Source organism: Virgibacillus profundi (genome assembly GCF_002287375.1).
Lineage (GTDB): Bacteria > Bacillota > Bacilli > Bacillales > Amphibacillaceae > Virgibacillus_K > Virgibacillus_K profundi.
Genome location: NZ_NPOA01000015.1, coordinates 1 through 57,671 on the forward strand (window position 1 = coordinate 1; position 57,671 = coordinate 57,671).

The 57,671-nt window shown below is 38.4% G+C and carries 58 protein-coding genes, 2 pseudogenes and 1 riboswitch (1 of these 61 running past the window's edge); of the genes and pseudogenes, 33 read left to right on the top strand and 27 right to left on the bottom strand.

The features are described from left to right. Positions 1-260 precede the first annotated feature (260 nt). Positions 261-443: a hypothetical protein gene (locus CIL05_RS18210; RefSeq protein ID WP_095656967.1), complete on the top strand. Its 183-nt coding sequence runs from the start codon at positions 261-263 to the stop codon at positions 441-443. 255 nt (positions 444-698) lie between these two features. Here CIL05_RS18210 and CIL05_RS18215 read toward each other — a convergent pair whose 3' ends face one another. Next, entirely contained in the window at positions 699-1,334 is a 636-nt protein-coding gene (locus CIL05_RS18215) for a Uma2 family endonuclease (RefSeq protein WP_500691347.1), read from the bottom strand. 294 nt (positions 1,335-1,628) lie between these two features. Here CIL05_RS18215 and CIL05_RS18220 point away from each other — a divergent pair, with 294 nt between their 5' ends. After that, positions 1,629-1,853 (top strand): hexameric tyrosine-coordinated heme protein, encoded by a 225-nt coding sequence (locus tag CIL05_RS18220; RefSeq protein ID WP_095656969.1) that lies wholly within the window; start codon positions 1,629-1,631, stop codon positions 1,851-1,853. 228 nt (positions 1,854-2,081) lie between these two features. Then, complete coding sequence (locus CIL05_RS18225) at positions 2,082-2,663, top strand: virulence RhuM family protein (RefSeq protein ID WP_240510230.1); 582 nt, start codon at positions 2,082-2,084, stop codon at positions 2,661-2,663. Here the strand turns inward: CIL05_RS18225 and CIL05_RS18230 are convergent. The 5 genes from CIL05_RS18230 to CIL05_RS18250 form a co-directional block, all read right to left on the bottom strand. After that, the gene (locus CIL05_RS18230) at positions 2,547-3,431 is read right to left on the bottom strand and encodes a fructose bisphosphate aldolase (protein WP_095656970.1); all 885 of its coding nucleotides are present in this window, start codon (positions 3,429-3,431) and stop codon (positions 2,547-2,549) included. The genes CIL05_RS18225 and CIL05_RS18230 overlap by 117 nt on opposite strands. A gap of 293 nt (positions 3,432-3,724) precedes the next feature. Continuing rightward, positions 3,725-4,765, bottom strand: coding sequence for a lactonase family protein (locus tag CIL05_RS18235; protein ID WP_165769169.1), 1,041 nt, complete (start codon positions 4,763-4,765; stop codon positions 3,725-3,727). A 147-nt stretch (positions 4,766-4,912) separates the two neighbouring features. Next, on the bottom strand, positions 4,913-5,707 hold the full coding sequence (locus CIL05_RS18240; RefSeq protein WP_095656972.1) for an ABC transporter permease: 795 nt from the start codon (positions 5,705-5,707) through the stop codon (positions 4,913-4,915). Positions 5,708-5,712: 5 nt separating this feature from the next. After that, positions 5,713-6,483 carry an ABC transporter ATP-binding protein gene (locus tag CIL05_RS18245; protein WP_095656973.1) on the bottom strand — a complete coding sequence of 257 codons (771 nt, stop codon included), beginning with the start codon at positions 6,481-6,483 and terminating at the stop codon, positions 5,713-5,715. Between the two features lie 8 nt (positions 6,484-6,491). After that, the gene (locus tag CIL05_RS18250) at positions 6,492-7,547 is read right to left on the bottom strand and encodes an ABC transporter substrate-binding protein (RefSeq protein ID WP_095656974.1); all 1,056 of its coding nucleotides are present in this window, start codon (positions 7,545-7,547) and stop codon (positions 6,492-6,494) included. A gap of 273 nt (positions 7,548-7,820) precedes the next feature. Between CIL05_RS18250 and CIL05_RS22835 the strand changes: the two genes are divergently transcribed. Together CIL05_RS22835 and CIL05_RS18260 are read left to right on the top strand one after the other, a co-directional pair. Further along, the gene (locus CIL05_RS22835; protein ID WP_276245357.1) at positions 7,821-7,943 is read left to right on the top strand and encodes a hypothetical protein; all 123 of its coding nucleotides are present in this window, start codon (positions 7,821-7,823) and stop codon (positions 7,941-7,943) included. 130 nt (positions 7,944-8,073) lie between these two features. Further along, positions 8,074-9,129 (top strand): DUF3231 family protein, encoded by a 1,056-nt coding sequence (locus CIL05_RS18260; RefSeq protein WP_095656975.1) that lies wholly within the window; start codon positions 8,074-8,076, stop codon positions 9,127-9,129. Positions 9,130-9,170: 41 nt separating this feature from the next. Here the strand turns inward: CIL05_RS18260 and CIL05_RS18265 are convergent, their stop codons facing one another. Both CIL05_RS18265 and CIL05_RS18270 read right to left on the bottom strand, forming a co-directional pair. Next, a complete protein-coding gene (locus CIL05_RS18265) occupies positions 9,171-9,650 on the bottom strand; it encodes a DUF4188 domain-containing protein (protein ID WP_095656976.1) in 480 nt (159 codons plus the stop codon). After that, a complete protein-coding gene (locus tag CIL05_RS18270; RefSeq protein ID WP_095656977.1) occupies positions 9,650-10,207 on the bottom strand; it encodes a PadR family transcriptional regulator in 558 nt (185 codons plus the stop codon). Before CIL05_RS18270 ends, CIL05_RS18265 begins: the two co-directional genes overlap by 1 nt. Positions 10,208-10,396: 189 nt before the next feature. Here CIL05_RS18270 and CIL05_RS18275 point away from each other — a divergent pair, with 189 nt between their 5' ends. The 3 genes from CIL05_RS18275 to CIL05_RS18285 are packed head-to-tail and all read left to right on the top strand — an operon-like array spanning position 10,397 to position 12,699. Continuing rightward, positions 10,397-10,999 (top strand): TetR/AcrR family transcriptional regulator, encoded by a 603-nt coding sequence (locus tag CIL05_RS18275; protein ID WP_095656978.1) that lies wholly within the window; start codon positions 10,397-10,399, stop codon positions 10,997-10,999. A gap of 33 nt (positions 11,000-11,032) precedes the next feature. Next, positions 11,033-11,968, top strand: a complete 936-nt coding sequence (locus tag CIL05_RS18280) for an ABC transporter ATP-binding protein (RefSeq protein ID WP_095656979.1) — start codon at positions 11,033-11,035, stop codon at positions 11,966-11,968. After that, positions 11,965-12,699 (top strand): ABC transporter permease, encoded by a 735-nt coding sequence (locus CIL05_RS18285; RefSeq protein ID WP_095656980.1) that lies wholly within the window; start codon positions 11,965-11,967, stop codon positions 12,697-12,699. Before CIL05_RS18280 ends, CIL05_RS18285 begins: the two co-directional genes overlap by 4 nt. 102 nt (positions 12,700-12,801) lie before the next feature. Here CIL05_RS18285 and CIL05_RS18290 read toward each other — a convergent pair whose 3' ends face one another. The 4 genes from CIL05_RS18290 to CIL05_RS18305 form a co-directional block, all read right to left on the bottom strand. After that, on the bottom strand, positions 12,802-13,710 hold the full coding sequence (locus tag CIL05_RS18290; RefSeq protein ID WP_095656981.1) for a nuclease-related domain-containing protein: 909 nt from the start codon (positions 13,708-13,710) through the stop codon (positions 12,802-12,804). A 447-nt stretch (positions 13,711-14,157) separates the two neighbouring features. Further along, positions 14,158-15,171, bottom strand: coding sequence for an NADP-dependent oxidoreductase (locus CIL05_RS18295; RefSeq protein ID WP_095656982.1), 1,014 nt, complete (start codon positions 15,169-15,171; stop codon positions 14,158-14,160). A gap of 206 nt (positions 15,172-15,377) precedes the next feature. Further along, entirely contained in the window at positions 15,378-15,500 is a 123-nt protein-coding gene (locus tag CIL05_RS18300) for an anti-repressor SinI family protein (protein WP_240510231.1), read from the bottom strand. A 228-nt stretch (positions 15,501-15,728) separates the two neighbouring features. Beyond that, positions 15,729-16,418 (bottom strand): response regulator transcription factor, encoded by a 690-nt coding sequence (locus CIL05_RS18305; protein WP_095656984.1) that lies wholly within the window; start codon positions 16,416-16,418, stop codon positions 15,729-15,731. Positions 16,419-16,557: 139 nt separating this feature from the next. Here CIL05_RS18305 and CIL05_RS18310 point away from each other — a divergent pair, with 139 nt between their 5' ends. The 3 genes from CIL05_RS18310 (at position 16,558) to CIL05_RS18320 (ending at position 22,485) form a co-directional block, all read left to right on the top strand. Further along, positions 16,558-18,615 carry an ATP-binding protein gene (locus CIL05_RS18310; RefSeq protein WP_095656985.1) on the top strand — a complete coding sequence of 686 codons (2,058 nt, stop codon included), beginning with the start codon at positions 16,558-16,560 and terminating at the stop codon, positions 18,613-18,615. 484 nt (positions 18,616-19,099) lie between these two features. Next, entirely contained in the window at positions 19,100-21,478 is a 2,379-nt protein-coding gene (locus tag CIL05_RS18315; protein ID WP_095656986.1) for a polyprenyl synthetase family protein, read from the top strand. A 164-nt stretch (positions 21,479-21,642) separates the two neighbouring features. Then, positions 21,643-22,485 carry an aldo/keto reductase gene (locus CIL05_RS18320; protein WP_095656987.1) on the top strand — a complete coding sequence of 281 codons (843 nt, stop codon included), beginning with the start codon at positions 21,643-21,645 and terminating at the stop codon, positions 22,483-22,485. A gap of 112 nt (positions 22,486-22,597) precedes the next feature. Here CIL05_RS18320 and CIL05_RS18325 read toward each other — a convergent pair. After that, positions 22,598-23,462: pseudogene (locus CIL05_RS18325) on the bottom strand (Rpn family recombination-promoting nuclease/putative transposase). 494 nt (positions 23,463-23,956) lie between these two features. Here CIL05_RS18325 and CIL05_RS18330 point away from each other — a divergent pair. The 3 genes from CIL05_RS18330 to CIL05_RS18340 are packed head-to-tail and all read left to right on the top strand — an operon-like array spanning position 23,957 to position 26,458. After that, positions 23,957-24,895: a ring-cleaving dioxygenase gene (locus CIL05_RS18330; RefSeq protein WP_095656988.1), complete on the top strand. Its 939-nt coding sequence runs from the start codon at positions 23,957-23,959 to the stop codon at positions 24,893-24,895. A 12-nt stretch (positions 24,896-24,907) separates the two neighbouring features. Continuing rightward, complete coding sequence (locus tag CIL05_RS18335; protein WP_095656989.1) at positions 24,908-25,516, top strand: flavin reductase family protein; 609 nt, start codon at positions 24,908-24,910, stop codon at positions 25,514-25,516. Positions 25,517-25,531: 15 nt separating this feature from the next. Continuing rightward, positions 25,532-26,458 carry a ring-cleaving dioxygenase gene (locus CIL05_RS18340; protein WP_095656990.1) on the top strand — a complete coding sequence of 309 codons (927 nt, stop codon included), beginning with the start codon at positions 25,532-25,534 and terminating at the stop codon, positions 26,456-26,458. A gap of 66 nt (positions 26,459-26,524) precedes the next feature. On the opposite strand, the gene CIL05_RS18345 is transcribed toward CIL05_RS18340, so the two are convergent. Beyond that, positions 26,525-26,953 carry a MarR family winged helix-turn-helix transcriptional regulator gene (locus CIL05_RS18345; protein WP_095656991.1) on the bottom strand — a complete coding sequence of 143 codons (429 nt, stop codon included), beginning with the start codon at positions 26,951-26,953 and terminating at the stop codon, positions 26,525-26,527. A gap of 169 nt (positions 26,954-27,122) precedes the next feature. Between CIL05_RS18345 and CIL05_RS18350 the strand changes: the two genes are divergently transcribed. Continuing rightward, on the top strand, positions 27,123-27,623 hold the full coding sequence (locus CIL05_RS18350) for a CarD family transcriptional regulator (protein WP_095656992.1): 501 nt from the start codon (positions 27,123-27,125) through the stop codon (positions 27,621-27,623). Between the two features lie 209 nt (positions 27,624-27,832). Here the strand turns inward: CIL05_RS18350 and CIL05_RS18355 are convergent, their stop codons facing one another. After that, positions 27,833-28,744 (bottom strand): GNAT family N-acetyltransferase, encoded by a 912-nt coding sequence (locus CIL05_RS18355; protein ID WP_095656993.1) that lies wholly within the window; start codon positions 28,742-28,744, stop codon positions 27,833-27,835. Positions 28,745-29,072: 328 nt separating this feature from the next. Between CIL05_RS18355 and CIL05_RS18360 the strand changes: the two genes are divergently transcribed. After that, on the top strand, positions 29,073-29,363 hold the full coding sequence (locus tag CIL05_RS18360) for a HesB/YadR/YfhF family protein (RefSeq protein WP_095656994.1): 291 nt from the start codon (positions 29,073-29,075) through the stop codon (positions 29,361-29,363). 322 nt (positions 29,364-29,685) lie between these two features. Beyond that, positions 29,686-30,204, top strand: a complete 519-nt coding sequence (locus tag CIL05_RS18365; protein ID WP_095656995.1) for a hypothetical protein — start codon at positions 29,686-29,688, stop codon at positions 30,202-30,204. A 289-nt stretch (positions 30,205-30,493) separates the two neighbouring features. On the opposite strand, the gene CIL05_RS18370 is transcribed toward CIL05_RS18365, so the two are convergent. Genes CIL05_RS18370 through CIL05_RS18380 form a run of 3 tightly spaced genes read right to left on the bottom strand, consistent with a single transcriptional unit; the run spans position 30,494 to position 32,791 of the window. Then, complete coding sequence (locus tag CIL05_RS18370; protein WP_095656996.1) at positions 30,494-31,216, bottom strand: amino acid ABC transporter ATP-binding protein; 723 nt, start codon at positions 31,214-31,216, stop codon at positions 30,494-30,496. Between the two features lie 16 nt (positions 31,217-31,232). Continuing rightward, positions 31,233-31,946 carry an amino acid ABC transporter permease gene (locus CIL05_RS18375; RefSeq protein WP_095657090.1) on the bottom strand — a complete coding sequence of 238 codons (714 nt, stop codon included), beginning with the start codon at positions 31,944-31,946 and terminating at the stop codon, positions 31,233-31,235. A gap of 53 nt (positions 31,947-31,999) precedes the next feature. Further along, complete coding sequence (locus CIL05_RS18380) at positions 32,000-32,791, bottom strand: basic amino acid ABC transporter substrate-binding protein (RefSeq protein ID WP_095657091.1); 792 nt, start codon at positions 32,789-32,791, stop codon at positions 32,000-32,002. A gap of 845 nt (positions 32,792-33,636) precedes the next feature. Between CIL05_RS18380 and cyoE the strand changes: the two genes are divergently transcribed. The 8 genes from cyoE (at position 33,637) to CIL05_RS18420 (ending at position 38,960) form a co-directional block, all read left to right on the top strand. After that, positions 33,637-34,566: a heme o synthase gene (gene cyoE / locus CIL05_RS18385; protein WP_095656997.1), complete on the top strand. Its 930-nt coding sequence runs from the start codon at positions 33,637-33,639 to the stop codon at positions 34,564-34,566. Between the two features lie 108 nt (positions 34,567-34,674). Next, positions 34,675-34,956 (top strand): GNAT family N-acetyltransferase, encoded by a 282-nt coding sequence (locus CIL05_RS18390; RefSeq protein WP_095656998.1) that lies wholly within the window; start codon positions 34,675-34,677, stop codon positions 34,954-34,956. Between the two features lie 558 nt (positions 34,957-35,514). Next, positions 35,515-35,949: a UPF0158 family protein gene (locus tag CIL05_RS18395; RefSeq protein ID WP_095656999.1), complete on the top strand. Its 435-nt coding sequence runs from the start codon at positions 35,515-35,517 to the stop codon at positions 35,947-35,949. A gap of 25 nt (positions 35,950-35,974) precedes the next feature. Then, positions 35,975-36,205, top strand: coding sequence for an excisionase family DNA-binding protein (locus CIL05_RS18400; RefSeq protein WP_095657000.1), 231 nt, complete (start codon positions 35,975-35,977; stop codon positions 36,203-36,205). Positions 36,206-36,299: 94 nt separating this feature from the next. Beyond that, positions 36,300-37,220: an RluA family pseudouridine synthase gene (locus CIL05_RS18405; RefSeq protein WP_095657001.1), complete on the top strand. Its 921-nt coding sequence runs from the start codon at positions 36,300-36,302 to the stop codon at positions 37,218-37,220. 70 nt (positions 37,221-37,290) lie between these two features. Next, positions 37,291-38,043, top strand: coding sequence for a MerR family transcriptional regulator (locus CIL05_RS18410; protein WP_165769170.1), 753 nt, complete (start codon positions 37,291-37,293; stop codon positions 38,041-38,043). Further along, the gene (locus tag CIL05_RS18415; RefSeq protein WP_095657003.1) at positions 38,040-38,696 is read left to right on the top strand and encodes a VC0807 family protein; all 657 of its coding nucleotides are present in this window, start codon (positions 38,040-38,042) and stop codon (positions 38,694-38,696) included. Before CIL05_RS18410 ends, CIL05_RS18415 begins: the two co-directional genes overlap by 4 nt. 15 nt (positions 38,697-38,711) lie before the next feature. After that, entirely contained in the window at positions 38,712-38,960 is a 249-nt protein-coding gene (locus tag CIL05_RS18420; RefSeq protein ID WP_095657004.1) for a hypothetical protein, read from the top strand. Between the two features lie 27 nt (positions 38,961-38,987). Here the strand turns inward: CIL05_RS18420 and CIL05_RS18425 are convergent, their stop codons facing one another. From CIL05_RS18425 to CIL05_RS18435, 3 genes are all read right to left on the bottom strand, one after another. Then, a complete protein-coding gene (locus tag CIL05_RS18425; protein ID WP_095657005.1) occupies positions 38,988-39,971 on the bottom strand; it encodes a DmpA family aminopeptidase in 984 nt (327 codons plus the stop codon). 71 nt (positions 39,972-40,042) lie between these two features. After that, a complete protein-coding gene (locus tag CIL05_RS18430; protein ID WP_338066955.1) occupies positions 40,043-41,083 on the bottom strand; it encodes a DUF2804 domain-containing protein in 1,041 nt (346 codons plus the stop codon). Between the two features lie 313 nt (positions 41,084-41,396). Then, a complete protein-coding gene (locus tag CIL05_RS18435; protein WP_095657007.1) occupies positions 41,397-42,794 on the bottom strand; it encodes an SNIPE associated domain-containing protein in 1,398 nt (465 codons plus the stop codon). Positions 42,795-43,273: 479 nt separating this feature from the next. Further along, positions 43,274-43,419, top strand: a riboswitch (FMN riboswitch). A 169-nt stretch (positions 43,420-43,588) separates the two neighbouring features. On the opposite strand from CIL05_RS18435, the gene ribE reads away from it, so the two are divergent. The 6 genes and pseudogenes from ribE (at position 43,589) to CIL05_RS18460 (ending at position 47,730) form a co-directional block, all read left to right on the top strand. Beyond that, positions 43,589-44,239 carry a riboflavin synthase gene (ribE, locus tag CIL05_RS18440; protein WP_095657008.1) on the top strand — a complete coding sequence of 217 codons (651 nt, stop codon included), beginning with the start codon at positions 43,589-43,591 and terminating at the stop codon, positions 44,237-44,239. A gap of 14 nt (positions 44,240-44,253) precedes the next feature. Beyond that, positions 44,254-44,862: pseudogene (gene ribB, locus CIL05_RS18445) on the top strand (3,4-dihydroxy-2-butanone-4-phosphate synthase); the annotation flags it as partial. Positions 44,863-44,892: 30 nt separating this feature from the next. After that, positions 44,893-45,363, top strand: coding sequence for a 6,7-dimethyl-8-ribityllumazine synthase (gene ribH / locus CIL05_RS18450; RefSeq protein WP_095657010.1), 471 nt, complete (start codon positions 44,893-44,895; stop codon positions 45,361-45,363). Positions 45,364-45,391: 28 nt separating this feature from the next. Beyond that, a complete protein-coding gene (locus CIL05_RS21975) occupies positions 45,392-45,601 on the top strand; it encodes a hypothetical protein (RefSeq protein ID WP_100662742.1) in 210 nt (69 codons plus the stop codon). Positions 45,602-45,641: 40 nt separating this feature from the next. Beyond that, complete coding sequence (locus CIL05_RS18455; RefSeq protein WP_095657011.1) at positions 45,642-45,821, top strand: hypothetical protein; 180 nt, start codon at positions 45,642-45,644, stop codon at positions 45,819-45,821. 31 nt (positions 45,822-45,852) lie between these two features. Continuing rightward, positions 45,853-47,730, top strand: a complete 1,878-nt coding sequence (locus CIL05_RS18460; RefSeq protein WP_095657012.1) for an ABC-F family ATP-binding cassette domain-containing protein — start codon at positions 45,853-45,855, stop codon at positions 47,728-47,730. 355 nt (positions 47,731-48,085) lie between these two features. Here the strand turns inward: CIL05_RS18460 and CIL05_RS18465 are convergent, their stop codons facing one another. Further along, complete coding sequence (locus CIL05_RS18465; protein WP_095657013.1) at positions 48,086-49,807, bottom strand: DNA-binding protein; 1,722 nt, start codon at positions 49,805-49,807, stop codon at positions 48,086-48,088. A gap of 144 nt (positions 49,808-49,951) precedes the next feature. Between CIL05_RS18465 and CIL05_RS18470 the strand changes: the two genes are divergently transcribed. Both CIL05_RS18470 and CIL05_RS18475 read left to right on the top strand, forming a co-directional pair. Next, positions 49,952-51,004, top strand: coding sequence for a C45 family autoproteolytic acyltransferase/hydrolase (locus CIL05_RS18470; RefSeq protein WP_095657014.1), 1,053 nt, complete (start codon positions 49,952-49,954; stop codon positions 51,002-51,004). 116 nt (positions 51,005-51,120) lie between these two features. Further along, positions 51,121-51,792 carry a hypothetical protein gene (locus CIL05_RS18475; protein WP_095657015.1) on the top strand — a complete coding sequence of 224 codons (672 nt, stop codon included), beginning with the start codon at positions 51,121-51,123 and terminating at the stop codon, positions 51,790-51,792. 344 nt (positions 51,793-52,136) lie between these two features. Here CIL05_RS18475 and CIL05_RS18480 read toward each other — a convergent pair whose 3' ends face one another. The 5 genes from CIL05_RS18480 to kynU form a co-directional block, all read right to left on the bottom strand. Then, positions 52,137-53,480 (bottom strand): CoA-disulfide reductase, encoded by a 1,344-nt coding sequence (locus tag CIL05_RS18480; protein WP_095657016.1) that lies wholly within the window; start codon positions 53,478-53,480, stop codon positions 52,137-52,139. Positions 53,481-53,531: 51 nt separating this feature from the next. After that, on the bottom strand, positions 53,532-54,875 hold the full coding sequence (locus CIL05_RS18485) for a sodium-dependent transporter (RefSeq protein WP_095657017.1): 1,344 nt from the start codon (positions 54,873-54,875) through the stop codon (positions 53,532-53,534). Between the two features lie 601 nt (positions 54,876-55,476). Beyond that, the gene (gene kynA / locus CIL05_RS18490) at positions 55,477-56,325 is read right to left on the bottom strand and encodes a tryptophan 2,3-dioxygenase (RefSeq protein WP_095657018.1); all 849 of its coding nucleotides are present in this window, start codon (positions 56,323-56,325) and stop codon (positions 55,477-55,479) included. Next, positions 56,318-56,965, bottom strand: a complete 648-nt coding sequence (gene kynB, locus CIL05_RS18495; protein ID WP_095657019.1) for an arylformamidase — start codon at positions 56,963-56,965, stop codon at positions 56,318-56,320. Before kynB ends, kynA begins: the two co-directional genes overlap by 8 nt. After that, positions 56,965-57,671, bottom strand: the 3' portion of a protein-coding gene (gene kynU, locus CIL05_RS18500) for a kynureninase (RefSeq protein ID WP_095657020.1). It continues 565 nt past the right edge of the window; 707 of the gene's 1,272 nt are visible here — the last part of the coding sequence; the start codon falls outside the window, past its right edge; its stop codon occupies positions 56,965-56,967. Before kynU ends, kynB begins: the two co-directional genes overlap by 1 nt.

Sequence of the window (57,671 nt, forward strand, 5' to 3'; positions counted from 1 at the left end):
AAGAAGGTATTCGCTTATTAGCGACTGCCTAATAAAAATATAAACTTTTGGAACAAGAGGGTTAGCTTGGTCAATTTCGTCAGCTAGTAAAAGTGGCGATTACCCAAGAAGCCCCCACTTCAAGCAACCCGTAGAGGTGGTAAGTGGTGGGTAGTTCACTGTTGTATAGTAGTATTAAAGAAAGGGCAGGAACTTATATTCACGATTACAGTTAATTAAATAGGAATTACCACTTAAAAACAATTCTGGGAGGTCTTCACATGAACAAAACAAAGAACAAAAGTATATTCGTACCTATATTCCTTGTCATTTTCCTTAATGCAGCTCTATTAGATCTAAAATACAAAGGATTATTTTATCGCTTATTACCAAGCTCGATCCAATCTTACAGCGATACTATTTTAGGGAAACCTGATGCAAGTTCTCACCATGATGAGATGTGAAAAGTAGAGTTGGCATAAAACCACTAAAGGGGATTTATAGGTAGGGAAGGCGGAGATTATAAAAAAAGTATGTAGTTACATAGAAGAAAATGATATTTAAAAAGGAAAGAATTCGATAAATAGTGAATATCCTTTCCAAAATGTTAAATATGAAAAAAGAAAATATACTAAATCACAGATGATAGAATTATGGATTCGTGTTGGATTTAAAATTAAGAAGGGACAAGGTATGAAAGGCAATTCTCATACCTTGGTCTAATTTCCCGTACGTTCAGGGAATAGGATTGTAGTGTCAATCGTGAGGCTTTCCAGCACTTGCACAGAAACGAAATCTCCCCTGTTGTATACATTATTCAGCTCCAATGTTTGCCCTTTTAGCAAATAAACTTCAATAATTTGATTGGCAGGATCAATAATCCAATATTCCTTCACTCCCGCTCGTTGGTAAGCCAAACGTTTATCTAAACGATCAATCTTTGCTGAAGAGGGGGATATAATTTCAACAACAAAATCAGGTGCGCCCAGGATTTTGTTTTGTTTTATTTTATTCGGATCACATACAACGATTAAATCGGGAATTAACCAATTCCTAACATTTTCGTCAATCCACTTTTTATTAGAATCCTGAAAAAGGTATACATCGATTGGAGCCGCAAAAGTTTTACAAGTCTTTCCCCTTAAATACGTACCAATTTCGATTGATAATTGCATAGATATATCTTGATGTTCAGGAATTGGTGATGGAGCCATACTTATAATTTTACCATCCAAAACTTCACAACGTTCTTCTTCGTTCCAAGTTATATATTCCTTATAAGTCATGTCTAACGGGTATTTATCTGCGATAGCTTGCCTCCTCCCATCGTTTATTATTAAATGTCCATTATACAACAAAATGTAAACCTTTTATAATAATCTAATGCTATCTTGTCCTAACAAATATGGCATATATTTCAACAATTATAAAAGTGTCAGTCCCCAGGAAATTAAAGCACTAATGATTTGAAGGGATTTTTAAACGATATGCATATAGCTTTCATGTTAATCCATTACATCCAAAAACGTTACAATCATCACATTAATAACTGATTATTTAACCAATTCGGTAAAGTTAATTGTCATGTCTAATTCTATGGAGTACTCTATAGATAGGAAAGAAAGATCAAATAGGGGAGGATGACTGTTATGAGTGAATGGCTTACAAGTTTAAAAACAGAAACACCACAAGAGGGATTTGAGTTGGCTATTACATTGGCAAGAAAAGGGGTTGGATATACCCAGCCTTCTGCAGAAATAAGAAAGAAATTGCGACCGGAATATGAGGAAAATGCGGACAGCCTGACAGCTGCTTCACAGGTCATTGCGATCCATTATCAAACAGTGGCAGCAGCTAATAATTATTGGAAATAATGAATTTAAAATTCAGCCCTTTTTCATCATGGAAAAGGGTTTTTTAATATGTAATGAAGTGAGTTCACTGTCCCAAATTTAAACTAAGCATAGCAATAAAAATGACTAGCTATTTGCATTATGTAACCGAACTAATGTTTGATTATGTTGTTAGAAGTTTATATAATGAGGTTAGATACTGTTGAAACAGGAAAAATCTTTTTACTATCATTTTCTGGAGGAATGGAAATGAATAATGAAACTAATATGCTAATCTTCCAGACAGAAGAAGGTAATACAAAAATAGATGTCAGATTGGAAAATGAAACAGTTTGGATGACTCAGAAGGCGATTGCGGAGTTGTATCAAAAGGTTGTAAATACGATAAACGGGCATATAAAGAATATATTTGCTGAGGGTGAACTTCACGAATCGACAACTATTCGGAAAAACCGAATAGTTCAAACTGAAGGTAACAGAGATGTTGAACGAGAAGTGTCATTCTACAACCTGGAAATGATTATCGCTATCGGGTACCGGGTTCGTTCCCATCGAGGTACACAATTCCGGCAGTGGGCAACAGAACATTTGAATGAATATCTGGTAAAAGGTTTTACGATGGATGATGACAGACTGAAAGAAATACGTAATTTTGGAGATGTAAAAAAGCGAGCAGCCTGTAAACTGCTCGCTCTTCTAAATATATCAATCCACTTAAACAGAAGCCTCATAAATCGATTCAACTGCTTTTTCAAGTGCAGCATTAAATTCCTCATCCGTTTGTTTTACATTCAAATCCTGGCTCAAAGCTCTGGAAAAACTGGCAATTAGCCCATCATTTGCTTTAAGCTTTTCATTTGCCACATCTGTGGAATACCCGCCGGAAAGTGCAACAACACGAACCACTTTTGGATGGTCGATAAGTTCTTTATACAAGTTTGTTACTTTAGGGATTGTTAATTTCAGCATGACGTCTTCATTTTCACCCAGGTTATCAAGCTGACTTAGAATTTCTGTTTTTAACAGCGCTTCACATTTTTCCTTTTCCGGGCTGTTTATATCAACTTCTGGTTCGATAATTGGCATTAGACCTGCGGCAATTATCTTTTTACCTATTTCGAATTGCTGGTCTACAACAGCCTTGATGCCTTCAGGATTAGCCTTCTTAATAACGGAGCGCATTTTTGTACCGAATATATGGCGTTCGTTCGCACGCTTCAGTGTTTCATCAAGGTCGTTGATCGGCTTCATCAGCTGAACACCACTCGATTCATCTGCAAGACCCTTGTCCACTTTTAGGAAGGGGGCAATGCCTTTCTTTTCAGCCAGATAATCGCCTGTGTACATACCCTCGATTTCACGGTCCATCGTTTGTTCAAAAAGAATGGCACCTAAAATTTTATCCGAGTCAAAGGCAGGTGATGTGATAATCCTTGTCCGCATTGCATGTACTAAATCGAACATTTCATCCTCATTGGAAAACGCATCCTCTGAGACGCCATACAGGGCCAGTGCTTTCGGTGTACTGCCACCACTTTGATCAAGTGCTGCTATAAATCCTTTACCGTTTTTGACTTTTTCCAATTGACTTTGTTGCATCATATCCACTCCTTTTCTGTATTTGAAAGAAATTTATTTAAGCAACTTTCCTATCTATATTGTAGCATTATTAGGGATCTAGTGATAGCTGGAATGATTAAACCCTGTGTAAACTTGCAGGCTGAAAACCGTGGTGGGGTGGGGTTCATTGGTGCCCATAAACGCAAATTTATTAGCGCTTCTCATGGTTCTATCAGCGATACTTCGGGAAGTTAGCAACTACTTCCTGTCCCTGTGTCCTCGCCATACGCACAAAAGCATAGCTTACATGAGCTATGCTTTAGATCATACTATTATTCTCCGAGGAATTTCACACATACAACTTCGGGAACATCGACTGTTGATCCCGTATTCGTAAGCTTGCCTGTCTCCACGTCACGGGCAAATAATACAAGATTTCCTGTATGCTGATTCGATGCTATGACGAACTGTTCACTTGGGTCAAGGGTAAAATCACGTGGCCAGTCCCCGCCAGTTGATGTATGTTCAACAAATGTCAGTTCTTTGCTCGCTTCATCGACACGAAACAGTGCAATACTATTATGTCCTCTATTACCTGTGTAAACAAATCTGCCGTCTGAAGATATATGAATGGCACTTGCGTCATTTGTTTCTGTGAAATCCTCTGGTATCGCACGGATTGTTTGTTTTTCTGTAAAACGTCCTTGCTCACTGTCATAGTCGAGTACAATTACTTCAGAACTTAACTCTGTCATGAGATAGGCTGTTTTTCCGTCGGGATGAAATGTAATATGACGCGGACCGCTTCCTGGTTTTACTTTTAATGTATGCACATGTTCTAACTTATTATTTTCAATTTGATATGTGGCAAGCTCGTCTGTACCAAGATCACATACTACAACATATTTCCCGTCTGGTGTCGCTCCTGAGAAATGGACATGTGATTTTTCCTGGCGTTCGTGTGGCCCATTTCCTTCATGGTGTATGGATGAAGCAAGTTCAACGCCGCCTTGTCCTTTGACATGAAGCAACTCTACTTCCCCTTTATGGTAGTTTCCTGTAACTAGTTTATTGTTATGGACCTGAAGATGGCATGGTGGCGTACCTTCTGTCAATTGCTTGTTGATAAATTTTAAGGAACCTGTTTCACGGTCGGCCTCGTATGCGTGCACGCCGCCCATTTGATCTTGCTGTGCAACAGCATAAAGGTTGCGGTTATCCTCGCTGATAGACAAATACGTCGGGCTTCCGACTTCTGCAGCAACTTCGACATGACTTAGTGTCCCAGTCTCTATATCAAGGGTGAAACGATAAATTCCTTTACTGCTTTTGCGTGTATATGTACCCGCATATCCAATATATTTTTTTCCCATATGTATCTTCCCTTCTGAATGGTCTTCCTTTCATCATAGCATGTCCGGAGACTAAAATTAATTCGAAGGGCTTGGTGTGACAGGATCACCATTTTAAATTAAATTTACAAACAAAACAGATGGGAAGAGAATCCTGTCTACGAGCCTTTATTCCTTCCACGGAATAAGCCTGTTTTCCAGCCACTTCAAACCTCTATTAAAGGTTAATCCAAGGAGGGACAGGATCAGTACTCCGACCATTAGTTTTGACGTGATCATTAAGTTACCATAATGCAGTACCATCGAACCGATGCCTTCCTGGGCAGCAATCATTTCTGCTGATACAAGTAAAAGCAGTGATGTCCCTGCAGCGAGCTTCAGACCGGCAAAAATCATTGGAAGGGATCCTGGCAATATAACCTTGCGAATCACATTGACCCGGTTGGAGCCAAATGTTACTGCAGCTTTTACAAGCATGGGATCAACACTTTTTACACCGGAAAATGTATTGATTACTACAGGGAAAAACACTCCCAATGCTATAATCGTTACTTTTGATAATTCGCCGATACCAAGCCATAAGATGAACAATGGCAATAGCGCAATTTTCGGGATTGGGTAAATGGAATAAACAATCGGTGTTCCGACAGCATCTGCCAGTTTAAAGAAGCCTAGGATCAGACCAAATATAATGCCGAGTACAGAGCCGATGGCATATCCAATGACAATTCGATAAAGGCTTGCCGTAAGATTCCCATAAATTTCGCCACTGACAAGCATCTGCCATCCAGTCACGATAATTTCAGACGGGGCAGGGAGGAACAGTGGTGAGACAATGCCGATTCTTGATATGATTTCCCACAATATCAAAAGACCCAATATCCCGACAAAGGAAGCATAGAATGGGACCTTTTTATCGAGAAAAGCAACACGATTTGTTATGACCTTCTTTTGTTTGTCCAATTCTATCACTCCTTCAATGCTTCTTCAGCATCATGACGAATAAGCTGCCAGATTTCATCTGCATACCGGCTTGATTTTTCACGGTATTCCTCATCGTTTCTGCCGGTTTTTGGTAAATCAATGCTGATAATTCGCTTAATTTTTCCTGGATGTCTGGATAGAACAATGACCCTGTCAGCTAAATAAACAGCTTCTTGAATGTTATGGGTGACATACAGTGTGTTTAATTTGGTGCGGTTCCAAATGGTGAGCAGTTCCTCCTGCATCAGGGTTCGGGTTTGTGCATCCAGAGCAGAAAACGGCTCGTCCATCAATAATAAATCCGGCTCAACTGCAAGTGCCCTGGCAATTCCGGCTCTCTGCTTCATACCACCCGACAGCTGTTTGGGATAAGCATCCTTAAAATCACTCAACCCGACCATATCGATATAGTAATTTCCGATTTCTATTTGTTTCTTTTTGGGAAGTCCTTTTTCCTCCAGACCGTAAATGACATTCTGAAAAACGGTACGCCATGGAAATAGGGCGATTTCCTGAAAAACAATTCCCAAATTAGGGTTCTTCTCTGTAATTCCTTCAAAGTAAACACTGCCGCTGGTCGGGGACAGTAAACCACCTACGATGTTTAAAAGTGTTGATTTGCCACATCCACTTGGCCCAACCAGGACAACGAATTCTTCTTCATTTATGGAAAAGTTGATATTTTCCAGGGCAGTTACTTCATTTTTTTTAGGATCAATAAACGTTTTTCCAACGTTTTCGATGACGATACTCATTGCTGTCACTACTCCAATTCTTTTAAGGCATTGTCGAGTAATTCCGTATTAATAATTTCCTCCGCATCAATTGGCGCACCAATTAATTCTTCCTTCGCATACCAATCGATTTGTGTTTGGATGTCTGATGCAAGCAGTTTTCCATCACGATCCATATATGGAAGGCCTTGCTTGATCAATTCCGGTTCCTGGTCGGTATATTCTGCAATAATATTTACAACCTCATCATAATTTTCCCCTGGTACAACTTCACCGTTTTCTTTTGTGAGAACAGCGTCATAGTAGTATTGGGTTGCTTTCGCATAGGCTTTCATGAAGTTTGTAGCAGTGTCTGTATCATCAGCAAAGGTTTTAGAGAAAAACACGCCTGAAACCTGATAATCAATCACATCTCCAACCTGAGTAATCAGTTTGCCATACCCTTCATCCAAAACTCTTGTAATATTCGGCTCATTTAATAAAACGGCATCGACTTGTTTACTTTCCAATGTCTCCATCAGACCGGGTATACTGTTCACAGGCACGAGTTCAACATCATCTGTAGCTAAGCCGTGTTCTTCCAGCAGTCTTCCAGCCATATAATGAAAGGTTGATCCGGTTTGAGTAATCCCGATCTTTTTCCCTGCCAGGTCTTCGACACTATCTGCATCTGAGTCACTCGGTACTAATAGAGCTGTGGAGGAATAGCCTTCCTGTTCTCTGCCTTTATCAGCGACAATAACCAATTCTTCGCCACCGGCAACCATATTGTATAGGCTTGCCGTAATTCCGGTTGCCCCAACATCAATGTCTCCACCTGCTGTTGCAACAGATATTGGCTGTGCAGCCTCAAACCAATTCACCTCGACATCAATTCCTTCTTCTTCAAAAAAACCTTTCTCAAGTGCAATAAAAAACGGGGCTGAGCTGGTCAATTTCAACATTCCAATTTCAACGGATTTATTTTCGGAATCTCCTTCAGCATTTGCTTCTGAGGAATCATCTGAAGACGCTTGTCCACAACCTGCAAGGATAAATGCTAAAAACAGCATTGATAGTAATGCAAAACCAATTCTTTTCTTCATTCCTAATTCCTCCCTATATGTATAAAAAGATAAAAAAAGCTATTAAAATAGCACAGGTTTTGTAACCTAAAAAATAATAATGCCTGCAGCCATCTTAATGAGATTTTTATAAGGATAGCACAAAATAATCAACGAATCCACATAATTATTGAAAAATTTCGGAAAGAATGTAAGGAAAGGGCTTACATTGTCGAAAAGTCATAAATTGGAATCGGTTGGAATGATAAACTGTGTGATTTTTTTCCAATTGGTTAACTAAAAAGGAGGAGGGTGATGGAGGTGGATGGCTTTCAGACAACAGTTGCATACCATCCACTCGCCGCAAGACGCCGCCCCAATTTGTATCCATTGCTTGTTGAGGATATGCGTTTAGTGTCAGAGAAGCTGAAGAAGTAAGCATGAGCAATGAGCCTAGGAAATTATAGCAGTATTCCACGGACGAACAATGAACTGGAAATAGGTTACAAACGAATAAATTAAAATTTGAGGCTAAAACTAAAAGGAAATTTATAGAAGGGGATTCCTTATGAAGCCAATTAAACCGACTAAAATACAATCAAATAAAATAAACAATACCAATCATAAATTAACCTCTGCAGAAATGGGGAAGCTATGGGTAACTTATACAGGAAATACGATGTCTACGTGTGTCCTTCGTTATTATCTCCAACATATCGAAGACAAGGATATCAAGGTGGTTATAGAAAATGCTCTGAATTTAAGTCAATCGATTGTGGAAAATATTAAAGAAATATTTATCCGGGATAACTTCCCAATACCAATTGGGTTTACAAAGGAAGATGTGAACCTTGGTGCTCCAAGGCTATTTTCCGATGAGTTTTATCTTCACTATCTAAACTATACAAGTAAAGCTGGAATGAGTATCTATTCGATTGCCATACCGATCATGTCGAGAAAAGATGTAAGGGAATTATTTATCAATACACTTCAGTCCACAGTAAAGCTCGTATCGGATGTGAATGATATCCTGGAAGCAAAAGGGTTCTTAGTAAGACCACCATCCATTCCGACTCCAAAAAAGATTGACTTTGTAAAACAGCAAAATTATTTAAATGGTTTTTTTGGAAATGTCCGACCTCTTCATGCGCTGGAAGTTGCACATCTTTATGATAATCTTGAAAATAATGTAACCAGTAAAGCGCTTTTAATTGGTTTTAGTCAAGTAGCCAAAACAGAAAAGGTTAAAAAGTTTCTTTTAAGAGGAAAGGAAATTACGAGTAAACATATAAAGTCCTGTTCACAGCAGTTGCATAAAGATAATTTGCCATCTCCTCCACTATTGGATGATTTGGTAAGCACCTCTACTTTTTCTCCTTTTTCAGATAAATTGATGCTATGGCATAAAATAGACATGTTTTCCATGAAGATCAGGTCAGATGCAAATGGAATGTCACTCAATGGAAGGCGGGATCTTGGTGGTATGTATACGAAGTTCCTGATGGACATTGGTCTTTATGTAGAGGATGGTGCGAATATAATGATTGACCAGGGTTGGATGGAACAACCTCCAGAAGCGGTTGATCGTGATGAATTGTCAGGCGGAATTAAAGGAATAGAATAGAATAACGTGATGAAAGAAAAAGTCTAAGCATTTGATATTGCTTAGGCTTTTTTCGTATTCAATCTCTTTTTTGCAGAATTCAGGGATGAGTCAACCGGCACTTGCTTTCGGGTCTTGGCGAGCCCATATAATGGCATATTTCCATAAACAGTCTCATAATCTCCTTTTTGGACGATATAAGTTTCATGGTAGATGCCAACAGCTTCATTGTCACCAACTTTTTTATTAAAGTCTCTCCATGCAGTTAAGTGCTTCTGTCCTCTTGCATATGCATGAAGATCTTCCGTTGATTGCCAATATTGAATCATAACAGTGGTTCTAAGCCCAAAGTAACTTTCCATCGAAAGAAGGCCAAGGTCCTTATTTTGATAAAGCTCCCGGATCATTGCCGGCATCGCCATAAATACAGGCAGCCATTTGTGTACAGCATGCCACTTATTTACCCTCATTCCAATTAAAAATACGACGATGTCCTGATCATTCTCCGTAGTATAACGCCCCTCAAATACGGATTTTGCCATTACGAATCATCCTTCCAATTCCTGATTTTTTCAATTGTATCCTCACACCATTCCATTGCGGCAATTGTCATTCGTTTTCCGTAATCTAATGTGAAAAGCCAGTAAGTAGCATCAGCCTCCTCATTCTTATGGGATGTAATCATTTTTTCAATTTCCTCATACGTTTCATAGCGCTTCTGCAATTCCTGTTGATAATTCTCCAGTTGCTTGGTGGTATCTTCATTGCTTTGGTGACGGCCGAAAAAAAGCTTTAGCAATAATTTGTTTTTTTCTGCAGGTATTTCTTTTATAGGACTCTGAAGCCAGGCTTGTAATGCTAATTCTCCCTTTGGGGTTAGGAAATATTCCTTTTTGGGCCTACCTTCCTGAGAAGTTTCTTTTACCGTTGCCAATCCATCCTCGACCAGCTGCTTTAATGTAGGATAAATCTGGCCATAACTAATTTTCCAAAAGTGATTCAGACTGGTATCAATCATTTGTTTAATGGCATATCCGGTACGGCAGCCCGTCGTAAGCAAACCAAGTAAAGCGTATTTCGTATTATTATATTTAGTCATGCTGTGATCCACCTATCATTATGATATATATCTTTCAGCTATATTATACATGAAATTAGTTATGATGCAACCAACTTTTGTGATTTATCTGAAAATTAGTATTGAAATAATTATTAAAGTAGTATATTATAGTTATAAATCATATGATACATATCATATATTATATATTAATCCACAAGGAGAGTTACAATGGCACCAAAGAAAAAGTTTTCCAGAGAAGATATTATTGATGCAGCATTTGATATAGCAAAAGTAGAAGGTATTGATTCAATTACAATCAGGAAGGTGGCTCAGAAACTGGAAAGTTCCATCGCACCAATTTATGTAAACTTTAATGATATTGAAGAGCTGATTAAAGAGGTGGTGATGAAGACGGTGGACATATCAAGACAAATGTTAGCTGAGCAAAATTCCGGGGAGCCATTTCGGGACATTGGAATTGCAAGTATTAAATTTGCGAAGGAGTACAGTGTGCTTTTTCGGGATTTGATTATGAAAAATAGTGCCCATATGCAATATGAAAGCAATGATATCAGTGTTGTGATTGAGCAAATGGAAAAAGATCCGACCCTTGCCGGTTTTTCAGAGGAAGAATTGCAAACCATTTTATTAAAAATGCAGATTTTCCAAACCGGACTTTCTGTAATGGTGGCGAATGGTTTACTTCCGGAGAACTTCAGTGAAGAAATGATGATTGAAATGCTCGATAGTACTGCAGAGGATGTAATTGCTACATCACATTTTCGCAAGGAAGGGATGCTGGATGAATTAAAGCGAAGGAAAGGTTTATAAAAAGATCTGCCAATATAAAATGGGAGGTTAACAATGATACTTGATGTGAAAGGTGTTACGAAAAAGTTTTCCGGTAAAGGGAAATCCAGGACGGTTGCAAATGATAATCTTACTTTCCAAATTGAAGCAGGTGAAATCTTTGGTCTGTTAGGCCAAAATGGTGCAGGGAAAACGACAATAGTAAATCAGATTTTAGGACTGCTGACCCCTGATGAAGGAGACATTCATTTACTTGGCAAATCAGTTATTGGGTCTACTACTCGTGCGCGGGCCTTGTGTTCCGTACAGCCACAATCACAGGTGCCTCTGGGATTCCTGACACCAAAACAGGCAGTTACACTGATGGGGAAAATGCGTGCTGGTGGCAGGTTTGATCCGAAGCGGGTGGATATGCTGTTTGAGGCTCTGGATATGGGAAAGTGGGCTAATAAAGAGGGTGAAAAACTCTCAGGAGGTGTCCGCCGTTTGACAGCCTTTTGTATGGCGGTGGCTGCTCCGGGAAAATTGGTCATTCTTGATGAGCCGACAAATGATATAGATCCTGTTCGCAGGCGTTATCTTTGGCAGGTGATACGCGAACTTACAAATGATGGCACTTCTATTATTCTGGTAACACATAATGTGGTAGAGGCTGAAAAGACAGTCGACCGGGTTGGGATATTACATGGTGGCCAGTTGCTTGCCCAGGGTACTCCCTCGGAAATAAAAAGCTCTGTAAGTAACCGGATGCGGATGGAAATTAGTTTAGATAAGGACAGCAAATTGGAACTCCCGAAATGGGCGCTTTCATCTCATCTTAGGGGTTCCCGCATGTTATTTTCCATAGATCCTGAACAGGTGGATGCGACGATAAAGTGGGCTAGTGATCAGATTAAGAATGGTGCAATTATTGATTACGGCCTGTCCCCCGCAACCATTGAAGATGTTTATGTGGAACTAACTTCTGGAAAGGAGTTATCACAGGTATGACAAAAATAGTAAGCGAATACAAATATGTTTTTCAAATGCAGTTTCTGAGGAATTCGGGGTATCTTGTATTCATGGCTTTAATTCAGATTATGATATCCATTGGTATCGTAATTGGTTTTACCTATTTGATTGCTGATCCTGACACAAGCAGTATACTTTACCTATCTACAGGAGCTCCTACTTTAATTTTGATCATTACAGGATTGGTCATTTTACCCCAGCAGGTTGGCACATCCAAAGCAGATGGATTTATGGAGTTTATGCGAACATGGCCGATAAACCGTTCCATTATACTTGGTGCAGATACAACCCTGTGGGTGTTAATTACAATTCCAGGAATTGTTGTTTCCTCTTTTGTAGCGCACTTCATGTTTCAGCCGGGATATGATGTTTCCTGGACTGTAGTTCCGGCAATGTTAATGATTGCATTAACCTCCATTGGTGTCGGCTATGGATTTTCCTATCTTTTATCACCAACTGCCTCTTTAGGACTTTCACAAATTATTGTATTTGGAGCACTTATGTTTTCACCGGTAAACTTCCCAATGGAACGTCTACCCGAATGGCTTCAATTACTTCATGAAGTACTGCCGATTTACTCCATGGCTGAGGTAATGCGTGCATCACTGGCTGCTTCGACCTTTACCGCAGACGCCGGCAATTATATTAATTTAATTGTGTGGTGTATTTTAGGTTATGGTGGGGCTATTTTTATTTTGAATAGAAAATAAGTGAGACACTTAGGACATAGGCGGACTGCCCCTGGATTTATCAGTTGAAATTTGGGGTGCAGCTCATGCCCTGTCTCTGTACCTGTACTCTAACTTCAGGCTTTATTCAAAGTAGATCCATCGATTAGTTCCTATTTTTGTATAATTCTTTTTAAGTATTCTCCTCACTCTTTTCTTGGAATCTATCACCTGACACCATTCGTGAATAATATTTGTAGTAATTTTCTGCTCGGGGAATAGGAGTTTAAATTCTTCAACAGTCCTCTTTATTGCAGAAGCAGCTTTTTCTCTATGCCCACATTCCTTACAAACACACATCACTCCCACAACAGAAATAGAAAATGAATCACAGTCTATGCAACAAATACCCTTTTTTAGTTCATTATAATTATAGTCAGGTAACTGATAATAAGGGGATTCTTCGATATGAAGAGACATTAGTTTTTCTGCATATAGTTTATGATTTCTCTTTAATTTGGAAGATATTGTATTTAACTGATTGAGGTAGCCGTTAATCTTGGTTGGAGGAATAATTGGTTTATTGAGAGGTGCCTGGTATAAGGTGAATTCAGAATTTATGAAAATAACAGAGGCTTCAATAGAAAGGTTAATCCCATGTTTGGAGAATAATTGCCGGAGTAGAGATTCGCTTCTGCTCAACTGGTGCAATGGGTTGATGATTTCATATTGGGGTATTTTGAAAAACTTTTCACCTTCGAAATAAAATTCACCTACATAATTCTTTACTTCAAAAATATAAACCTTATGTGAAGTGATAATAAGTGTATCAATTTGAAAGACGGTGTTATTTATTTTTAGCAGTAAATCATTTAAAATGATGCATTCATACTCAAGCCTAGCCGTCAATGAATCAAAAAGCTTTTCACCTTCAAATCCTTTTTTTAGATTCAAGTAATGCTGTTTATCCTTGGTTGATAAAGACTTCTTTTTATTGAGTAATTCTAAGATTAATAATTCAGCTGATTTTTTACGAGATTTATATTCTTTCATATTCCACACCCTTTCCTTAATTAAATTGATTATACTAAATAAATCTAAAATTATCATCTTATTACACTAAAAAGCTTAAGTAATAGAGAAGATCTCGCGGACAGCACGCTGTATAAGCATGAGGACAAAGTCCGTGATCTCCATTCTCGAGGACATTACGCTCTAAAAGCGAGAGCGAAAAGTCCATGAACACCACTCTCACGGACAAAATAGCCTCAAAGTAAGAGCGCAAAGTCCGTGATCTTCACTCTCGCGGACAAAACAACCCAAAAGCATGAGCACAATGTCCGTGAACTCCACTCTCACGGACAAAACGCCCTTAAAGCAAGCAAGAAAAGTCCACAACCCCACCGCACACCCACACGCCTACGCAACTCAAAATAAAAAAGCAGCTAAAAATAAAATTTACAGCTGCTTTCCATCATATAATTATACCCAAACGCCAATCTATTCAGCTTCTGTAATTTTCACAAGCTGTTTACCAATATTCTCTCCTGTAAACAAACCGTTAAAGGCTTTTGGAATAGTTTCAAATCCTTCGTGGATCGTTTCCTCAAAGATTAGTTTTCCCGCGGAAACACCCTCGGCTAAAACTTTGTATGCTTCTTTATAATCTTTGGCAAAATCACCGACCAAAAAACCCTGCATTTTCACACGCGATTTTATCAGGAACTGCTGTACACGCGGGCCAAGATCCACTTCTTCTTCTTTCAAGTTATAAGACGAGATGGCACCACATACAGGAACACGGGCAAAATTGTTTAAGTGTGGCCAAATGGCATCACCAATTTCCCCACCCACATTTTCATAATATACATCAATCCCGTTTGGACAGGTTTTCTGTAATTGTGCTTCAAGGTTTCCTGCTTTATATTCTACCGCGGCATCAAATCCAAGTTTTTCTGTAATATAATCTGCTTTTTCTTTGGAACCAACAATGCCGACAACACGTGCCCCGGTTTGCTTGGCCAGTTGACCGGCAATTTGACCAACCGCACCTGCAGCGGCTGAGACAACGACGGTTTCACCTTTCTTTGGTTCGCCAATATGCATCATACCAAAATAGGCAGTCAGCCCAGGCATACCCAGGACACCGAGAGCAGTACTAGGGCTTAATCCATGTGTGTTTACCTTGCTTACATTGTCCGCTTTGACTGTATTGTATTCCTGGAATGGAAGGTTTCCTCGAACGATGTCTCCTGATTTAAAATCATCGACCCTTGATTCCATAACCTGTGCAACGATGCCGCCTGCAAGCGGTTCTCCTATTTGGAAAGGTTCCACATAAGAATCTTGATTGGACATTCTGCCCCGCATATATGGGTCAACAGAAATGTACAAGGTTTTCAGCAATAGCTCCCCTTGCTCCAGATTTTCTGCTTCAACATGACGAAATTCGAAGGTTTGTTCATCAGGCAAACCATTTGGACGCATCTTTAATAAAAGCTGTTGTGATTTCAATTGATTTTCCCTCCTGTTACTAAACCATAATCTCTCATCTATAACCCTGCAAGCCTTTTGCCTAATCAGCTAAAACTTTAGCCTCACTAAAAAAGGAACCGCTTATGTTTTAGCAGTTCCACCGAGGGACTGGAAGAGGCAGGCTCATTGTCCTGAATTTACCGGTTGAAACCTGAGATTGCCTTCCATTTCCTGTCTCTATGTTCCTACTCCGCTTTCCTCAATACTTCCTCTTTATTTTCTGTCTGTAAAAATTCCCTAATCTCCTCGATGGTTAGCCCAAGTTGTTTAGCTTCCAAGATAAGATCGATCCACTCTTTATCCGGCATAATGCTGCATTCTCCTCTCCCCATTACATATGAAGACTAACAAAGCGTACTGGCCGTCTGGTAAAATACTCCTATAGATCATCATAGCGGTTTAAAGTTAAAATAAGGTTAAATTTATACGAAATATTCGAAATATCGAAAGTATTTTGTTTACAATAAAAAAAGATCAGCCAAAAGGGTGCTGATCTTTGAAATATGCTGTGTTTTTCCAGTAGATAATTGTCCATATTAATCATTTAGTACCGATTGAAACTTGTAGCCGAACCCTCTGACGGTTAAAATATATCGAGGTTTTTTCGGATTATCCTCGATTTTCTTCCGCAATGTGCTTAAATGAACGTGAACCGTTTTTAAATTTGCAGAGGAATCAAAACCCCAGATCAGATCAAATAATTGCTCAACACTGAATACCTGATTCGGCTGTTTGACTAAATGGAATAGAAGCATTTTTTCTTTTGCAAAAAGATCGATGGTTTTCCCATTTTTAGAAACAGTTTTATCAGAGAAATTGATCGTAAGTCCGCCAATCTCTACAGTATTGGAAAAGTTCCTGCCAGCTCTTCTCAGGTTTGCCTTTATTCTGGCAATGACCTCAGGGGGATCGAAGGGTTTGGTGATATAGTCGTCACACCCGAGTTCGAACCCCTTCATAATCGTGTCTTTAGTTCTTTCACCAGTAATAAAAATCAGGATGCCATCAGAAAGCCTACGGTACCTCCGGGCAAGGTCAAACCCACTTGTGTCAGGCAAATGGAGGTCAAGTAAAACAATGTCTGGGGGATCTTTTTCTATCTTGTGCAGGCCACCTGCTGCATTTAAGGAATAATGTACAATATAACCTTCTTTTTCAAGGTAGAGACGTAGAATTTCAACGATAGAGAAATCATCCTCAACAATTAAAATATGAATAGGCCGCATACCTTCATCTCCTTCAAGGCTACAATCTATCTTTAATATACCATAAAATTTAGTTAATTTGAGTGAATAGGAAAAAAGTAGTGGAATAAGTATCAGAATTATGGGAAAATGATGACAGATAAGGGGGGGCTTTAAGGTTATGGTGAAGTGGAATCATATTGTTTTCTTACTGTTTTTTATCATGATAATTATAACCGTACAGGCAGGTCTTGTTCATGCGAAGGATACTGTATCTGTTGACGAAGGAAAAGCAGTACTGCCTGAGCTCTCTGAGGATTCAATCATTAAATTAAACGGCGAATGGGAATTTTACTGGCATGAGCGCCATGATTCAGTTGACCTTAGACAAGGAGGCGGTCAATTAAAGCCTTCTATTGTTGATGTACCTGCAGATTGGAGCAACTATAAAGCACTGGGGGAAGCCCTGCCTTCAAGCGGCCATGCGACCTATCGTTTGCAAATTTACTTGCCTAAAAACGAACTCGGTACATATAAAGCGATCTATATTTCCGGTGCTGCTTCCGCTTATTCATTATTGATAAATGGGGAGGAAAAGTTTCAAAGGGGAATCCCTGGTACAAATAGAAAGGAAGAGATACCTGCAAATAGTTCTGAGGTAATTCCATTTTATGCTGAAACCAACCCTGTTGAATTAATTGTTCAGGTATCCAACTATAGTCAGCGACGTGCCGGAATCTATGAGCCTGTTTTGATTGGGGAACCTGAGACGCTTTTTAAGCATAGGGAAAAGACAATTTTATATCGGTCTATTATTGTGGTAAGTCTGGTGATTATTGGGTTATACCATTTTATAATATTTTTGTTTCGCAAAAAGGACTACTCGTTTTTGTTTTTTGCGATTGTCTGCACGGTTGTTGCGATACGTGCAACCATTATTGAACAAGCGCTCGCTGGTTACTTGCTGCCATTTTTAAATTTTGAGGTTGCAACAAGTCTTGAATATTTGGGTGCATCACTTGGTGCATTGTTTCTCACTTTATTTACCTGTACCCAGTTTCCTGAGGATATGCACAGGAAAATAAGGAATGGAATCACGATAGTTCTAGGCGTGTACAGTCTGTTTGTTATCCTGACTCCAGCTCTTGTTTTTACCCAAACGATGATTCTACTTCAGGTATTGGTCCTTGTGGCTGTGCTGTATGGTCTCATTATCTATATCAAAGCAGTACCGAAAAGACGTCCAGGATCTTATTTAAATGCAGCAGCAACCTTCATTCTGATTCTTTTGGTAATAAACGATGTGCTCTACTATAATGATTTGATTCGGACAACGGAGTTAACCTCTGTTGGGCTGTTTTTCTTTTTATTTACCCAGGCAGTTATCCTGTCCAAAAGCTATTCGACGTCTTTTGCTAGGGCGGAGCGGTTGTCTGATGATTTAAGTCTGCTTAATGCATCACTTGAAAAGCAGGTGAAAAATAGAACAATAGAGCTTGAGATGGCGAATGATGAATTATACGTAACGAACCAAAAGTTGTATGAAGCCCAGCAATCTAAAAATAAATGGATTCGTAATATTTCCCATGAAATTGCTGCACCATTGACGGCGATTCAGTCCTATACAAAGGGTATGGTGGATGGGGTCATTGAGCCCGAGCAAAAATATACCCGGCTCATCCATGATCAAAGTAAATATCTTTCCAGCATGCTGCATGATCTTCACGATATTTCGGAGATGGAAAATAATCAGATTACGTTTTCCATGAAGAAGATGAATATCGGTCCCTTCATACAGGGCATTTATGAAAAATATAAATGGGATCTTGAGAAACAGGGGATTGAATTTGTTCATAAAGACTTGCTTCCTTTGGATTTGGAGGATCTGTTTGTGCGGATTGACCCCATTAGAATAGAGCAAGTTATTGTCAATCTTTTAAAAAATGCCCAGCGATTCGTAGGAGAAGATGGGAAAATCACATTGGAGCTTGCGTTAGGGACGGGCGATGTTGTCATCGTAAAGATTATGGATAATGGGATTGGAATTAAAGAAGATGAACAAAATCAGCTGTTCCAGCGTTTTTATAAAAGTAAGCAGCGAAAAGCCCATAATGGTGCAGGGCTCGGGCTCCCCATTGCAAAGGAAATTATCGATTATCACAATGGGGAAATCTCCGTGGAAAGCATACCAAGTGAAGGCAGTTGCTTTTATTTTATGCTGCCGATTGAGGCTGAGTGAATGGTAGGAGATTATATGGAAGAACGAAATTCAACAGATGGATAAAGCAGATAAAATCATGGAATTGGCCCCCATGCTTTAATACTATAAATCGATGTGAATAATGAATCTTTTATTGAACAAATTCGTATGAATAACTGTGGACAGGTTTTAATGGTTCTAAAGTTATTTGGATAAAATATAAAAATAGATTTTTGGTTATAAAGATGTTACTTTTGGAATATCTTTAATATGATTTGATAGTTTTACACTGATAGGAAAGTATAACTTTTTTAGGCAGTAAAGGAATATATCCTTTTTCCTTTCTGCATAAGTGCAACTAAGGCATCGCCCAAAGGTTGGCGAGTGCCAAGTTTTCTAAGAAACCAGTATAAGTGCAGGCCTTGTGCTTTCGCCACCTAAGGCTTGGCGATAAGCTAGGTTTTCTAAGAAAAAAATGTGACATACAAAAATAACCAGACATAATACAGAGGGAATGTAGAGAATGAATGAAATGTTACTGAATAATGCCGATGCAGGATATCTGCTGGCTGAAAAGAAGGCCGCTGATTATTTTAATATATTGAATGAGCGAGTCTCCCAATATACCTATATCCCTGTTTTAACAGACGATTTTAACTCCTGGAAACAGCAGCATATGCCTCGTTTTTCCTTTTTTCCATTTTTAGCAAACTTGAAGAAAAGTCCTGATACAAAAGATTATCATCAATATATTCGGTGGATGGATAAAACCGGGAAGCTGGATGATTATCTGGATCGCAGTATTTCCTATATCTTCATGCGTGATCTTGGAAAGGCTTTGGATACACCTGAAATGAAAAGTCGTGTTCAGCGTTCTGTTGACAGGCTGAAAAATCATCTAACAAAGAAGGACAGAGTCGACCGGGAGGAGCAAACGTTCAGTATGGCCGGCCTGTACCGTTTTGCAGAGAAGGAAGGCGTGGAGCCTACCCTGATTTGGGTGATGGAAAAATTAAAGAAGGTTTCTTCCAATATTCCGGATGGTATGAATGCAACTGAAGCCCAGCGGAAATTGATCAAAATCATTGCCGGTGTCGTGATGCAGGTAATGGAGGAGATGGGAGATGAGACCCCAGCCCGCGAACGAAAAGAAAGACTTGAGAAAGCAATTCGCCTTGGCTATTGCTATGGATTGACATACCCCTTTATTGATGATTTGTTGGATGCCAATATTTTATCGCCTGATGAGGAAAAGCAATATTCTGATCTGATCCGGACATCACTGATTACTGGAGAGGTGCCTGACCTGGGAGTTTGGACAGGAAATAACAAAGAACTGATCGTATACATTCATGCGGAACTTCGGGAGGCTTTTCTATATATTAAAGACCATCAGAACCCGGATACAAGAGACGACTTCCTTGGGCAATCGTACGTGTTTTTTAAATCCCAGGAGGTGGACCGTGCCAAGGATCTTTCCAATGGCAATTACACGAATGAAGAGCTTTTTATTCCTGTCATTATGAAGGCAGCTTCTTCCAGGTTGATCGTTCGGGCGATTATTCGTGCTTCCGAGGATGAAGGGATTGACAGCCGGACATTTTACTATGGTATCTACAACCAGTTGGCCGATGATTTTGCCGATATGTTTGAGGATACGAAACAGGGTGGGGTGACACCATATACGTATTACCTGAAGTATCATGATACACGCCCGAATTTGATCAATCCCTTTGAAATGTACTGGGCAGTTATTGCCTATTTAATCCATGATTTATATGATTCCGATCCAAAAACCTGTGAAGTGATTCTGGATAGGGCAATTAACGGTTTGAAGCGATATAAAGTACGTATGGGAACTGAAAAATACAAGGAAGTTATGGCTATTTTTACATCCGGAATTCCGGAATTCAACAACCTTATCCAATATATGGTCCGAAAAGCCGTGGATGTGGAATTTTTTGATAAACTCGTTAGGGATCATATGATTGCTGATTTGAAAAAGGAACGAAAAGAGCAGGAAAATTTTATCGATACGGTCAAATCTGTTCGTGATGAAATCAACGAAAACCTCAGCATTTCACAGAATGAGCAGGAATCTTTCATCAAGGTACCTATTATGGATGCAGCCAATTACAGTCTGGAAGGTGATGGCAAGCGGCTCAGGCCAATCATGGCATGGGTTATGGGTGTAAACGAATATGGACTTGATCAGACCGCAATCGTTCCCCTTCTGAAATCGCTGGAATATATGCACACAGCATCATTGGTTTTCGATGACCTACCATCACAGGATGATGCGCCAATTCGCAGGGGACGTGAAACCGTGCATGAAGTGTATAATCATGCCATCGGGGAATTAACCGGGCTTTTTCTAACCCAAAAAGCTGTAGAGGAACAGAGTTTGCTTGAGTCATTCGATTCACGAGCAGTGCTTCGGTTGGTTCGCTATTCCGCCAAAATGACAGCAGAAATGTGTAAGGGCCAGGCAATGGATCTGGATTCCAAGGGAAAGCAACTAACACTGGAGGAATTAAATACGATCTGCTTTTACAAAACCGGAAAGGCCTTTGAGGCTTCGCTGATTATGCCAGCCATTCTCGCTGACAAAGACGAATCGGAAATGGAAGTATTGAAAAAATTCGCCTATCATGCAGGCATTGCTTTTCAGATTAAGGATGATTTGCTTGATGTGGAAGGGGATCTTGATTTACTTGGCAAACCCGTGTTAAAAGATGCGGAAAATAACCGTTCGACATTTGTATCCGTCCTCGGTGTAAAGCATGCGAAAAAGGCAATGTGGGACCATTATTCCCTTGCAATTGAATCACTGCAAAGTCTTCCACAAAAAGATTCGTTTCTGAAACATTTAATGAATTATATTGTGAACAGGGATTCTTGATAGTTTTTAAAAAAAGCAGATGTATGTCTCCACTTTATATGGTGGTAATGTACATCTGCTTATATATTTAGTTCTTTTACCCCCGGGTTGCCCAGGTATCATCTTTAGATTTCAAGTCATAAAGATGATAAACTTAGGAGTATTATTGAAAGGAGAGATACAATATGACTTTATCAATCCCGGAGATCACACTAAATGATGGTGTTACTTTACCGGTTATCGGTTTTGGTACATACAACCTTAATGGAAATGAAGGTGCCAATGCTATCAATAGTGCAATTAACATAGGCTATCGGTTAATTGACTCTGCTTATAATTATGAAAATGAAGGAACGGTAGGGGAAGCTGTTAGGCGCAGTTCGATTCCAAGGGAAGACTTGAGAATTACATCCAAATTACCAGGTCGCTATCAGACGTATGATAAAGCTGTCACTACCATTCAGGAATCCTTATATCGTGCAAATCTGGATTATTATGATTTATATCTTATTCATTGGCCAAACCCAAAACAGGATAACTATGTTGAAGCATGGCAAGCATTAATCGATGCTAAAAAATGGGGGTTGATCCGCTCCATTGGTGTTTGTAATTTCCTGCCTGAACATCTGGAACGCCTGGAAAAAGAAACCGGCACAAAGCCAAGTATAAACCAAATCGAATTACATCCATTTTTTAATCAGAAAAAACAAAGAATATGGAATGAAGAAAACAATATTAAAACAGAATCCTGGAGTCCGATAGCCAGGGCAAATGATGTTTTAAACAATGGAAATCTTAGAAAGATAGCCGATAGTCATAACAAGACGGTCTCACAAGTCATTTTACGTTGGCATTATCAACTGGGAACAATTCCAATTCCAAAATCTGCTTCTCCAGAGCGGCAACGTGAAAATATATCTATTTTTGACTTTTCTCTAAACGAAACAGAAATGAATGCTATTGCAGAATTAACCCGGCCGGATGGCAGACAGAAAGATCAGGATCCTGCTGTTTATGAGGAATTCTAATAATTATGATGGACGCACCACTAGTAAGTAATGAGTGGTGCGCTTTTATTTTTTTATATCGTCCATGGATGGTCGATAGTCGTAACATTTATCTCAGGATGTCCATCATTATTCATTTTTCCTTCAATGCTTCAATTTCCTTTTTGTCCAAACCTGTAACTTCTGCAATAAAATCAATGGATGCATCTTTCTTCAGCATTTTCAGTGCGACTTCTTTTTTTTCTTTTTCTCTACCTTTTTCCTCATAAGAGATAGGAATTTCCATAATTTTATCTGCTTCATCCATCTGTTGAATTTCGTTCTTCAATATAATCTCCTCCTGTTCATTCAGTTTTAAATATCTTTCAAAAAAACCGTAGACCAGTCTTTGTTTTGTTGGATCCAACTTCATTTTCACTAGCATTCTTAGAAATTCCTTCTTTACCTGTACTCGTTCTTCTTTAGTGTAACCCATTTTACTCAGGAAGAGCCGCAGCAGCAGGGTTGCCGGACTTTAGGTAATTTCTCCAGTTCTTTTTACGCAGATGTAGTGTGAGATAATTAAATGTGAGTACATGGAGGAAAGGAAATTCCATCGTATATTGATTCTTTTCCCAGTTTTCATCATAACTAAATACTGCTATCGGTATAATTGGCTTCCGGTATTTATGATAAAGCAGGCTGAAGTATTGATACATTCGCTCGTGGAAATGGGCTTGTTTGAAACTTTGTGGCTCAATATGAATAATAATAACAGATTCGATATCCTTCATTTTTGCTTCAACTACGATATCAAGTCGGCGGGCTTCTCCCTCAAGCAGGTCTGTGAAAACCTCTTCTGATAATGGTTTCACTTCATGGAAGTCAATTATTTGGTGGACCTCCGGGAAAAAAGCATCCAAAAACTCTTCGAAAAATGTGTGGATCAGTTCCTTGAATAATTGATCATGGCGGGTATAGACTGTGGGCTTTTCCTTGATAAGCTGTGCCACTGGCATAGGCAATCTTCCTTTTCAATTTTATGAGGGATAATACGTGGTGAATTTCTACCAATAGTATAGCAGAAATTTTGTAAAAGGAAAGCGTTATCATTATGTTTTGAAATGGGTATTTCTAGAACATTAAAATTAGATATCTCCTGCTGCTGTTTCAATGAAACTTCACCAGTGGAATAATCTCCTCTACTGATACAGAATATGAATCCTTTTGTTTTGATTTCTTATAAATTGAGAAATAATAATATATCAGTCCATATGTAATGTTATAAAAGTTCGGATATAAAATGATTTTTAATTAGCTTGTTCATCCTATTGCTTTTCATTAAAAGGAGTTGACAATAGGAAAAAGTTAGTATAATATTATATTTAATTAAAGATAAATGAATTAAGGATAAATAAAAATAGAAAACACAATAGGTATCATAAACTGAGTTAGTAATATTTATTTAAAATCAAATGTATAACAATTAAATAGTATGAAGGAGACAATTTAAATGAAGAAAACAGAAGGTATTCACCATATTACAGCAATTGTAGGCCACCCACAGGAAAACGCAGATTTCTATGCAGGTGTTTTAGGATTAAGACTCGTTAAAAAAACAGTTAACTTTGATGATCCCGGCACCTATCATCTTTACTTTGGTGATGATGGTGGGAAACCAGGTACAATTATTACATTTTTTCCATGGGCTAATGCGTATCAAGGAAAGATTGGCGGTGGCCAGGTAGGTGTTACCACTTACATCATTCCAGTTGGAGCCTTGAATTTCTGGGAAAACAGATTAACGAAATTTAATATTGAGTTCAATAAAACGGAACGATTTGGAGAGACTTATTTGGAATTCGCTGATGTACACGGCCTGCAACTTGAACTTGTGGAAAGAAATGAAGGAGAAGCAAACAATTGGACTCATGGGGATGTCACACCGGAAGTTGCCATTAAAGGTTTCGGTGGAGCGGTCTTATTATCTACCAATCCGGAAAAAACTGAGAGGACACTTCAAGATGTTATGGGGCTGGAAAAAGTCGCTGAAGAAGATGATTTAATCCGTTTCAGATCCCATGGTGATATTGGAAATATTATTGATGTGAAACGAACGCCGATTGGAAGAGGGCAAATGGGGGTAGGAACAGTTCACCATATTGCATGGCGTGCAAAAGATGATGAAGATCAATTGGATTGGCAGAAATATGTTGGTGACCAAGGTTATCGAGTAACACCAGTTCAGGACAGAAATTATTTTAATGCTATCTATTTTAAAGAACATGGGGAAATCCTGTTTGAAATTGCAACAGATCCACCGGGATTTGCACATGATGAGTCCCATGAAACAATGGGGCAAGAATTAAAGTTGCCATCCCAATATGAACAACACCGTGAACAACTGATTAAATCACTGATACCACTGGAAATAAGAAGCCTGGATAAATAAGGAGGAATTGATTTGCTTAGCTTTAACCCAAATGACAACACAGAACGGGAAAATTATAAACTGTTAATCGGCAGTATTGTCCCAAGACCAATAGCATTTATAACAAGTGTTGGAGAGGATGGAACCATAAATGGGGCGCCATTTAGTTATTTCAATGTAGTATCATCCAATCCTCCAATGATCTCCATTTCTACACAGCGAAAAAATGGAATTCAGAAGGATACGGCACGAAACATTATGGAAAAGAAAGAATTCGTTGTACACATTGTTGACGAGCAAAATGTGGAAAAGATTAATATCACTGCTGCTTCACTGCCACCGCAGATCAGTGAAATTGAAAAAGCCGGCTTAACCTTAGCTGAAAGTGAAAGCATATCTGTCCCCGGAATAAAAGAATCTAAGGTTCGATTCGAATGCATATTGGAGCATTCTGTTCAACTGGGTGAAAATAATACGATAGGAACCGACCTGATAATCGGAAAGATAGTTAGATTTCACATGGATGAAGAAATATATGAAGATGGCAGAATTAATCATGAAAAACTTGGTGCAATGAGCCGATTGGCAGGACCAAATTATGCTGGTATTGGTGACGTCATTTCCATAGAAAGACCTAAATAGAATGGAGGGAGCTTCATGCTAAGAACACCCGGAATTCATCATATCACGGCAATCGTAAATGATCCCCAGGTAAATTATGATTTTTATTCGAATGTATTAGGGTTGCGACTTGTAAAAAAAACAGTAAATTTTGACCGACCTGAAGTGTATCACTTATATTTTGGGAATAAATCGGGAGATCCTGGAACCATCATTACCTTTTTCCCTTGGCCTAAACTTCCTAAAGGACGTGTGGGCAGTGGACAAGTTGGAACAACCAGTTATGTTATACCAATAGGTTCCATGGATTTTTGGAAAAATAGATTACAGCAAGAAGGAATTTCTTTTACATTGGATTCCCGGTTTAATGAAACCTCTATTCAGTTTCAGGATCCGGATGGGTTACAAATCGAGCTGGTCGAAAGGGAAACGGATACAGATAACAGTTGGGGTACAAATGAAATCGATAAAGAACATGCAATTCAAGGATTCGGAGGAGCAACGTTATATTCCGCGCAGCCAAATGAAACAGCTGACGTTTTAGAGAATATTCTAGGCATGGAATTTGTAAGACAAGCGGGAGATTATTTACGCTATCAAACACAAGAGTCGCTCGGGAATAGGATTGATATCAAGCTATCCCCTTCTGTACGAGGTTTAGCTGGCGCCGGAACAATTCATCATATTGCATGGAGAGCAAAGAATGAAGAGGAACACCAGAGGTGGCAGGAGCTACTTGAAACAAAGAAGCTTCAGCCTACGGAAATGAAGGATCGTAATTATTTCAAGGCACTTTATTTCCAGGAAGCGGGTGGCATTCTTTTTGAAATAGCTACAGATGCACCAGGGTTTGCAGTTGATGAAACACCGGATAAACTGGGGGAAAAGCTAATGCTGCCAAGCTGGTTTGAATCAAAAAGAAAAGAATTTGAAGCTAAATTACCACCAATCAAGGTTCAATAAGAAGTGGTATTAACTGATAAAAGTTTTGCGCTATTAACCGCGAGCCTGGCTAATAGCGTTATCTTTTTATAAACCCCAATCAGATTTTAAAATCCTTTTAAGGAGCTGTAATTGTTCATTTCCAATATTATCAGCAATTTTCCTCTCCAGATCAGCTTTCAGTGATTCATTTTTTTCATAGCATTCTTCCCCTAACTCGGTTAATCGAATGCTTTTGTTTTTTTTGTTATTTTTCACACTACTGATTTCCACTAATCCCTTTGACTCTAGCTTTTTTATGAATTTATGTGTTGCTTGCCTGGATATGTCCACATTTTTTGAAACATATGCAATGGTTGGTTGCTTTTTGTATATTCTTGCCATAATAAACCACTCAGAATTTGATATATTAATATTGCCGTGGTCATTCCATAGATTTTCAGTTATTTTTCGAAGTTGAAGTTGTCGTTCGCTCAGTACATCGAATATATCTAGGTTTTTTAAGTCAAACCCCAAATAAACCACTCCTTACCATTCTTCAGGAAGTAAATGTTTTATACTTTCCTGCCAAAAAACACTATACAAAATCCTCTCCAAATTGTCAACTGAATTGACAACTTGCGAAATAAGGTGTATACTAGTAATGTAAACTAAGTTGACGATTAAAAAGCTGGAGGGCGTTAGGATGTTTAGTGTTGGTGATTTGATTATTTATTCCACACATGGCTTATGTGAGATTGTTGAGATAAGTGATAAAACTTTAAACAATGTTACAAGAACTTATTATGTGATGCATCCGATTGATGATCCGAAATTAAAGATAAGTTCTCCGGTAGATAATGAGAAAGCAACCATGCATCCGATTATGGAAAAAGAGGAAGCAAATGGAGTACTGGAATCTTTCCAAGAGCCAGGTATACAGTGGATTGATGATTCGAGACAGCGAAACAAAAAGTTCCAGGGGATTGTAAATACTGGTGACCGACATGATATTTCCAATTTAATTAATACATTAATGCGGAAGGAACAGGAGATCCGGAAAGACAACAAAAAGATGAGCATTCAGGATCGAAAAGTTTTAGAACAGACCCAAAGTATTATGTTCACGGAATTAGCAGTGTCACTGGATACTTCTTTTGAAAAAATAACCAAAAAGATTAAAGGTATGATCAAGCAAACAGCGTAACTGCGTTTAAATTTTATAAAATATAAGTTGAAAAGACCATTTTTTTGATGGTCTTTTTTAATTTCCGCATGTATTTATCCAACTATTTTAACCATTATTGATTCCTCTCTGTACTAGGAGCCCTAAAATATCGTTGCAAAAGAAAATCTGTGTTTCTTTGCAGCGATATTTTTTAATCCGTAATGTAACAAGATTCAGTCCCTAATGCTTTAATGATGTAAAGTGGAGAAACTGGCTACTGCTTTTACTGATTCCTTCCATTTTTTTCTCTCCATCCCATGTAATATCCAAGGGGAGGGCAGTGTAAATTTGTGATCCCCAGGGAGGGATTGTACTTCTTCTTTTGTTAAATCCATCCATATGTACGTCTCATCCGCTGTTTGTTCCACTAATTGGTGATAATCGTTTGCGATGGTCTCCCATAGTCCTGCTTGTTTTGTGATATCACTCCAAGGATAGACGGCATGCAGATAATGATGCTTCTTTTGATCCTTCTTTGTGATGAGAAATCGTGTTCTCGCATCATTTTCGTAAAATGACCACTCCAGCAAATGATCCTCTGGAAACAATTCCTTTGAAGCGGGAAGGGGGTAATAGCACTCGTATGGGAAAACAGCTGTTTTTTTCACATATACTTCATTGATCCAATCCTTTTTTCGTTTGAGATCATAAATTTTATTCCAGGGCTTTGCACCAGATTCGAGTGCTTTTGTATCCTTTGTAAGCGCACCATGTAAAACAGACTCTTGTTTCATCCCGAGTTTTTCGAGAATACGGCGTGTAGCTAAATTATCTTCCTGTGTATTCGCACCGACCCATTGAATGCCATTTAATTTAAACGCCTCGTGCATGATATGGGACATTAGAGTTGTTGCAAAATTTCTCCCTCGATAGCGACGATCACTGCGTAGCCTGCCTAACATGGCATATCGCTTAGCGTATATAGTGAAGCCACCATAACTCACTAATTGCCCGTCTGAAAACAACCCATATAAACGATTGTTCCCCGTTATTAATCGGTTGAAAATTCTTTTTACATAATCGTCTTCTATTCCTGTTTCCATAGATTCCAGATTGGAAAAGTCATTAAGGTTTAACGTTCGTATCATTGTTGTTGCCATTTATGTCACTCCCTATGGAATAAATTCTTGTTTGGCAGAGAAGTTTTCTAAAAATGTCAGGTATTAAAATGAATAAAACAATCAAACTAATAACTGCCATAGTTGCACGGGCAGTTCTTATTACGCACGTGTGATTTGTACCTGCGTTTGCCACTCATTTTATCATAAAATTTCAATTTTTAATTTGGTAAACACTTTTTAAAAATCTAACAGGGAAATTTACTGCACCAGTAGAATGTACACTGCATATTAATGAAGTTTTAAGGGTAAGCATGTTATAATTGAAGAAGTTTGAGAGATAAAAAATGAACGGATGGGGTAGATAGATATGAAATTGGAAATTACTGATGCAGCTGCAGATTGGTATATAGATGAGATGGACTTGGAAGCAGGAGATTTCATTCAATTTTTCGCTAAAATTTATGGTGGCATTCCAACAGCTCATTCGAATTACTTCTTAGGGATTTCCGTTGGAGATACTGGGAAAATAGGAATTAACACCGAAGTAAAGGGGATTACCTTTTACTTTGATGAAAAGGACGCATGGCTTTTGGATGAATATGATTTGAAGGTTGAAATGGGAGAAGATGAGGTAGAATATAATTTTATCGAGAAATAAACCTCTTTAAATCAAAAAAATAAGTGAATATAAATTTTCTTGCCACAGTGTTTTGATACTGTGGCTTTTTAATTGAAGACCTTTTTTAAAAATTACTTTTATCCATTTATTCCCGAAGAGTGATATAAGTCATATATTTGTATAATTAGACAATTTACCCCATAAATCTTTACTTTACCCTTGATAAAATAGGACTTATATACTATCGTATAAGTAAAGTTATAAATTTTATAAAAATTTTGAATTTAGTTACATCAAATTACTTTTATTAATGGTAGGAGTAGCGGTGTAATTAAAAACCAATAGGGGGATGAGGGGAAAAATGAATCAGGAGTCATTGTTTACTTTCGAAGAGATTTTCAAACAAAATGAAAGGAGAATTTACTACCATATTAATAAACTGCGCATCGGCGACCAACATCAGGAATACTACCAGGAAGGTCTTTATGCTAGGTGGAATGCTAACAGGACATACCAGCAGGATAATGGCATCCTATCTACATACTTCAATTATATTGTTAAAAAGCGATTTACCGAACCAGCTCGTAAGAATACGAAAGTACAGCGGTATGAGAGAATGCTGAAACATGATATGGTAGCGCTGTATACGAAAGAAGGGCGTATTGATGACCCGTTTCTATGGGACATGCTGCGATCAGAGCTGACAGAAAACCAGTGGAATTATTTGGATTCCCATATTCGTTTAAAAATGACTGTAGAAGAAATAGCGGAAAGGGAAAAAGTTACTGTTGATACAGTGAAATACTGGGAGAGACAGGTGAAGGAAAGATTGGGGAATGAAGTGTTTAGAGATCTAGTTACGGTAGAGGAAGCCTTATAAAAATACCTTGTTAAAAAAGCGTCTTTTAATAGAAAAGGATGCTTTTTTTAATATGGCAGTTAAGACTGTTAGATATCGTGTTTGCTGCTGGAAGCATATTTGGATTGTATAAAAGTTATAAACAGAGAGTGGCACATTAAAAATAGTTGGATTTAGGAAAAAAGCTGGTTTGGGCAATGATGCCAAACCAGCTTAATTAATTTAGTTAAGTAATTTAGGCTGCAAATTACTTTTCATTTCGTTTCTTTATTATAAAAGAGATTCTTTCAAACGAAAAACCATGCACAGATTACAGCACCATACTCAAAAATGCTTTTGTCCGCTCATTTGTGGAATTATTAAATATTGCATCAGGGGTTCCTTCTTCTACAAGCTTACCCTCATCCATAAATAGCACCCTGTCTCCCATTTCTTTTGCGAATCCCATTTCGTGTGTCACGACAACCATAGTCATCCCTTCAAAAGCAAGCTGCTTCATGACATCCAGCACTTCTTTAACCATTTCCGGATCAAGTGCGGAGGTTGGCTCATCAAATAACATGATCTTCGGCTGCATTGCCAGTGCTCTTGCAATCGCCACCCGTTGCATTTGCCCACCTGATAATTGTTCAGGAAAGCTTTTTGCTTTATCGGCAAGACCAACCTTTTCAAGCAATTCGACTGCCAGTTGCTCCGCTTCCTTTGGATTCATTTTCCTGATTTTTCTGGGTGAAATGGTAATATTGTTCAGCACGTTCATATGTGGGAATAAATTAAACTGTTGAAATACCATGCCAACATCTTTACGGATTTCATTTATATTTGTACCGGAATCATTTACTTTTAAACCATTAATAAAAACAGCACCATCTGTAATATCCTCCAGTAAGTTAATACATCGGAGGAAAGTACTCTTCCCGGAACCGCTTGGACCGATGACACAAATGATTTCCTTTTCTTTTACTTCGTAATCAATTCCTTTTAAAACTTCCAACTGACCAAATGATTTATGCAGTCCTTCAATTTTAATCATCTGTTCACCTTCCTATCTACGAACGACCAAATGTGAATATTCGTCTTCTTTGTGAAGGCACATAACTATTGCTAAAGCGTTTCTCGACATATGCAATGACCTTCGTAAATACAAATGTTAGCATTAAGTATAAAATGGCGACCGTAATATATGGCTCCCAGAACCGTGAATATGCTCCAGCAACAACCTTGCCAGCATACAGCAAATCATTTGCCGCAATAACCGTTACTAATGATGAATCCTTCAATAACGCTATTAATTCATTACCAAGCGGTGGAACCATTCGTCTGAATGCCTGTGGCAGGATAATATTTTTCATAGCAACACCACTTGGCATACCAAGGGATCTCGCTGCTTCCGTTTGACCTTTTTCAATCGATTGGATTCCTGCCCGGATGATTTCTGCATTATATGCACCACAATTAAGCAGTAGAGCAGTGGCTCCGGATACGAAATAACCAAGCGAATGACCAAAAATAGAAGGAATTACTGCCAGGTGAATAAGTAAAATCTGCACGAGTAATGGGGTACCACGGAAAAAGTCAACATAGTATTTACAAGGGTAGTAGATCCATTTTCGCTTGGACAGTTTTCCCATTCCAAGGAATAACCCCAGTATAATTCCACCTAAGTAGCCAATCACAGTCAGTCCCAGGGTCACCCAGATCCCACGAATAAAAAGTTCTTTATAATTCCAAATCATATCAAAACGTATATCTAAGAAATCGATGGTCATCACCTCCTGAATGTAAGTTAGCTAGATTTATGGTGAATACCATCTGATTACTCCACATCAAAACCGGTAATTTCCTTCAATTTCCCGCTATCTTTTATTGCTTGAATCCCTTCATTTAATAAATCCATGACTTCTGTGTTTCCTTGTTTAACCATTAATCCATAAAATTCCTTTTCAAAACTGTCATCTTCAATTACTTTTAATTCCACATTGGGATTATTCTTGATGTACTCATTAACAACGGAATTATCCCCAACAGCAGCGTCAGCATTTTCGTTTAACATTTCTTCTATAGCAAAAGGCATTGTTTCAGCTGCAACAATATCAGCACTAGTATTGCCGAGTAATTCCTTTACAACGATATGCCCTGTTGTATTGATTTGAACAGATACCCGTTTATCCTCAAGGTCCGCATATTCTGTGATATCTGTATCTTCAGGTACGAGAATGACCTGATTTGCTACATAATACGGATCTGTGAAATCAAAGGATTCCTTTCGTTCATCCGTAATTGTAATAGATGAAACCGCAAAATCGACTTCTTCATTATCTACCGCAGGAAATAATGGTTCCCAGCCAATATTTTTAAATTCCACTTCAAAGTCAGCTGCCTCTGCAATCGCTTCCACAATATCGATATCGATACCAACAATATTTCCATCCTCATCCATATATTCCATCGGTGCATAAGTAGCATCTGTTCCGACAACCAGCTTTGTTTTACCGTCAGCTGAATCCCCGTCTTCCGAGGACGCTGTATCTGAATCTCCACAGCCAAACAGAACCATACTCAAAACTAATAATAGAATCCCAACTGACCAAAATCGTACTTTATTCATCAATATCCCTTCCCCCTCTATTATTATCCTTACATCATCGGTGATTGAATTTTTAAACACTTCTGATGATTAGTATAATTATAAGCGAGTAAATTATAGATTGCAATAAAATTATGAGAAATTTGTACTAGTTTTTAAAAAAATGCTGTTTTCTAAAAGATTGGGACTGCGGTTACTCGTCCCACCGAAATGATTTGGGGCTGCGATTACTCGCCCCACCAAAAGATTTGTTGTTTTTTACAGGAAAGTTGATATAAAGTGGGATGTAAGAGATGATGACTGGTGGTCATTATCGCTCCGGAAATACACTACGCTTTCCGCGGGCGGCTGGTGAGCCTCCTCGTGCTACGCACTGTGGGGTCTCACCTATGCCTCTCCTCCCGCAGGAGTCTTCGTGTTTTTCCTCCGCTGGTATTGTGCTTGTCAACTTCAAAAAATGATTTATCGTTTGATTGAATCATTTAATTGCTATTCACCTTTATGATGGTTGTTTGGAGCGGAGGACCGTTGACTCCTGCGGGAATAGCACGTGTCTGAAGACCCCGCAGAGGGTTTTCTCGAGGAGACTGAAGCCGTGCCCGCGGAAAGCAACGGTCCGTAGCGGAAAACTACCAAACACATACGTCGTCTTTTGTATCAACTGCGGTGATATTAGCAACAATCTATACGAAAAGAGCCTTTTAAAAAAGAAATATAGCGCAAATTGTCATTATTTCGTGAGAATTTTTTTAACGGCTTGTATATTAGAATGTAATTCTATTCCGTGATATAATTATTCTTGGATTTACTATAAAATAAACTAGATTTCAACTATGATTTCGTCTAGAATTAGTGGAGGATATATAATGAGAAATAAAGAAATACCCGCTTCACAGAAGGGGGTTAACGAGTCTATTAATATGCAAAAAACAACACTGATCTCTGATCTTATCTCACTATTTAAAGCAAAAGTTTTGATCCTGAATGTATTGCCTGTTTTTGCCGGATTCTGGCTGGCACTTCATTTTACCAACGCTTCCTTTATCGATCATTGGGTGTTATTTTTGTTGACTATTGTAGGAAGTACTCTCGTTATGGCAGGTGCACTTATTTTTAATAACTGGTACGATGTTGATATCGATACTGTCATGGAGCGGACGAAGCTTCGTCCAACAGTAACTGGTAATTTTTCACTGAAAGCCGTTTTAGCAACGGGGATTATTACGACACTCCTAGGTTTTATTCTATTATTATTTATCACGTTCGAAACGGTAATATATGCGTTCATCGGCTGGTTTACCTATGTTTTTCTGTATACGATGTGGTCCAAACGAAAATATACACTTAATACGGTAATCGGCAGTCTTTCCGGTGCGGTGACACCTTTAATTGGCTGGGCAGCAATTGATTCTGCTTATCATATTGTACCGATTGTTTTATTTCTTATTTTGTTTATTTGGCAAATGCCGCATACATTTGCAATTGCCATTAAGAAATATAAGGAATATAAAGCAGCCAATGTTGCGATGCTGCCTGTTGTGCATGGTATGAATGTGACAAAACGCCAAATGTTTGTTTATGTTGCATGTCTGCTGCCACTACCATTCTTTTTATCCGCACTCGGCACGACATTCATCGTGATAATCACAATCCTTAATGTTGGCTGGCTGATCCTCAGTTTGACAGGATTTTTTACCGAAAACAACTGGAAATGGGCACATATGAATTTTCTCTACTCTGTAAATTATTTAGCGATATTATTTATCCTGTCGATCATTGTAACATTACCTGTTTAAGGGAAAAGAAGAATAGGTGTTGTAGAGTAATTATATAAAGTGATATGATCATATAAGAATGTACGGATGTTCAAGGTTATAATTTCAATAAAAAATGGAGGCAACACAATGGCTACAATCAATAAGGGAGCAAGTAAATTTTACGTTGGGGACGACATAAAGGATCCATTAGCAGAAATTACATTTGTAGAAAACGGGGATAATCGATTGGTTATTGATCATACCTATGTGTCGGACGAGCTCCGGGGCCAGGGGATTGCCGGGAAATTAGTAGAGCAGGTTGTCATATACGCCAGAGAAAAAGGGAAAAATATCAATCCTTTATGTCCCTATGCAAAAAGTAAATTAGAGAAAACTCTAGAATTTCATGATGTGCTGGAGCAGAAATAAAAGGTGGAAAATAAATCAGGACATCTCAAATAGGGACGTCCTGATTTTTTGCATTGCTGTTTTCTAAAAGATTGTTTTTTTACAGAAAAGAAATAATCTGCGAAGTAAAATCAATAGTAATAGGTTTAATCCATCGCTCCGGAAATACACTACGCTTTCCGCGGGCGGCTGATGAGCCTCCTCGAGCTTCCGCTCTCCGGGGTCTCATCTAGGCCTCTGCTCCCGCAGGAGTCTCCGTGTATTTCCTCCGCTATAATTGCAAGTATTGGCAATGAACCATATGAACTAATTGGTACAAAGCATTGAACACTCCACCAGTCCGGGTGAGCGGAGGGCGGTGACTCCTGCGGGAATAGCACGTGTCCGAAGACCCCGCAGAGTGGGTTTCTTGAGGAGGCTGAGGCCGTGCCCGCGGAAAGCATCCGCCCGCAGCGATCCCGGACGGCGACAATAGCACATGTTATTGGAATCAATCCCAATTTACTTCGCAGTTTACATCCACTACGAGGATTATTTGTCATTTAAAAATAAATAATAAAAAGAAGGGTTTTTTAAGTTATGGAATTAATGGATGAATTAGCTTCAGCCTATTTAGATAACTTTGATGAAATGTCATATGTTTTAAATAAGGAAACAGGGGAGGTAATTTTGGATGCTCCGGAATCATTAACGGGAGAACCGGAAGTCGACTGGAATGATGAAGAAGCTGAGAGTCTTCTTTCAATCCCGCAAATAACTTCATCTGAAGCATATGATGTTATGCTTAAATTCTGCGATAAACAAAAACCAGCAATAACTGAAAAATTAGCTAGAGTACTTGAAGGAAGAAAACCATTTAGGAACTTTAAAGATAAAGTAATTGAACTTGGAATGGAGGAACAATGGTATTCTTTTGAGCAAAATGAGGCAAAAGAAGTTATTATGAAATGGTTGAGTGATCACAGTCTGTTGTATGAAATGCTTAATCAGAAATTCAGATCAGATAAAAAGTAATTACTGCAGGGGAGAATAAAATGTCATGTACCTAACCATCCAGGAAACTGCTGAATATTTATCCATCGAAGCATACAAAATCAAAGCCCTTGTACTGCAGGGACGCATTCGCTCTATTCATGATGGGGAGCAGTACTTAATTAATAAAGCGCAATTTACCACGCATTTTGAACAGGTGGAAAAGTACCAAAGAATGATCCAGGAATATCTAAATGAACCGATTCCGGAAGATATTGATGTGAAGGATGAGGATTAGGTTGCAATCAGGATAATTTAACTTTAATGTTAAGGAAAGCTGTCATGATTAAAAGAACAGTTAACTTAGCATTTTTTAGGTGAAGGAGATAAACATGTCTAAAAAACACAATACAAGAAACAAGAAGCAAGCGAATTCTCTCATATATACGGTCAGGGAACAGCAAGAATTACTGCCTTTCTTACGGGAAGCTATGTCCAATCGCAGCCGTAATTCAGTGAAATCCATCCTTACACGTGGGCAGGTAACAGTGGATGATCATATTGAAACAAAACATAATTATTCACTGCAGGCAGGTCAGACTGTTACGATTTTGAAAAATAAAGCAGCAGTAAAAGAAAATGCTTTAATCGGCATGTCTATTTTATATGAGGATGACGACATCATTGTAATTAATAAAGAAGCTGGCTTGCTGTCAATAGCTACAGAAAAGGAAAAAAGACAAACGGCACATCATCAATTGATGGAGTATGTCAGACTAGAGAATCCACAAAACAGAATTTTTGTTGTTCATCGTTTGGATAAAGATACATCAGGTGTGATGATGTTCGCTAAAAGTGAGCAGGTAAAGCGCACCTTGCAAAATAATTGGAAGACGATTGTAAAAAAGCGGTCCTATGCTGCACTTGTTGAGGGAAAAGTGGCAAAGGAAAAGGGCTATATTTCGTCATGGCTACGTGAAAGTAAAACCCATTTAGTGTATTCAAGCCAAACAAAAAATGATGGTCTGCATGCGGTAACCCGCTATAAAGTTATCCAATCCAACCAAGATTATTCCTTACTTGAAGTACAGCTTGAAACAGGGCGGAAAAACCAAATTCGTGTCCATATGCAGGATTTGGGTTATCCAGTTGTTGGTGATAAGAAATATGGCTCAAAGACAAATGAAATCGGCAGACTGGGACTGCATGCAAAGGTATTGTCATTTAACCACCCGACGACAGAACAATTATTACTATTTAAAGCAGATGTGCCGAAATCTTTTTTGACAAAATCAAAATTGGAGAAAAATTGAAAAAGTAGTTGCACCTCCCGTAACGTAACCCTGTATAATGAAAATAATCATTAACGGGGGAGGTTGTTTCATGTATTCAATAGGAAAGCTTTCTAAGCTAAGTAATGTAACGATTCGTACATTGAGATATTATGATGAGATTGGGCTATTGCCACCAACTAGTATCGGTGAGGGTGGACGCCGTTATTATGATAATGATGCTGTTTTAAAGCTGCATAATATCATATTTTTAAAAGAACTGGGATTTGAGCTGGAGACCATTCACGAAATACTTGCAGATCAAATAAAATCGGCCAAAGATTTACTGCAAATAAGATTGGAAATTATCCAAGCAGAAGAGAAGCAGCTGCAAAAATCAAAAGAAAAAATACAGGCAATCATACAACTGATGGAATTAAATGGGGATGATGACTGGCAAGGTATTTTCAATACATTTACCGATGTAAAAAGTGACAAACAGAAAATAATAGCGAATTGGAACAAGTATTTTACCGAAGAAGAGCAGGAAATTTTAAATCAACTTCCGCGAATTGGTGAGGATCATGAGGAAGTTGAAAAATGGACAGCGCTTATAAATGATATTCGATTGCATATTCATAAGGAACCTTCGTCATCAGAAGCCCAGAGTTTGGCGAAAAGGTGGATGGGCCTGGTAGATAACATGTTCAAAGGCGATCAAAAACTTTCACAAAAAGTTTGGCATCTTAATTGGGAAAAGAAAGAAAATTTGGGTGTGTACGAATATGATCCGGAAATTACTGACTTTATCAGAAGGGCTTATGAATATTATTTCACCCATGGACAAGTAGGTGAAAGCCGATGAATAGAAAGCTTATTTTTCTGGATTTAATTTGCTATGCGGCAATTCCCTATTTGATCTGGACCCATGGAAGAGAACCACTTGGAGATTATCTTGCAATCCTATTATCAACAGTTCCCGGATTTATTTATACCATTTACCGATTTATAATGGAAAAACAGTTAAATATAGCTGGATTATTTATCATTGGTTCACTATTCATTAGTACAGCTGTAAATTTATTGTCATCTTCTGCAGATAATATGCTATGGAATCAGGTTTATTTAGGTTTTGGTTATGTTATTGTCTATTTATTATCGATGTTATTTAGAAAACCATTGGCACTCTATTTTGCTGTTGACTGGGCATATTTGCAAGGATACCGGCGTGAAGCGAGTAAAAGATTGTACCGTACGAGAGGAATCTTTAGATGGTTTCAGTTATTGACATTGCTATTTGTCGTTCGTGGAATTTTCCATAATGGACTAAAAGGCTGGCTCATCCATACATATGGTGCTGATGGCTTTGGGAAAATGCTTATCTATATGAATATAAGTGGCTGGACCTTTAGTATATTGATTACCTTAGGTTTTATATTAATTACTGTAAAAATAAATAATTATTTTAAAGAGCAGAATCAGGTGCAGCCTGATACAGCAGCAAATGATACAGATTAAGGAAAGGGGATATGCATGCTGAAATACATAGGTTTTACTGTAATTTTCCTAGGGGTTTACTTCCTTTTGCAAATTGGAACGGGCATTGTTTCTACCTTTTTTTACACCCCGGATATTCAGGAGGTAATAGAAACAGGATCAGTATTTTCAGGCAAAATTGAATTTGGCAACACGGATCCGGCCCTTGTCATCCTTTTTGGAATCATCTCTTTTTGTGCAGCTATGGGTGTAATGAAAGTATTTAAGAAAATAGCAAAAGGATGAAGGATGAGCGGAAATTCCACTCATCCTTTAAAATGGAGCCTTTTCCACAACTCTACCTTTTCTGCCTTCCGTAGTTTCTGCATTTTTTAATGAATTGATAATCGCTACTTCCGTTGTCTCAATAACGGCTTGAAATAATTGATTCATTACTGGGTGGTCATCTCGAAGATAATTTCCATACTGCATAGGTGTTTTCACATGATGTTCATAGGGATTGGCAGTTGAAAATGCTATGGCTATATCTCCACTGCCATTATCAATGTGACTCCCGGTTCGTCCAAGTCCAGCTGCACAGCGCTTTGCAAGACGTTTTAGCTGTCGATCATAAAGTGGTGCATCTGTTGCAATGATTATCATGATGGAACCATCCGGTGTATCCATTTTTATTTTATCAAAATCAGCAAATAATGCTTCCTCCCGCTTTCCGAAATTGCTCAGAACTAGGCAGCCAACAGTATAATTTTCCTTTTCGACGTTTATGACTCGTGAAGCTGTTCCAATTCCGCCTTTGTAGTTAAAGCAAACCATTCCTTTACCGGCTCCTACAGCCCCTTCTTCTACTGGATCACCTGTAGCATTTTTAATTGCTTGTATAGCATGTTCAGGCTTTATCGCTTGATGGCGAATAGCGTTCAAATAACTGTCATTGCATTCCCCGACAACAATATTAATCGTACTTGTTGTGTCACCAATTTCCTTCGTAGTATCCATCATATATTGCAACGTACCCTGCAAAACGGCTCCCACACTAAAAGTGTTTGTAAGCATGATTGGAGATTCCAGCAGCCCAAGTTCATCTACTTGAATCAGACCTGCAGTTTTACCAAATCCATTGATCACTGCACTTCCTGCACGTGTTTTCTTATTAAAAAGATTCTCTCCATGTGGCAGGATTGCAGTAACTCCCGTACAAATCGTGTTTTCCTCATCAATTTTTTCATATAAAGTGACATGTCCAACCATAACGCCTTCCACATCGGTAATACAATTGGCTTTTCCTTTTTGCAGCATATTGAACAACCCCTTTCGGAAATTATGTAGATATAGTATTAGCATTATTAAATAGTTTAATTGTACAATCCTTACCATTTCGCCATATGTTCTTCAATGCAACCAAGTAAACCATCAATCACCAGTGTTTTCCCATTTGGAAGCTGTATCTCTCCGGAATAATGTCCGACCATTTGGTGTACATCTGATTTCACAACAAGTACATTGGAATAGGCTTTACGCTCGAAAAATGGGGTAAAAGTAAGACGTACTTGTTCAGAAACTGTATGAATTTTCCAGGGTTTCATATAGTCTGCTTGATCATAAATGAATTCAACATCCTCATTAATTTTCGTTATGCTTCCATTCAAAATAACTGCATTTTCATTGGAGCCTGTGCGATCCGTCCATTGTCCACCGAAATTTAATCCAATGACATCATCCGATTGTCTTCCTGATGCCATACCCCAATTCCAGGTACTTTCACGTGGCCAAACACCACGTCCATAGTCGAGTACTGCAAAATCTGTTTCCGGATTAAATGTAAACGTTTTGCTTCCCAAAGAAAATTCACCTTCTGCCGGCAGACAATGATGTTTTGCTGTGAACTGAAATTGGTTGTCATTCCAGGGTACAACAACATTCAGTGTATCCAGGTTTGTTGGGTAATTTATTTTTATATCAGTCTTTAGTGCTTCTCCACCAAAATCTATACTGCTCACCTTTAGTGTCATATGATCTTCATTCCAGACGAAAAATATGCCAAGGTCTTTATGGATCGCTTCCATACTATCGTAAACATTTTCAGACATTACCACTTTTTTGCTAAATGGGATAAGAATTGTTTCCTCGTGAAACTTCTTTGTGCTGTATTCTAGGGTATACACAAAACAGACAGCAGCATAGTCGAGATGACTAATGGTTGCTGAAAACATTGCATCCTTACCAAATACGCACCAATAATTCCATTTTTTCTTGCGCAAGAAATGTCCTGTTAGATTGGATGTAATTATAGGATTACGCGCCCAGCCGATACTTTCTTTATTTAGATTACCATTGGAATCACAAAGTTGAACAGGTTGTGTGATTTCTCTTTCGGTATATGTAGTTATTGCAAAAACCCCCTTATGGATCTATTAGCTTATAATTCGACAAATGACAGCAAAATCCTTCAATTGGAAATGTATTTCTTTCATTTAAGTCAAATAAGAAATACCTGATGATATGCCAAATGAAATCGCAACACACTACTTCCTCAGTATCTATTATTAGAAACTGCACCTCCATAAGTTATTTTGTAGCTAACATTTGTGCTCCTGAACAACATCATCTAACAGTGTAGTGAAATGCATGATATCTTCCTTTTTGCAAGCTTACGTTCTGTTTAAATCTATAAGAATAGGTGTACAAATTAATGTACACCATATTATTTAATCTTAAAAAATATTAAGCTGTTATCTCTTCTTTTGTATTTTCTATAATTTGATTACTTTTTCTCCACTCTTCAGCTTCTGCTAGCTTGGTAAACTCAACTACTTTGTCATGTTTTTCTCTTACAATTTTCTCAATCTGTTCTAAAGGTACATTAAAAAACTCTTTACGCATATTGACTAAGTTTACTCGTTGATCGCTAAACTCTTGATGTAAGGCAGTTTCTAAGGTAGGAGCGTCATTAGAAAAGATCATGGCGTGTATATCATAAGTAAATGGAACCGAGGCATCGCCTAATTCCTTAACGCGCTCAGTTGGCTCCAACCGTCTGGTCATACCTATTTTGAATATATCTTCACCAAATGAGCCGATATTCGATATAATATAGACATATCCAGCTCTTGCATTTTGCTCTCTGTAATCCACTTGTTCTTTTTCTCTCTTTAAATCCCCCATTTTTACTGTTACTTCTTTTATTTTCACTTCTAATTCTTTTTTAGTTTCTTCAGTTGCATTAAGCAATTGTTCGTTATATTTAATAAGTGCTAACTCGTGATGCTTTTCGTCTTTCTCAATCTTTTTCCGTTGCCTTTCTATTTCGAGTTGTAGTTTCTTTTCTTCGCGAATTTGTTCCCTGATACGGCGCTGTTCTTCTTTTTCTTCTTCTTTTTTTTGAACATACTCGTATGCCAAATATAGTTCATCTAACTTTAAAGCTAAATATTTTTCTTTGATATCTATCTGATTATTTTTATTCGTTTTGTTTAACTGATCATACGCTTTTTTGATTCTCTTTTCCATCGAATTTATGTTGTTAAATTTGACGTTTGAAACTGCAGCGTCACATTCATTATTAAAAGAGCGCAAAGTTAGTTTTATATTGTTGTTGTTCATAACCTTGCCTTTTTGTTTACTTCCATCTAATTGCCAGTTATCTGAATGCGAAGTAGCAGTTTTATTTTTAACCATTTCCTTTTGTTGGTTTCTGATTTCCTTTAATTTTTCTTTATATTGCTCTGAGTTTTCTAAGTCATATTTTGGATCATAAAAACCAAAAGATTGATATAATAGTTCATCATCAAGGATTATAATTTTATCCTTAAGTTCATCTCTTTTGTTATTTAATTCTTCTATAACTGATTTAGAAGAATTAATTTCATTATTGAATTTATCAAGCTCTTTTTGAGAACTGCTCTTTAATGATTCTATTTCCTTTTCGATACGGTCCTTCTCTTTCTGCGCTTCAATGATGTCATCGAATCCACTTTCTTCCCAATATTTTTTTATCTTTTTGTCTTCATTTATCCTTAATATTAAAAGAACGATACCGATTACTACTGGAACATATAGGAATGACAAAAAGAAACAAATGCAAATAAACCAGGTTGATAAATACCACTTTACCTTATACATAATATCCTCCTTATATTAATTATTTCCTCTTTTTTAATTTCTGCTGCATAAACTCAATATAGTTTCTAATGTTATCAATGTCTTCTTCTGTTAGATTCTTACAATCATCGATAAATCTTCTCTTATAACTAATATCGAAAAAAGTGAGGGGGAATTTATTTTTGAAATAATGTATATTAATTAAAAAAAGAAAACGTGATCATTGAAAATAAGGATGAAGTTATGCATTTTAAAACCCTCTAGAAATTGACCAAAGAGTTAATTCTTTAAAACTATTTGCCATTTTTATCAGCATCTCCTTTATAGGTAAATTTTACTATATATGATTATTATACAATAGTTGTTGACGAAATGTTGACTAAATTCGTCAACAAGTATCCAAAACGACCATAATTAAACCAAAACAAAAAAATAGGCAACCCTAATAACTTGCACTATGAGCACATTTAAGTTATAACAAAGATACAACTTCATATGAGAATTTCCTTCGGGGTCGGGTGAAATTCCCAATCGACGGTGTTGAAGCAATGCTTCTTAGTCCGTGACCCGTGCGGTTTTAAACCAAGCGGTGGATCTGGTGAAACTCCAGAGCCGACAGTTATAGTCTGGATGGGAGAAGGAATTTTAGGCAAGCATTTTTTTATTAGGATAGCTGTATTTTTTGTGCTTTATTTTAATATACCTGTTTTTCGTATGTTGCTTGCAATTTAAAATTCTGTCCTTACGCCTCTGAAGCTGATTCAGGGGCTTTTTTGAGTTTAAAATAATTAATAAATTAAGAAAGGAAGAGATATATGTTTACTGGGATAATTGAAGAAATTGGCACAGTGAAAAAGATACAAAAAGTTTCGGAACATGCAGTTGAAATGATAATTGATTCGATAAAGGTTATAGAAGATATAAATATCGGTGACAGCATTTCCGTAAATGGAATCTGCTTGACGGTCACGGAGTTTGCTTCCGGCAATTTTAGTTTAGATGCGATGCCTGAAACGATTAAATCAACGTCATTAAAGGCATTGAAAGCAGGTTCAAAAGTGAATTTGGAAAGAGCGATGGCTGCTAATGGCAGGTTTGGCGGGCATTTTGTTTCAGGTCATGTCGATGGCACAGGGAAAATTACCGGGAAGCGTAAACAGGAAAATGCGATTTACTATGACATCGAAATACCAGAAGAACTTGCAGGATTTTTATTGCATAAAGGTTCCGTTACAGTTGACGGAATCAGCCTCACCATTTTCAGTATAGATCGAAATACATTTACGATCTCGCTTATTCCACATACGGTGTCAGAAACGATTCTTGGTGAAAAGGGTCAAAATGATATTGTAAATATTGAATGTGATATGTTAGCAAAATATGTTCAAAATATGCTCAAACAACAATATGCACAGGAAAAAGAAGGAATGAGCGAAGCATTTCTTCAAAATAATGGGTTCATGTAATGGGAGGGAATCAGATGTTTCATACAATCGAAGAGGCAATAAGTGATTTGAAAATGGGTAAATCAATCATTGTTGTAGATGACGAAAATAGGGAAAACGAAGGTGATCTTGTGGCACTTTCGGAAAAAGCGACACCCGAAATGATTAATTTTATGATCACCTATGGAAAAGGACTTGTCTGTACAACGATTCAAGCAGACCATGCCAATAAAATTGGTCTTTCCTTAATGACTGATCAAAGTACGGATCCATTAGGTACGGCTTTTACAGTTACAATTGATCATATGGATACAACGACAGGTATTAGTGCGAATGAACGCGCTAAAACGATTCAGGCATTAGCAAATACAAATGCGAAGGCAGCAGATTTCAAACGGCCTGGTCATGTCTTTCCACTTGTCGCAAAAACTGGTGGTGTTTTGAGCAGACGTGGTCATACCGAAGCTTCTGTTGATTTAGCAAAATTGAGTGGTGCTTTTCCATCTGGTGTAATTTGTGAAATTATTAAAGAGGATGGAACAATGGCCCGCGTGCCGGATCTAAAGCTAATGGCTCAGGAATTTGACTTGAAAATAATTACCATTGAAGCATTGGTTGATTATCAGAAAAAAATAGTGAAACAAATCCATAGTTAAATGAAGGGGACGATAAGCATGGGAAAAATTTTTGAAGGAAATTTAGTGGGAACAGATTTAAAAATAGGAATTGTTGTAGCAAGATTCAACGAATTTATTACAGGTAAATTGCTGGATGGAGCTACAGATACATTAAAAAGGCACGGTGTTGCTGAGGAGAACATTGATATTGCCTGGGTTCCAGGAGCATTTGAGCTTCCATTAATCGCAAGTAAAATGGCTGCAAATTCTGCGTATGATGCAGTGATTACACTGGGAACAGTGATCAGAGGTTCCACACCACATTTTGATTATGTTTGCAACGAGGCAGCAAAGGGTGTTTCCAACGCATCAGTCCAATCCGGAAAGCCGGTTATTTTTGGTGTGTTAACAACGGAAACAATCGAACAGGCAATTGAACGTGCCGGGACAAAAGCAGGGAATAAAGGCTCAGAAGCAGCTGTATCCGCAATTGAAATGGCGAATATTTTACGGAGTATGGGGGAGTAGAGTTTTTAAGCTATTGGACTTGAATCGATTGAGTAGGCCACTTACAATCGAACGAGCGAATCACCCGAGCAACTGGAAACCGAATTTGGGAAGAGTACATCGAATCGAGTTAGAATTACCACAAATTGAGTATTCACATCAGATCGAAAAGATAAGCCAAACAATAAATAGCCGGGATGCTGATAAATCGAATGCACTCCCGGCTATTTTTATGGAAAAATGGTCTACAGTAGGATAAACTGGAATGTGGGTAATTTTACTGATTCGGAGGAATACACATGAAACTTTTAGTCACGCAACTGATTATGATTGGAGTCATATGGACGGGAATGGCATTCTTTTTTTCTGACATGAATGAAGCAAGTAAAGTTGTTTTCTATGTCGTTACATCCTGGTTATTATTTTTAATCGTTATCGTATTGAAAGCATTGTTTAGTAAAAAAAATCAAACAAAATAAGAATACTATTTTTTAAGGAAGGTTCTTACACATGCTGACTATTGAAAATTTATATAAATCATTTGGAGAAAAAGTGTTGTTTAATGAGATTACTTGTACAATAGCTGAAAGGGAACGGATCGGCTTAATCGGTGTAAATGGGACTGGTAAGTCAACATTTTTAAAAACAATTGCAGGAATCGAAACACCGGAAAAAGGTGTAATTAAGCATGCGAAAGATTACCATATTGAATATTTAGCACAGGATCCACAGCTTGATCCGAGCTTAACAGTTATCGAGCAGATTTATTATGGGGAATCTACTGTGATGAAACTGATGAGGGAATATGAAGATGCTCTCCTAAAGCTTCAAAGTGATGCAACAAATGACGAGGCACAGTCCAAATTGCTTAAACTACAGCAAAAAATGGATGAACATGAAGCATGGGAAGCCAATACAACAGCTAAGACAGTGCTGACAAAATTAGGGATTACTGATTTTAATAAACAGGTGACAGAGCTTTCAGGTGGCCAGAAAAAGCGTGTTGCCATTGCGAAGGCCCTCATTCAGCCTGCAGATTTATTAATCCTTGATGAGCCAACAAACCATTTGGATAATGAAACCGTAGAATGGCTAGAAAAATTTCTGCAAATGTATAAAGGTTCTTTAGTGCTTGTGACACATGACAGGTATTTTTTAAATCGTGTAACAAATCGAATCTTTGAGCTGGATAATGGTAATCTATATATTTATGAAGGCAATTATGAAATTTTCTTAGAGAAAAAAGCCGAGCGGGAAGCACTGGAAGAAAGCAGTGAACTAAAACATCAAAACACATTGCGGCGAGAGCTTGCCTGGCTGAAACGTGGAGCAAAAGCACGCTCGACAAAGCAAAAGGCAAGAATCGGCCGTGTGGAGGAAATGAAGGAGAAAACCTTTGATACAAAAAAACAAAATGTGGAATTCCAGGTGGGCTCGATAAGACTTGGGAAAAAAGTAATTGAAGTAAAAAATATTGAAAAATCCTATGATGGAAAAACATTGCTGGATGATTTCAGCCATCTCGTGGTGCCTGGTGAAAGGCTTGGAATTATTGGGGCAAATGGTTCCGGCAAAACAACATTATTGAATATAATGGCTGAGCGCATTCCTCCAGATCAAGGTGAAATTGAAATAGGGGAAACCGTTAGAATTGGTTACTATACACAAGGTGAAGAAGAGCTGGATGGCAGTATGCGAATCATCGATTATATTAAAGAGGTTGCCGAAGTCATTCATACGATCGATGGAGACGTTATTACTGCGGAACAAATGCTTGAGCGGTTTTTATTTTCGAGGGCCGAGCAGTGGACCTATATTCGAAAACTATCGGGTGGGGAAAGACGCCGGCTATATTTGCTGAAGGTTTTAATGACGGAGCCAAATGTATTGTTTTTAGATGAACCAACAAATGATCTGGATGTACAGACATTGAGTGTATTGGAGGAATACCTTGATAATTTCCCAGGCGTTGTTATTACTGTATCCCACGATCGTTACTTTTTAGATCGGGTGGTTGATCGTTTATTAGTATTTACTGGTGAAGGCAAACACAAGAACTTTTTTGGAAATTACAGTGAATATATAGAACAGCATAGAGAAAATGCTGAGACTAAAACGAAACCTGCCAAAGGTGAACCCAAACCGAAAAAGCAAAAGAAAAAGCTGTCTTACATGGAACAAAAGGAATGGGAAAGTATTGAAGATGTGATTATGGAATTGGAAGGAAAAATAGAAGAACTGCAGCAGGGAATTGTCGAAGCAGGCAGTGACTCCGAAAAAGTTCAGGAATTGTACGGGGAACAACAAAAAATAGAAGCAGATCTAGAAGCAAAAATGGAGCGCTGGGAAGAGCTCTCATTGCTGGTGGAAGAGATGGAAAATAAATAATAAATCGACCTGGAAGATTGTCTTCCAGGTCGATTTTTATCTGGAGAGAAATTATCTGCTGAAGCAGTGATATATCGTCCGGATAGGAATTATATCTGCTGGAGCCCAGATATATCGTCCGGAGAGGAAAAATACCATCCGGAGCCCAGATATATCGTCCGGAGAGGAAAAATATCATCCGGAGCCCAGATATATCGTCCGGAGAGGAAAAATATCATCCGGAGCCCAGTTATATCGTCTGGAAAGGAAAAATATCGTCCGGAGCCCAGATATATCGTCTGGAGAGGAAATATATCATCCGGAGTACAGCACAAAAAAACTGCCGGGCAACTATGCCCGACAGCTTCACATCAAGTTAATTCCCCGTCAATCCCTCAATCTCAATACGCTCAACGATTCCTGTACCATTATCCCGAATATTCGCTTCCAGCTGTACGCTGTCGCCTTCTTTCAGGAATATGGACAGTGGGGCCTTACCGGAGTTTATTGTATAAATTGTTTTATCTCCATTTAATAGGAATTGGACAATCTGACTTTTATCCTGTGTCGTAACTAAAACACGGGCAACCTCGCCACTGCGGTCCTCCAATGCACCTTCTTCTGTTGATTGAACATTACTTGGATCTGTAGCAAGTGCCAGGCGGTATGCTTCCAGTGTTTGTCTTGCTGTATCACCAAACACAACAAAATCAGAATCGGCTGCTTTAATATAGGCGTAATGTTTAAACAGACCGTTTGGATCTAACACATTCACAACCCATGTTGGGTCCCCATCAATGTTATATAAAATAGGCATAGAACCAGTCCAGTTTTTTTCAGGGAACTCTTTATTAACGATTTCCTTTGCCCCTTTACTATCCATGATTCCACTATTTTTATCCCCGTTATAGTAAACTAACTCACCTGTTCGGGCATTGATCAGTGTATAACCAAGTGCAGAATCAATATTTTCCTTTGGTGAAGACATGTCTGTGAAATAATGCATATCCCCATTTTCATCAAATATCGGTGTTACACTACTTTCAGTTCCAGACTCATTTGGAATTTTCACATCTTTTTTACCGAAGACTGAATTCAACCAGCCGTGTATATATTTCCCGAAGTACTCATTCTCATCTGAAGCCATTTCGGAGCTTATCGAACCATCAACGAAATCCGGTGCTTCAGCAGTATCATATAAGGTAACATCACTTGTTACGGGATCAACAACTGCAACGTTTAGCTTACTCATATCAGGTTTATTCGTTAAGCCAATTGGTTTATACAATGTTTGCACATACCATGGCTTGCCATCCTCATCCACTTCAATTTGCGCTTCACCGCTTTGAATGTAGCTCGGATGTGCATTATAAATAGTGCGCTGGATATTATGATTAAAATAACTTGAGTTTGTATATTTCATTTTGCTTTCTACAAAGCTTGGCTGTGCATTGATATCGGTGGCAGAAATCGTAAAATATCCTTCTGTTTCTTTTCCACGGAAATAACGCCAGAAACCGGAAAACTCAACTGGTGCAACAAATACGATATCATCATTTATTTTTTGTACCTGAAGTTTTCCCAAATCATAAAACTGCGTGTTCGGCACAACACTCATTGATTTTTGTACCTTATTTCGAGCGAATTCCGGTGAAACTACAATTGGTGAAGCATCTTTATCAAGTGGTTTTGCCTCCTCCACTTCTTCCTTCACAATGGAATCATGCGAATCTCCCAACGCAAATATTCCTAAAATAATAAAGGCAGGAATGGCAATAACTGCGAGTAATATAATCCCACCTGTTACCACATCAAAATTCTTGCTCGATTTTGTAAACGGCTGGCTAGTTGTTAAGCCGTACAATCCAAGCATACCTACAAAACCAATAATTAGATTTGCTATAGTAATATTTGGAATCGTAATGGCGGGCATCAGTATATAAATGATAATTGCGCCAATAATAAATAGAATCGCAAAAATTAGTGCAACTGCTTTAATTGTAGTTACACGTTGCTTTTTATTTTTACCAATAAAATATAAAGCAATAATAAAATACAAAATGAATGAGAGAATCGTTGTTGTTAATATTCCTGTCATATGTTCATCTCCTAAAATTATTTCTCCAATTATTCTTACGGATGAAGCCCTTAGAAAGTTTCAAAATGATACGGATTCTTTTCTTAAATGAACCGAATCGCTTAAACTGTAAGTAAGTTGAAATGATTAAAGAGGGATGATTGAATGAAACAGATATATAGTGATGTAATTCAATTTCGGGGAAGTCATTATGATTTTGGATATATGCAGGGAAATTTATTAAAGGATTCTTTTACCATTCAAAATCGTAATAAACAATGGAAGATAAGGAGGCCGAGGTTTATCATTACAGCGGAGGAAGTGAAAGATGCAATCCTTCCTTTTGCGCCAGGCATTTGGGATGAGTTATTGGGTCTTCAGGATGCATTGGGATGGACGATAGAGGAGGTGCTGCAGGAATTTGGCGGCTATCGGCTTGAATATATGAAAAGCGGCTGTTCTATTTTCACAGGATCTGATTATATGATCCGAAACTATGATTATCATCCAAAAACGTATGAGGGGCGCTATACGATTTATCAGCCAACAGACCAGGGGTATGCAGTGATCGGGCCATCTCAACGAATAACAGGCAGGATGGATGGCATGAATGAAAAGGGGCTTGCACTGGGCTATAATTTCATGCACCGGAAGAAGCCTGAGGATGGGTTTATCTGTAATATGATTGGCCGAATTGTTTTGGAAAACTGTGCAACTGTTGGTGAGGCCATTACCCTGTTGAAGGAAATACCGCATCGCCATTCATTCAGCTATATTGTGCTGGATGAAGAGGAAGAAACATTTGTTGTTGAAGCTACACCAAGAGGGGTGGAGGTGCGTAAATCCAATGTTTGCACAAATCATTTTGAATTGTTGAAGGATGAGAATCGCCACCATCTGGATGATTCATATAAGCGGATGGAGGCAATTAAAAAGCAGGAAAGTAAAGTGACAGATGCCTATAAAGCATTTCGCCTGTTGAATGATCCGGATAAAGGTGTATTTTCTACGCAATATAAAAATTGGGCAGGTACCATTCATACATCTGCTTACTTTCCAAAACAAAAGAAGGCATGGTTTGCATTGGGAGGAAATCGTGAACCTATAATTTTTGATTTTAATCAATGGTTGCGCGGAGAAAATATGAAAACTAAACAGATTCTGGGTGTGGTTGATACAGAGCTTCCTTTTGTACATATGGAAGCGAATGTACGGTAAATAATTTTATAGTATACTTTTATGAAAAATTATGTTTAAATAAGGGGCAGTTATGGGAAAATAAGAAATGATCTTATAAATAATTATTATGTGTATCTAAAATAGGAGGTAGGAATGTGAAACTATTTCATGTTAGAAAAGGACAATTTGTTTTTTACAAAAATGAACTGCATAAGGTGTATTCAGTCAAACCTATGTTTAAAATGTCAGTTCACTTGTATCGTTTGAAAGACATGCAGCAGATTTTAACCAGAGCAAGTGAAATTGATTATTTTAAACCAAAGCATAATGATACATTTATTTTTTATGGCAAACGGTACACCATTGATAAAGATAGCAAACCGGAACCTGGAGATTATATTTTAATTGTTAAGCCGGCCCCGGACTTTCTTGATCATTATTCACTGAATGAAATTGAAAAAGTGGATAGTGTTGAAGATGGAAATGTTGTAACAACAAGAGATAATGGCGTTAAACATAGTGAATATGTCGTATTGGTTCCAGGAAGAGCAGATGCTAGTCAGGAAATCGCCTATTTTGATAAAAATTTAGTACCAGAGGAACAGCAACTTCAGGATGAATCCATTTCTTACTTAGCTGAAAGTGATAATTCATTGAAGCCTGTTGTTGGTGATATTTATATTGATGTACAAAACGACGTTAAATCAATGATCGTTGCAATGACACAAGATGAAGTCATCTTTGGTCATGGTACACGTGTTCATGTTGCCGAATTATTAAATGAAAATAACTTTAAGCTTGTCTACCGATTTGAAGAAGATCTGTAACTATTTAAGAAAATCCCAGCCGAATGCAGCTGGGATTTTTTGCATTTATGGTAATGGAAGACGTTTGCTTGAAGCTAGAGGATTTTGGGTTGAGAGATATTAGATGGAAGTTAAGAGAGTGGAGTGGAAAGTTGAGAGACTTAAGATAGAAGTTGAGAGATAAACTAACTAAATAGGTTTATCTCTCAACTAACACTTGCTGTGTCTCAACTTTAGGCAGTTGTCTCTCAACTATCGGCAGTTGTCTCTCAACAAACAGCAGCTATCTCTCAACTATCCTCAAAACCATACCAAATTAAAATGGAGAGCAAATAATTTGCTCCCCATTGCAACTAAACCCTGCCTTATCGCTCTAATGCTGCACTTGCTTTATATCCCAGAATATTTATTGGATCCTTTGAACTGGAATATGGTGGAGCATATGCGAGCTCAAGCTCGGGCAAATCAGCCACCGTTAATTTAGCCTTAATTGCAGTAGCTAATACAGCAAGTCGTTTATCGGCACCTGCAAAACCTACGACATGAGCACCATAGATTGCCCCAGATTTTTCATCAAATAATACTTTCAGCCAAAGCTTATCAGAACCTGGATAATACCTTGCATAGGAGTACGTTGATAATGTCGCTTCTTTAAATGTATACCCAAGGCGTTTAAGGGAGGTACTAGTATGTCCTGTTGCTCCCACCGTTAAATCAAAAATCTTTAAAATTGCTGAGCCGAGTGTTCCGCTGTACGCAATAATTTCTCCATCAAGATGGCTCGCAATAATGAATGCCTGTCTATGTGCCGGCCAGGCAAGCGCAACATGTCTTGTTGTTTTTGTAATTTGATCCATTGTTTCAACGGCATCACCTAAAGCGTAAATATCCGGATCTGTCGTTTGCATAAACTCATTTACATGAATTGCTCCTGTTTCTCCCAGCTTCAATGAGGCATCAATCGCAAGCTTTGTGTTTGGTTTTATCCCAATTGCCAGTATGGTCATATCTGCCTGAACAGTCTTACCACTTGTTAGCAGAAGCTCTCTGCCATCATTGGAAAAAGAAGCCAGCCCATCATCCAGAATAAGTTTTACATTTTTTTCCTTCAGATGATCCTCAACAATGGAGGCCATGTCTTTTTCGATTATTTTCGTGACCTGCTTGGACCTGTCAATGACAGTGCAATCCAATCCCAGAGCATGCAGGTTTTCAACCATTTCCATACCAATAAAGCCTGCTCCGACAATGGCTGCAGTTTTTGGCTTTTTTTCCTTTATAAATGAGTGGATCTGATCCATATCTGGTATCGTGTGCAATGTAAATGTTCGCTTCTCATTAATTCCCTCTATATTTGGAGCATTAGCTGATGCGCCTGGAGATAAGATAAGCTTGTCATATGTTTCTTCCTTTATCCCTGAAGCCGTGCTGTATTGAATAAGTTTTTGATTACGGTCGATGGCGATTACTTCACTGTTAACTCTAACATCGACATCGTATTTTTCCATAAATTTATCTGTGGGAATTAATAAATTATCCCGTTCCTCAACTGTTCCGCCAATATAATAGGGCATGCCGCAATTGGAAAAAGAAATATGATTCCCTTTATCAAAAATAATGACTTCCGAATCCTTATCATTCCTGCGAATTTGTGCAGCTACAGTAGCACCGCCACCAACGCCGCCGACAATGACGACTTTTTGTGTCATTCATATTCTCCCCTTTACCAGAGTTTACGAACCTCTACTTCTAATCGTACCCTAAAGTATCCCTAGTGACCCAAGGAAAACGATTATAATCGTGATTGGAACAATCCAGCGCATTAACTGAAACCATACCTGGTAGATGCCTGGAGATAAGCGGTTCCCATAGAAAAATTCCTGCCTGATAAGTGTTTTATCCATTTTAAAGCCGATAAACAGAGCGATTAATAAACACCCGCCCGGAAGCATTATATTACTTACCAGAAAATCAGTTGCATCAAAAATGGTTAAACCAAAGATTTTAAAATCAGCTAAATTACTGGATGATAATGCAGCAGGAATCCCTGCAATGAAGACTACCACCCCTGCAATGGCAGCTACTTTTTTACGTGAACGTTCTTTTTTCTCTGTGAATGCAGATGTAATAATCTCCAGCATACTAAACGATGAGGTTAACACAGCGAATAGGAATAATAATAAAAATAAGCTTAGGAAAATTTCACCAAATGGCATTTGAGCAAAGGCTTCTGGCAAGACGATAAACAAAAGACCTGGTCCTTCTGCTGGTTCAAGTCCAAATGCGAATACAACAGGGAATATGGCCAAACCAGCCAGCAGGGAAACGAAAATATTCATGATCGAGACAGAGCCTGCTGACATTGGAAGACTTACATCTTTTTTCAAATAGGAGCTGTAGGTAACCATCACAGAAATACCAACAGCCAGGGAGAAGAAAGACTGCCCAAGTGCATACAGAACATTTTCCGCATTTAATTTGGAAAAATCGGGTTGAAGAAAGAATTGGATTCCTTCCATAGCCCCTTCGAAAGTAACTGCACGAATGACGAGAATAATAAAAAACACAAATAATAATGGCATTAGAATTTTACTGGATTTCTCAATTCCATCTTTAATTCCATATGAAATGACGATGACATTAATCAGGATAAATAATCCATGGGCAAGAATCGTAATCATCGGGTTTCCTGTTATGCTGGCAAATAACTCCGGGTAATTAGCTCCGTCCCGAATAATCATCCCTGGTATGGATAAACCACTATAGGTAAGTACCCACCCACCAACAACACTGTAAAAAGACATAAGGAGAAATGCACCGGCAACACCCCATTTCCCGATGATGGACCATAAGCTTTTCGGTGCAAGCTTTTTATAGGCGCTGACGGCTTCTTTCTCAGCACCTCTGCCTATAATGAATTCAGCAATTAATATAGGAAGGCCAATGATGATAGTAAAGGCAATAAATAATAGGAAAAAGGCTCCTCCACCATTCATTCCCGTCATATAAGGGAATTTCCAAATTGCCCCAAGGCCGATAGCAGCTCCTGCTGATGATAAAATAAAGCCGAGTTTCGTCGACCATTGATCTTTTTTTGTTTGCATGTTTGCCTTCCTTTCATAGTAAATCTGAGTTGAAAAACATCTTTTTAGTATAACATGTGTATATAGTTTTTTATAAGGCTGTGAAAATTTTTGTTTTATCAGAAAAAACTGCGTTATAATTTTAGCGGAACTTCCTCCCACTCTTTAGGAGATGAGTGCTAATTCAACGCTACAGAAATACACTACGCTTTCCGCGGGCGGCTGGTGAGCCTCCTCGTGCTACGCACTACGGGGTCTCACCGATGCCTTTCATCCCGCAGGAGTCTTCGTATATTTCCTCCGCTGGTATTGTGCTTGTCAACTTCAAAAGTGATCTAACACTTGATTAAATCAACAATTGCATCCACTTTTATGGTTGTTGTTTGGAGCGGAGGACCGTTGACTCCTGCGGGAACAGCACGTGTCTGAAGACCCCACAGCGGTGATCTTCCGCGAGGAGGCTGAAGCCGTGCCCGCGGAAAGCAACGGGTCCGCAGCGGAAAACAACCAAGCACATACGTCGTAGTTTACATTTATTCCAAAGATTATAAAGCAACAAATGGTTTCGATGGGACGAACGAAGTGCAGTCCCAAAACTTACGACAAAAGCTTTTAATAATGCTCATATTTTTGTTCGAATATCCCACAGTTCGGGGAAGAAATAGTGATCGAGCACCTTTTTCAAATAGCCAACACCTGACGATCCACCGGTTCCTGTTTTGTGGCCGATGATTCGCTCAACAGTTTTCATATGTCTGAAGCGCCATTGCTGGAACCAATCTTCAATGTCCACCAGTTTTTCTCCAAGCTGATAAAGATCCCAGTATTTATCAACATTTTTGTATACCGCAAGCCAAGCCTGCTCCACAGATGCGTCTTTTTTATATGTTTTGGAAAAATCACGTGTTAAAACAGCCTCGTCAATAGGAAAGCCACTTCGAGCAAGTGCCTGAATCGCAACATCATAAAGTCCCGGGGAATGATAGGCTTTTTCCAGAATTTCATGGAGCTCTGGATCCTTTTTATATATTTTTAGGATAAATGGCGTTTTATATCCAAGAACAAATTCGACCAGGCGATATTGGTAGGATTGGAACCCGGAAGCATTGCCTAACTTATCACGGAATTCCATGTATTCCGCTGGAGTTAAAGTGGATAAAACATCCCAGGCCTGAATAATTTGTGATTGTATTTTAGAAACACGTGCAAGCATTTTAAAGGAAGCCTGAAGTTCCCCACGCTGAATTGCTGCCACTGCGCCTTGGGTTTCATGAATAATTAACTTGAGCCAAAGCTCACTGACATGATGGATGATAATAAATAGCATTTCATCATGATGATCAGATAATCGTTTCTGACTGGATAATAATGTATCAAGCTGTAAATAATCACCATAGGTCATTTTCTCAATAAAATCTGTATGGATACCTTTTTCGGATTTAAATGTATCACCATATTTATTATCAGTCATATAAGTTCCCACTTTCTTTAATTGGACGTATAACAGCTCGTACCGGGCTGCCGTCAGCTCCATCTATTGACAGTGGCAGCGCAATTAATTCATAGGTACCCGTTTGTACATGATCCAGCATAATATTTTCCAGAATGTTAATCCCATGTTTATATAATGCCTGATGTGTTTCGATGTTTTTACTATCGGCAGGATCCACAGAGGGCATATCCACACCGATTAGGATGACACCTTTTTCCTTTAAGTATGGTGCAGTATCCGGATCAAGAATCGGCATTGTATCCGGAAAGCGTTTCGGGTTATTTGGCAGGGACGTGTGCAAGAGAAGCCGTTTCACGCCATCTAAATCAAACTCCTGTAACACGTTAGCTGTAATTTTTTCTACATGACTGACATCAATAACCACAGCCCTTCCAATATATCGATTTATATCCAGCTGATCGATTGTTTTTCCATTATCATCATAGTGGAAGGGGGCATCAACATGTGTCCCTGTATGCAGGCTTGCAGTCATTTGGCCAATATTAACAGAGCCTGTTTGTTCTTTTGAATAGGTTAGGGAAAAGGAGAAGGGAGTATCTCCGGGCCAGCATGCCATATCGTTTGTCAACCTTTGAGAAATATCAATCCATTTTGTCATTATGCGATAACACCTCGGCTGTTTTCATATTTTTTATAGCTTTCTTCCTTCATAATCCTTTTTAAAATTTGCACCATTTGCCAAACTTCTTCAAACGTATTATAAAGTGCAACTGGTGCTAAACGAATTCCATTTGGATTGCGGAAGTCGGGAATGACACTATCGGCTTTGAGTGCTTTACAAATGCGAGTAGCCTCTGGATGTTCCAAAAAAATATGTGCACCACGTGTCTGCCCGTCCCGCGGGTTAACAATTTTAAATCCATCGTCAGCTAGTTCTACTTCAATCAATTCCATTAAGTAATTCGTTAACTCTAGCGATTTTTTGCGGATTCTCCTGATCCCAGCTTCCTGGAACATTTCGAGTGATCCCAATAATGGTGCTGCACTTAATACATGTGGTGTGCCGATTTGGAAGGCCCCTGCATGTTCAGCCTGGGTTAGTGTATGCTTCATATCGAATTGTTTATCCTTAGCTGAACCAAACCACCCAGCAAGCCCTGGGGAGGTTCCGAAATGCTTTTGATTTACATAAAGTCCACCTACACTGCCAGGGCCGCCATTCAAATGCTTATATGTACACCAAAATGCAAAGTCAACCTGCCAATCAGCTAATTGATGGGGGATAGAGCCGATGGAATGACATAGATCAAAGCCGATAAGAATACCCCGTTTATGTGCTTCTTTTGTCAATCTTTCCATATCCA

What these genes read in the sequence shown, in the direction of transcription:
- CIL05_RS18225 (WP_240510230.1), top strand. Translation starts at nt 2,082, where the DNA reads ATGAATAATGAAACTAATATGCTAATCTTCCAGACAGAAGAAGGTAAT.
- CIL05_RS18210 (WP_095656967.1), top strand. Translation starts at nt 261, where the DNA reads ATGAACAAAACAAAGAACAAAAGTATATTCGTACCTATATTCCTTGTC.
- ribH (WP_095657010.1), top strand. Translation starts at nt 44,893, where the DNA reads ATGGGAAAAATTTTTGAAGGAAATTTAGTGGGAACAGATTTAAAAATA.
- CIL05_RS18315 (WP_095656986.1), top strand. Translation starts at nt 19,100, where the DNA reads ATGAATGAAATGTTACTGAATAATGCCGATGCAGGATATCTGCTGGCT.
- CIL05_RS18320 (WP_095656987.1), top strand. Translation starts at nt 21,643, where the DNA reads ATGACTTTATCAATCCCGGAGATCACACTAAATGATGGTGTTACTTTA.
- CIL05_RS18265 (WP_095656976.1), bottom strand. Translation starts at nt 9,650, where the DNA reads ATGGCAAAATCCGTATTTGAGGGGCGTTATACTACGGAGAATGATCAG.
- CIL05_RS18305 (WP_095656984.1), bottom strand. Translation starts at nt 16,418, where the DNA reads ATGCGGCCTATTCATATTTTAATTGTTGAGGATGATTTCTCTATCGTT.
- CIL05_RS18300 (WP_240510231.1), bottom strand. Translation starts at nt 15,500, where the DNA reads ATGCCGGATAAAGAGTGGATCGATCTTATCTTGGAAGCTAAACAACTT.
- CIL05_RS18235 (WP_165769169.1), bottom strand. Translation starts at nt 4,765, where the DNA reads ATGGGAAAAAAATATATTGGATATGCGGGTACATATACACGCAAAAGC.
- CIL05_RS18485 (WP_095657017.1), bottom strand. Translation starts at nt 54,875, where the DNA reads ATGCAAACAAAAAAAGATCAATGGTCGACGAAACTCGGCTTTATTTTA.
- CIL05_RS22835 (WP_276245357.1), top strand. Translation starts at nt 7,821, where the DNA reads ATGGAGGTGGATGGCTTTCAGACAACAGTTGCATACCATCCACTCGCC.
- CIL05_RS18415 (WP_095657003.1), top strand. Translation starts at nt 38,040, where the DNA reads ATGAATAGAAAGCTTATTTTTCTGGATTTAATTTGCTATGCGGCAATT.
- CIL05_RS18480 (WP_095657016.1), bottom strand. Translation starts at nt 53,480, where the DNA reads ATGACACAAAAAGTCGTCATTGTCGGCGGCGTTGGTGGCGGTGCTACT.
- CIL05_RS18310 (WP_095656985.1), top strand. Translation starts at nt 16,558, where the DNA reads ATGGTGAAGTGGAATCATATTGTTTTCTTACTGTTTTTTATCATGATA.
- CIL05_RS18285 (WP_095656980.1), top strand. Translation starts at nt 11,965, where the DNA reads ATGACAAAAATAGTAAGCGAATACAAATATGTTTTTCAAATGCAGTTT.
- CIL05_RS18460 (WP_095657012.1), top strand. Translation starts at nt 45,853, where the DNA reads ATGCTGACTATTGAAAATTTATATAAATCATTTGGAGAAAAAGTGTTG.
- kynB (WP_095657019.1), bottom strand. Translation starts at nt 56,965, where the DNA reads ATGACAAAATGGATTGATATTTCTCAAAGGTTGACAAACGATATGGCA.
- CIL05_RS18230 (WP_095656970.1), bottom strand. Translation starts at nt 3,431, where the DNA reads ATGCAACAAAGTCAATTGGAAAAAGTCAAAAACGGTAAAGGATTTATA.
- CIL05_RS18380 (WP_095657091.1), bottom strand. Translation starts at nt 32,791, where the DNA reads ATGAATAAAGTACGATTTTGGTCAGTTGGGATTCTATTATTAGTTTTG.
- CIL05_RS18420 (WP_095657004.1), top strand. Translation starts at nt 38,712, where the DNA reads ATGCTGAAATACATAGGTTTTACTGTAATTTTCCTAGGGGTTTACTTC.
- CIL05_RS18395 (WP_095656999.1), top strand. Translation starts at nt 35,515, where the DNA reads ATGGAATTAATGGATGAATTAGCTTCAGCCTATTTAGATAACTTTGAT.
- CIL05_RS18220 (WP_095656969.1), top strand. Translation starts at nt 1,629, where the DNA reads ATGAGTGAATGGCTTACAAGTTTAAAAACAGAAACACCACAAGAGGGA.
- CIL05_RS18250 (WP_095656974.1), bottom strand. Translation starts at nt 7,547, where the DNA reads ATGAAGAAAAGAATTGGTTTTGCATTACTATCAATGCTGTTTTTAGCA.
- CIL05_RS18340 (WP_095656990.1), top strand. Translation starts at nt 25,532, where the DNA reads ATGCTAAGAACACCCGGAATTCATCATATCACGGCAATCGTAAATGAT.
- CIL05_RS18410 (WP_165769170.1), top strand. Translation starts at nt 37,291, where the DNA reads ATGTATTCAATAGGAAAGCTTTCTAAGCTAAGTAATGTAACGATTCGT.
- CIL05_RS18270 (WP_095656977.1), bottom strand. Translation starts at nt 10,207, where the DNA reads ATGACTAAATATAATAATACGAAATACGCTTTACTTGGTTTGCTTACG.
- CIL05_RS18370 (WP_095656996.1), bottom strand. Translation starts at nt 31,216, where the DNA reads ATGATTAAAATTGAAGGACTGCATAAATCATTTGGTCAGTTGGAAGTT.
- CIL05_RS18290 (WP_095656981.1), bottom strand. Translation starts at nt 13,710, where the DNA reads ATGAAAGAATATAAATCTCGTAAAAAATCAGCTGAATTATTAATCTTA.
- CIL05_RS18435 (WP_095657007.1), bottom strand. Translation starts at nt 42,794, where the DNA reads ATGTATAAGGTAAAGTGGTATTTATCAACCTGGTTTATTTGCATTTGT.
- CIL05_RS18390 (WP_095656998.1), top strand. Translation starts at nt 34,675, where the DNA reads ATGGCTACAATCAATAAGGGAGCAAGTAAATTTTACGTTGGGGACGAC.
- CIL05_RS18405 (WP_095657001.1), top strand. Translation starts at nt 36,300, where the DNA reads ATGTCTAAAAAACACAATACAAGAAACAAGAAGCAAGCGAATTCTCTC.
- CIL05_RS18455 (WP_095657011.1), top strand. Translation starts at nt 45,642, where the DNA reads ATGAAACTTTTAGTCACGCAACTGATTATGATTGGAGTCATATGGACG.
- CIL05_RS18280 (WP_095656979.1), top strand. Translation starts at nt 11,033, where the DNA reads ATGATACTTGATGTGAAAGGTGTTACGAAAAAGTTTTCCGGTAAAGGG.
- CIL05_RS18260 (WP_095656975.1), top strand. Translation starts at nt 8,074, where the DNA reads ATGAAGCCAATTAAACCGACTAAAATACAATCAAATAAAATAAACAAT.
- CIL05_RS18470 (WP_095657014.1), top strand. Translation starts at nt 49,952, where the DNA reads ATGAAACAGATATATAGTGATGTAATTCAATTTCGGGGAAGTCATTAT.
- CIL05_RS18360 (WP_095656994.1), top strand. Translation starts at nt 29,073, where the DNA reads ATGAAATTGGAAATTACTGATGCAGCTGCAGATTGGTATATAGATGAG.
- CIL05_RS18425 (WP_095657005.1), bottom strand. Translation starts at nt 39,971, where the DNA reads ATGCTGCAAAAAGGAAAAGCCAATTGTATTACCGATGTGGAAGGCGTT.
- CIL05_RS18355 (WP_095656993.1), bottom strand. Translation starts at nt 28,744, where the DNA reads ATGGCAACAACAATGATACGAACGTTAAACCTTAATGACTTTTCCAAT.
- CIL05_RS18350 (WP_095656992.1), top strand. Translation starts at nt 27,123, where the DNA reads ATGTTTAGTGTTGGTGATTTGATTATTTATTCCACACATGGCTTATGT.
- CIL05_RS18365 (WP_095656995.1), top strand. Translation starts at nt 29,686, where the DNA reads ATGAATCAGGAGTCATTGTTTACTTTCGAAGAGATTTTCAAACAAAAT.
- cyoE (WP_095656997.1), top strand. Translation starts at nt 33,637, where the DNA reads ATGAGAAATAAAGAAATACCCGCTTCACAGAAGGGGGTTAACGAGTCT.
- CIL05_RS18275 (WP_095656978.1), top strand. Translation starts at nt 10,397, where the DNA reads ATGGCACCAAAGAAAAAGTTTTCCAGAGAAGATATTATTGATGCAGCA.
- CIL05_RS18400 (WP_095657000.1), top strand. Translation starts at nt 35,975, where the DNA reads ATGTACCTAACCATCCAGGAAACTGCTGAATATTTATCCATCGAAGCA.
- ribE (WP_095657008.1), top strand. Translation starts at nt 43,589, where the DNA reads ATGTTTACTGGGATAATTGAAGAAATTGGCACAGTGAAAAAGATACAA.
- CIL05_RS18330 (WP_095656988.1), top strand. Translation starts at nt 23,957, where the DNA reads ATGAAGAAAACAGAAGGTATTCACCATATTACAGCAATTGTAGGCCAC.
- CIL05_RS18245 (WP_095656973.1), bottom strand. Translation starts at nt 6,483, where the DNA reads ATGAGTATCGTCATCGAAAACGTTGGAAAAACGTTTATTGATCCTAAA.
- CIL05_RS18465 (WP_095657013.1), bottom strand. Translation starts at nt 49,807, where the DNA reads ATGACAGGAATATTAACAACAACGATTCTCTCATTCATTTTGTATTTT.
- kynA (WP_095657018.1), bottom strand. Translation starts at nt 56,325, where the DNA reads ATGACTGATAATAAATATGGTGATACATTTAAATCCGAAAAAGGTATC.